Source organism: Amycolatopsis jejuensis (genome assembly GCF_000717335.1).
GTDB classification, from domain to species: domain Bacteria; phylum Actinomycetota; class Actinomycetes; order Mycobacteriales; family Pseudonocardiaceae; genus Amycolatopsis; species Amycolatopsis jejuensis.
The window spans coordinates 114,392-172,062 of sequence record NZ_JNYZ01000024.1 but is presented as its reverse complement, the minus strand read 5'-3'; the positions used below and the strand labels follow the sequence as shown (position 1 = coordinate 172,062).

46 protein-coding genes and 1 pseudogene are annotated in these 57,671 nt (G+C 70.7%); 26 read left to right on the top strand and 21 right to left on the bottom strand.

Annotated elements, in window-relative coordinates; translation table 11 throughout:
• Positions 1-295: 295 nt before the first annotated feature.
• From OO71_RS30790 to OO71_RS30775, 4 genes are all read right to left on the bottom strand, one after another.
• Entirely contained in the window at positions 296-679 is a 384-nt protein-coding gene (locus tag OO71_RS30790) for a PPOX class F420-dependent oxidoreductase (RefSeq protein WP_033293448.1), read from the bottom strand.
• A gap of 16 nt (positions 680-695) precedes the next feature.
• The gene (locus OO71_RS30785; protein ID WP_033293447.1) at positions 696-1,661 is read right to left on the bottom strand and encodes a hypothetical protein; all 966 of its coding nucleotides are present in this window, start codon (positions 1,659-1,661) and stop codon (positions 696-698) included.
• On the bottom strand, positions 1,658-2,173 hold the full coding sequence (locus OO71_RS30780; RefSeq protein ID WP_033293446.1) for a SigE family RNA polymerase sigma factor: 516 nt from the start codon (positions 2,171-2,173) through the stop codon (positions 1,658-1,660). The genes OO71_RS30785 and OO71_RS30780 overlap by 4 nt, the downstream gene beginning before the upstream one ends.
• A gap of 80 nt (positions 2,174-2,253) precedes the next feature.
• Positions 2,254-3,477 carry a phytase gene (locus OO71_RS30775; protein WP_211260644.1) on the bottom strand — a complete coding sequence of 408 codons (1,224 nt, stop codon included), beginning with the start codon at positions 3,475-3,477 and terminating at the stop codon, positions 2,254-2,256.
• Positions 3,478-3,560: 83 nt separating this feature from the next.
• Between OO71_RS30775 and hisF the strand changes: the two genes are divergently transcribed.
• Both hisF and hisI read left to right on the top strand, forming a co-directional pair.
• The gene (hisF, locus tag OO71_RS30770; protein WP_033293445.1) at positions 3,561-4,334 is read left to right on the top strand and encodes an imidazole glycerol phosphate synthase subunit HisF; all 774 of its coding nucleotides are present in this window, start codon (positions 3,561-3,563) and stop codon (positions 4,332-4,334) included.
• Complete coding sequence (gene hisI, locus OO71_RS30765) at positions 4,331-4,684, top strand: phosphoribosyl-AMP cyclohydrolase (RefSeq protein ID WP_033293444.1); 354 nt, start codon at positions 4,331-4,333, stop codon at positions 4,682-4,684. The genes hisF and hisI overlap by 4 nt, the downstream gene beginning before the upstream one ends.
• 7 nt (positions 4,685-4,691) lie before the next feature.
• Here the strand turns inward: hisI and OO71_RS30760 are convergent, their stop codons facing one another.
• Positions 4,692-5,297, bottom strand: a complete 606-nt coding sequence (locus tag OO71_RS30760) for a TetR/AcrR family transcriptional regulator (RefSeq protein WP_033293443.1) — start codon at positions 5,295-5,297, stop codon at positions 4,692-4,694.
• A 96-nt stretch (positions 5,298-5,393) separates the two neighbouring features.
• Here OO71_RS30760 and OO71_RS30755 point away from each other — a divergent pair, with 96 nt between their 5' ends.
• The 6 genes from OO71_RS30755 (at position 5,394) to OO71_RS30730 (ending at position 11,352) form a co-directional block, all read left to right on the top strand.
• Complete coding sequence (locus OO71_RS30755) at positions 5,394-6,956, top strand: anthranilate synthase component I (RefSeq protein WP_033293442.1); 1,563 nt, start codon at positions 5,394-5,396, stop codon at positions 6,954-6,956.
• A complete protein-coding gene (locus OO71_RS30750; RefSeq protein ID WP_051792471.1) occupies positions 6,940-7,518 on the top strand; it encodes a Trp biosynthesis-associated membrane protein in 579 nt (192 codons plus the stop codon). Before OO71_RS30755 ends, OO71_RS30750 begins: the two co-directional genes overlap by 17 nt.
• Before the next feature lie 120 nt (positions 7,519-7,638).
• Positions 7,639-8,448, top strand: a complete 810-nt coding sequence (gene trpC, locus OO71_RS30745) for an indole-3-glycerol phosphate synthase TrpC (protein ID WP_033293441.1) — start codon at positions 7,639-7,641, stop codon at positions 8,446-8,448.
• Entirely contained in the window at positions 8,427-9,662 is a 1,236-nt protein-coding gene (trpB, locus tag OO71_RS30740) for a tryptophan synthase subunit beta (protein ID WP_033293440.1), read from the top strand. Before trpC ends, trpB begins: the two co-directional genes overlap by 22 nt.
• Positions 9,659-10,450: a tryptophan synthase subunit alpha gene (trpA, locus tag OO71_RS30735; protein WP_033293439.1), complete on the top strand. Its 792-nt coding sequence runs from the start codon at positions 9,659-9,661 to the stop codon at positions 10,448-10,450. The genes trpB and trpA overlap by 4 nt, the downstream gene beginning before the upstream one ends.
• A 242-nt stretch (positions 10,451-10,692) precedes the next feature.
• A complete protein-coding gene (locus OO71_RS30730; protein WP_033293438.1) occupies positions 10,693-11,352 on the top strand; it encodes an N-acetylmuramoyl-L-alanine amidase in 660 nt (219 codons plus the stop codon).
• On the opposite strand, the gene OO71_RS30725 is transcribed toward OO71_RS30730, so the two are convergent.
• Entirely contained in the window at positions 11,349-12,725 is a 1,377-nt protein-coding gene (locus OO71_RS30725; RefSeq protein WP_033293437.1) for a type I glutamate--ammonia ligase, read from the bottom strand. The genes OO71_RS30730 and OO71_RS30725 overlap by 4 nt on opposite strands.
• 294 nt (positions 12,726-13,019) lie before the next feature.
• Here OO71_RS30725 and OO71_RS30720 point away from each other — a divergent pair, with 294 nt between their 5' ends.
• The 3 genes from OO71_RS30720 (at position 13,020) to lgt (ending at position 16,460) form a co-directional block, all read left to right on the top strand.
• Positions 13,020-14,156 carry an amidohydrolase family protein gene (locus OO71_RS30720; RefSeq protein ID WP_033293436.1) on the top strand — a complete coding sequence of 379 codons (1,137 nt, stop codon included), beginning with the start codon at positions 13,020-13,022 and terminating at the stop codon, positions 14,154-14,156.
• Positions 14,156-15,334, top strand: a complete 1,179-nt coding sequence (locus tag OO71_RS30715) for a M20 metallopeptidase family protein (RefSeq protein ID WP_033293435.1) — start codon at positions 14,156-14,158, stop codon at positions 15,332-15,334. The genes OO71_RS30720 and OO71_RS30715 overlap by 1 nt, the downstream gene beginning before the upstream one ends.
• A gap of 79 nt (positions 15,335-15,413) precedes the next feature.
• Positions 15,414-16,460 carry a prolipoprotein diacylglyceryl transferase gene (lgt, locus tag OO71_RS30710; protein WP_033293434.1) on the top strand — a complete coding sequence of 349 codons (1,047 nt, stop codon included), beginning with the start codon at positions 15,414-15,416 and terminating at the stop codon, positions 16,458-16,460.
• Positions 16,461-16,467: 7 nt separating this feature from the next.
• On the opposite strand, the gene OO71_RS30705 is transcribed toward lgt, so the two are convergent.
• The 5 genes from OO71_RS30705 to OO71_RS30685 all read right to left on the bottom strand — a co-directional run bounded on the left by OO71_RS30705 (position 16,468) and on the right by OO71_RS30685 (position 22,787).
• Complete coding sequence (locus OO71_RS30705; RefSeq protein ID WP_033293433.1) at positions 16,468-17,790, bottom strand: FAD-binding oxidoreductase; 1,323 nt, start codon at positions 17,788-17,790, stop codon at positions 16,468-16,470.
• Between the two features lie 44 nt (positions 17,791-17,834).
• Positions 17,835-20,531, bottom strand: a complete 2,697-nt coding sequence (locus tag OO71_RS30700; RefSeq protein WP_051792470.1) for an AfsR/SARP family transcriptional regulator — start codon at positions 20,529-20,531, stop codon at positions 17,835-17,837.
• A 69-nt stretch (positions 20,532-20,600) separates the two neighbouring features.
• The gene (locus OO71_RS30695; RefSeq protein ID WP_033293432.1) at positions 20,601-21,491 is read right to left on the bottom strand and encodes a hypothetical protein; all 891 of its coding nucleotides are present in this window, start codon (positions 21,489-21,491) and stop codon (positions 20,601-20,603) included.
• Positions 21,484-22,446, bottom strand: a complete 963-nt coding sequence (locus OO71_RS30690; RefSeq protein WP_033293431.1) for a hypothetical protein — start codon at positions 22,444-22,446, stop codon at positions 21,484-21,486. Before OO71_RS30690 ends, OO71_RS30695 begins: the two co-directional genes overlap by 8 nt.
• Complete coding sequence (locus OO71_RS30685) at positions 22,443-22,787, bottom strand: hypothetical protein (protein ID WP_033293430.1); 345 nt, start codon at positions 22,785-22,787, stop codon at positions 22,443-22,445. The genes OO71_RS30690 and OO71_RS30685 overlap by 4 nt, the downstream gene beginning before the upstream one ends.
• Before the next feature lie 347 nt (positions 22,788-23,134).
• On the opposite strand from OO71_RS30685, the gene gltB reads away from it, so the two are divergent.
• The 5 genes from gltB (at position 23,135) to OO71_RS30660 (ending at position 35,120) form a co-directional block, all read left to right on the top strand.
• Positions 23,135-27,670, top strand: a complete 4,536-nt coding sequence (gene gltB, locus OO71_RS30680) for a glutamate synthase large subunit (protein WP_033293429.1) — start codon at positions 23,135-23,137, stop codon at positions 27,668-27,670.
• Entirely contained in the window at positions 27,663-29,171 is a 1,509-nt protein-coding gene (locus OO71_RS30675) for a glutamate synthase subunit beta (protein ID WP_033293428.1), read from the top strand. Before gltB ends, OO71_RS30675 begins: the two co-directional genes overlap by 8 nt.
• 216 nt (positions 29,172-29,387) lie before the next feature.
• Positions 29,388-30,536: a ScyD/ScyE family protein gene (locus OO71_RS30670; RefSeq protein WP_051792469.1), complete on the top strand. Its 1,149-nt coding sequence runs from the start codon at positions 29,388-29,390 to the stop codon at positions 30,534-30,536.
• 60 nt (positions 30,537-30,596) lie between these two features.
• Positions 30,597-33,686 (top strand): hypothetical protein, encoded by a 3,090-nt coding sequence (locus OO71_RS30665; RefSeq protein ID WP_033293427.1) that lies wholly within the window; start codon positions 30,597-30,599, stop codon positions 33,684-33,686.
• Positions 33,687-33,728: 42 nt separating this feature from the next.
• Positions 33,729-35,120, top strand: coding sequence for a class II 3-deoxy-7-phosphoheptulonate synthase (locus OO71_RS30660; RefSeq protein WP_033293426.1), 1,392 nt, complete (start codon positions 33,729-33,731; stop codon positions 35,118-35,120).
• On the opposite strand, the gene OO71_RS30655 is transcribed toward OO71_RS30660, so the two are convergent.
• The 3 genes from OO71_RS30655 to pknB form a co-directional block, all read right to left on the bottom strand.
• Positions 35,109-36,386 (bottom strand): wax ester/triacylglycerol synthase domain-containing protein, encoded by a 1,278-nt coding sequence (locus tag OO71_RS30655; RefSeq protein WP_084145396.1) that lies wholly within the window; start codon positions 36,384-36,386, stop codon positions 35,109-35,111. The genes OO71_RS30660 and OO71_RS30655 overlap by 12 nt on opposite strands.
• Positions 36,387-36,489: 103 nt before the next feature.
• Positions 36,490-37,203: a hypothetical protein gene (locus tag OO71_RS30650; RefSeq protein WP_033293425.1), complete on the bottom strand. Its 714-nt coding sequence runs from the start codon at positions 37,201-37,203 to the stop codon at positions 36,490-36,492.
• Between the two features lie 203 nt (positions 37,204-37,406).
• Positions 37,407-39,380, bottom strand: coding sequence for a Stk1 family PASTA domain-containing Ser/Thr kinase (gene pknB / locus OO71_RS30645; RefSeq protein WP_033293424.1), 1,974 nt, complete (start codon positions 39,378-39,380; stop codon positions 37,407-37,409).
• A 92-nt stretch (positions 39,381-39,472) separates the two neighbouring features.
• On the opposite strand from pknB, the gene OO71_RS30640 reads away from it, so the two are divergent.
• From OO71_RS30640 to OO71_RS30630, 3 genes are all read left to right on the top strand, one after another.
• On the top strand, positions 39,473-39,841 hold the full coding sequence (locus tag OO71_RS30640; RefSeq protein ID WP_033293423.1) for an Rv2175c family DNA-binding protein: 369 nt from the start codon (positions 39,473-39,475) through the stop codon (positions 39,839-39,841).
• Between the two features lie 219 nt (positions 39,842-40,060).
• Positions 40,061-42,268 carry a hypothetical protein gene (locus tag OO71_RS30635; protein ID WP_156096619.1) on the top strand — a complete coding sequence of 736 codons (2,208 nt, stop codon included), beginning with the start codon at positions 40,061-40,063 and terminating at the stop codon, positions 42,266-42,268.
• A 160-nt stretch (positions 42,269-42,428) separates the two neighbouring features.
• A complete protein-coding gene (locus OO71_RS30630) occupies positions 42,429-43,424 on the top strand; it encodes a S53 family peptidase (protein WP_245633828.1) in 996 nt (331 codons plus the stop codon).
• 195 nt (positions 43,425-43,619) lie between these two features.
• On the opposite strand, the gene OO71_RS50415 is transcribed toward OO71_RS30630, so the two are convergent.
• Entirely contained in the window at positions 43,620-43,775 is a 156-nt protein-coding gene (locus OO71_RS50415; RefSeq protein ID WP_156096618.1) for a hypothetical protein, read from the bottom strand.
• A 99-nt stretch (positions 43,776-43,874) separates the two neighbouring features.
• On the opposite strand from OO71_RS50415, the pseudogene OO71_RS49335 reads away from it, so the two are divergent.
• Positions 43,875-44,210: pseudogene (locus OO71_RS49335) on the top strand (CGNR zinc finger domain-containing protein); the annotation flags it as partial.
• Here OO71_RS49335 and OO71_RS30625 read toward each other — a convergent pair.
• The 4 genes from OO71_RS30625 to merB form a co-directional block, all read right to left on the bottom strand.
• A complete protein-coding gene (locus tag OO71_RS30625) occupies positions 44,189-45,100 on the bottom strand; it encodes a phytoene/squalene synthase family protein (protein ID WP_033293420.1) in 912 nt (303 codons plus the stop codon). The pseudogene OO71_RS49335 and the gene OO71_RS30625 sit on opposite strands and share 22 nt — an antisense overlap.
• Positions 45,097-46,572: a phytoene desaturase family protein gene (gene crtI / locus OO71_RS30620; RefSeq protein ID WP_033293419.1), complete on the bottom strand. Its 1,476-nt coding sequence runs from the start codon at positions 46,570-46,572 to the stop codon at positions 45,097-45,099. Before crtI ends, OO71_RS30625 begins: the two co-directional genes overlap by 4 nt.
• A complete protein-coding gene (locus tag OO71_RS30615; RefSeq protein WP_033293418.1) occupies positions 46,572-47,663 on the bottom strand; it encodes a polyprenyl synthetase family protein in 1,092 nt (363 codons plus the stop codon). Before OO71_RS30615 ends, crtI begins: the two co-directional genes overlap by 1 nt.
• 73 nt (positions 47,664-47,736) lie before the next feature.
• Entirely contained in the window at positions 47,737-48,381 is a 645-nt protein-coding gene (gene merB / locus OO71_RS30610; protein WP_033293417.1) for an organomercurial lyase, read from the bottom strand.
• Positions 48,382-48,482: 101 nt separating this feature from the next.
• On the opposite strand from merB, the gene OO71_RS30605 reads away from it, so the two are divergent.
• The 3 genes from OO71_RS30605 to OO71_RS30595 all read left to right on the top strand — a co-directional run bounded on the left by OO71_RS30605 (position 48,483) and on the right by OO71_RS30595 (position 52,928).
• Positions 48,483-49,367 carry a methylenetetrahydrofolate reductase gene (locus tag OO71_RS30605; protein ID WP_033293416.1) on the top strand — a complete coding sequence of 295 codons (885 nt, stop codon included), beginning with the start codon at positions 48,483-48,485 and terminating at the stop codon, positions 49,365-49,367.
• Between the two features lie 30 nt (positions 49,368-49,397).
• Positions 49,398-51,059, top strand: coding sequence for a DUF885 domain-containing protein (locus tag OO71_RS30600; protein WP_033293415.1), 1,662 nt, complete (start codon positions 49,398-49,400; stop codon positions 51,057-51,059).
• Positions 51,060-51,998: 939 nt separating this feature from the next.
• Positions 51,999-52,928 carry a DMT family transporter gene (locus OO71_RS30595; protein WP_033293414.1) on the top strand — a complete coding sequence of 310 codons (930 nt, stop codon included), beginning with the start codon at positions 51,999-52,001 and terminating at the stop codon, positions 52,926-52,928.
• On the opposite strand, the gene OO71_RS30590 is transcribed toward OO71_RS30595, so the two are convergent.
• Both OO71_RS30590 and OO71_RS30585 read right to left on the bottom strand, forming a co-directional pair.
• Positions 52,867-53,439 carry a GNAT family N-acetyltransferase gene (locus tag OO71_RS30590; RefSeq protein ID WP_033293413.1) on the bottom strand — a complete coding sequence of 191 codons (573 nt, stop codon included), beginning with the start codon at positions 53,437-53,439 and terminating at the stop codon, positions 52,867-52,869. The genes OO71_RS30595 and OO71_RS30590 overlap by 62 nt on opposite strands.
• On the bottom strand, positions 53,436-53,960 hold the full coding sequence (locus OO71_RS30585) for a YbaK/EbsC family protein (protein ID WP_033293471.1): 525 nt from the start codon (positions 53,958-53,960) through the stop codon (positions 53,436-53,438). Before OO71_RS30585 ends, OO71_RS30590 begins: the two co-directional genes overlap by 4 nt.
• A 548-nt stretch (positions 53,961-54,508) precedes the next feature.
• On the opposite strand from OO71_RS30585, the gene OO71_RS30580 reads away from it, so the two are divergent.
• From OO71_RS30580 to OO71_RS30570, 3 genes are all read left to right on the top strand, one after another.
• Positions 54,509-55,060 (top strand): SAV_6107 family HEPN domain-containing protein, encoded by a 552-nt coding sequence (locus OO71_RS30580; protein WP_425388711.1) that lies wholly within the window; start codon positions 54,509-54,511, stop codon positions 55,058-55,060.
• A complete protein-coding gene (locus tag OO71_RS30575) occupies positions 55,050-55,817 on the top strand; it encodes a maleylpyruvate isomerase family mycothiol-dependent enzyme (protein WP_033293412.1) in 768 nt (255 codons plus the stop codon). The genes OO71_RS30580 and OO71_RS30575 overlap by 11 nt, the downstream gene beginning before the upstream one ends.
• Before the next feature lie 197 nt (positions 55,818-56,014).
• On the top strand, positions 56,015-56,770 hold the full coding sequence (locus tag OO71_RS30570; RefSeq protein WP_051792468.1) for a VOC family protein: 756 nt from the start codon (positions 56,015-56,017) through the stop codon (positions 56,768-56,770).
• Positions 56,771-57,671 lie beyond the last annotated feature (901 nt).

Below are 57,671 nucleotides of genomic sequence, written 5' to 3'. Positions count from 1 at the left end.
CGGCGAGGCACGCTTGCTCACGGGGTGCGGTCGGTGCGTCAGCTCAGGATGCGACAGCGATGCAAGCTCGCTCGCGACGTGACGTCGATGCGTCAGCTCACGACGCGACGGCGATGCACGTTCGCTCACGACGCGCTCGCTCACGACGCGACGGCGAGGCACGTCAGCTCACGACGCGCTCGCTCACGACGCAACGGCGAGGCACGTCAGCTCACGACGCGCTCGCTCACGACGCAACGGCGAGGCACGTCAGCTCACGACGCACTCGTTCACGGCGTGACGTCGATGCGTCAGCTCACGGCGTGACGGCGATCGCGATGCCGACGGTGCGCTCCGGTCCGCCGCGCAGGCGGCTGAAGAACATCGTCACCCGGCCGACCACGCCGTAGTCGCGCGCGATCACCTGGAGGGCTCGGGCGCTGGCGGGCGCGTCGAGCAAACGGGCGGTGCCCGTGACCTCGGTGCCGTGCCGCCGGCGGCCTCGGACGTCGCACGCCTGCAGCCGTACCTCGCCGTTGTTGCGGATGCGCTTCACCTTGCCCGCGTTGCGCTCGGAGAACAGCACCAGCTCATCACCGTCGCGGGACGCCCAGACCGGCGTGGCGACGGCACGTCCGTCCCGGCGGAAGGTGGTGAGCACGACGTACTTCTCGGCAGCGAGACGCTCCAGTTCGGACATCTGCCCACCGTAGCGGTCATCCGCCTCCCAGCCAGCTGTAGTCCGGCGCCGGGTCGAGCACCACGCCGTCGGCGACCGCGACGAGCTGCTCCCGCGGCACCCGCCCGGACACGGTGAGCCAGCGTCCCTCCGGCAATCGCACCGTGACGAGCGCGTCGGCCGGACCGGACGCCGGTACGTACGCCCCCGGCAGCCCGCGCAGCGGCACCGGCACCGATCCACCGAGCGGGGGAGAAGCACCGCTGACCATCGCGTGCACCGGCCCGCCCGGACCACTCGCGTCGAGCACCGTGGTTGCGCTCTCCGGGCTGCTCCCGCGAACAGTGGTGGCCTGTTCACGCAATCCGGCGGGCAACGGGCCGAACCGGGCTTCGCCGCGGATCCGCGCCGGTTCGGTGGTGACGGAATCGGCCACCCGCTGGGCAATTTCCCGCGCGCTGGGAACCCCGTCGACCTTCGCGGTGAGTACGTGCGCATCGTCCGGCATCCACGTCAACGTGGCCGCGGTGCCGGTTTCGCCGGTGACCATGCCGACCCGCCCGTGTACCACGACCTGGTCCGGCAACGCCGCAATGCGCAACGCCGTCTGCGCCCATTCCGGGTCGGCCGTCGAGTGCGCGGCCAGCTCCACGCGTCCCGGCCCGGATTGCCATTGCCGCACCTCTGGCGTGATCCCGGGCCCGGCAGAGCGGTACTGCTCGGTGAACCCGTCCGGCAGCCACTTCGCCGTGTATGCGAGCACTGGACGTCCGGCAGCGGGCGTGAGCTGTGCGGGCGCGCCGGACATCGCGCTGACCACCAGCGGTACCCCCGCGGCGACGGCAATCACCGCGGCGGCAACGGCCGCGAGCGCGAGCCGGGGACGACGGCGACGACGCCGCGCCAGCGCCCTTCGTACCTCGAGCCCGCTGGGGGCCCGCTCGGCGAGCCGTTCGAGGCTGTCGCGCAGCAGCGTCTCGGTGTCGTGCTGGGACGCGGTCATTCTTCGGCTCCGGTGGTGAGAACTGCGGGCAACGGACGCGCGCCGGCGCGCAACGTGGCCAGCGCGCGCGAAATTTGGCTGCGGACGGTCGAAACACCGCACCGGAGAAACTCGGCGATCTCGGCGTCGGTGTAGTTCTCGTAGTACCGCAACACGACCGCGGCGCGCTGTTTCCGCGGCAGCGTGGCGAGACGGGCGAGCATCTCGTCGCGCTCGTCGTAGGCGGTGCTGGGATCAGCGGTCGGTGGACCCAGCGAGTCGAGCACCGGATGGCTGGACGGCACCACCCGGCGCGCGGCGCGGCGGCGCCACGACAGGTACTCGTTCGTGATCATCCGGCGGACGTACGTGGGCGGGGAATCGATGCGCGCCCAGCGGGCTTGGGCACGCAGCAGCACCTCTTGCACGATGTCCTGCGCCAGATGCGGGTCGTCGGTGAGGACGGTCGCATAGCGCAGGAGTCCGTCGAGGCGTTCCGCCACGAACTCGTCGAATCCGATGGTCACGATCATTCAGACGCCCGAGAGCGCCGTTTCGATGCACCGGACGCCGGATTCAGCCCATCGAGTACATTCGGTAACTCAAAGATCACTCACAGTACGGAATCGAGGCGCAGGAAGGCGAACCCGGTGGTCGCCTTTCCGGTGACTGCGGGCCGCCGCTCACCGTCGTGCACCACGAGCAGGCCGCGCGGGTAACGCGGACCCAATGCGGCCGTGGTGATCGCCGCGCCGTCGGAGTGTTCGACCGAATCGGTCCCGCGTCCGGCGACGATCCGGAAGTCCCGCAACGGTTTCTGCCGTCCGTTCGCCGAGTACAGCACGAAGCGCGAGTCGCCCTGGCTGGACGCGAGCAGCGTGTGCCCGGCCACGGCCAGCCCCTCGGCGTCGGCGGCGAGCCAGCGCCCGCCGAATCCCGGGTCGGGACCGTCGGGCACGCACTCCTCGGTCGCCTCGTCGTAACGCTGCGGCACCCCGAACGACCGCACCCGATCCACCAGCTCCGGCTTCCCGAAACCTTGGTACGACACGGGAATCCGCCAGATTCCGACGTCCTCCTGTGCGGTGTAGAGAACCCGGCCGGACAGTACCGAGCCCTCCAGCTGCGGGCGTTCGCCGGGCTCCTCGCACGGTGCCCAGGTCGCACCGTTCGGCAGCCGGAACGACGCGGGCAGGTCGACGGTTCCGAGCGGCTCCGTCCCGACCTTCCCGCCGGGCCGCTCGACCAGCCGCAGCAGCGCCACCCGGGTCTCGTGCCGCCGCGTCACCGCGACCCACCGCGTGCCGGTGCGTGGATCGACGCCCGCAGCGAGCCCGTAAGCGGTCCGCTGATCGTCCACTTCGGACTCACTGGCGGAGAAAACCGGTGCCGCAGCAGGATCGGTGACGTCCGTGAGCACTCGCGACCCGGCTGCCGCGCCGCGCAGGTCGATGCGGAACACCCGTACCCGGTCGCGGCCGCGGTCGCTCACCACCGCAAGATCGCCGACCACATCGACGTTGTTGAACCGCCCCGGTGCGGCATCCGCGGCGGGAGCGGGCGGCGCCGGGGTGATCGCGAGTGTGCGGGCTTCCAGGTCGAAGGCGGCGAGCCCGCCCTCCTTCAGCGTGCCGAGGACGACGCTGCGGGCCGGGTCGTGCGGGTGGACCCAGATGGCGGGGTCGTCGGCGTCGGCGTTGGCGGGCGTGGCGGCAGCGTCATCGACAAAGGCCTGGGTCTGCCGCACCGGCGACGGATTGCCGTCCGCGGCGGCGGGTGACGGACCGCACAGTGCGGCTGCCAGCAAGGGAATCGGGAGGAACCGGGCGATACGCACCGGGGGAATCTAGGCCGCGCAGGTGGCCGCCGGGTGAACGACGTGCGGACGGTCCGCCGCAGGCAGGCGGCTAGGCTGGGGGCATGGCTGTTGCGGTACGGGTGATTCCCTGTCTCGACGTCGACGCGGGCCGGGTCGTGAAGGGGGTCAACTTCGCCGACCTGCGGGACGCGGGCGACCCGGTGGAGCTGGCGCGCCGGTACGACGCCGAGGGTGCCGACGAGCTCACTTTCCTCGACGTCACGGCGTCCTCGGGCGACCGCGAAACCACGTTCGACGTGGTCCGCCGCACGGCCGAGCAGGTCTTCATCCCGCTCACCGTCGGTGGCGGCGTGCGGTCCACCGACGACGTCAACCGGCTGCTGCGCACGGGCGCGGACAAGGTCAGCATCAACACCGCCGCGATCGCGCGTCCGGAGCTGTTGCACGAAGCGTCGCGCCGGTTCGGGGCGCAGTGCATCGTGCTGTCGGTCGACGCGCGGCGCGTGCCCGAAGGCGGCGAGCCCACGGCTTCGGGATTCGAGGTCACGACGCACGGCGGCCGCCGGGGTACCGGCATCGACGCGGTGGAATGGGCCGCACGCGGCGAAGAACTGGGCGTGGGCGAGATCCTGCTCAACTCGATGGACGCGGACGGCACCAAGAACGGGTTCGACCTGGAGCTGATCGGCCTGGTGCGCAAAGCCGTGCGGGTGCCGGTGATCGCGAGTGGCGGCGCAGGTGCCACCGAGCACTTCCTGCCCGCGGTGCAGGCAGGCGCGGACGCGGTGCTGGCGGCGAGCGTATTCCACTTCGGACAGTTGACGATCGGCGATGTGAAGGGCGCGCTGCGCACCGGCGGGGTGGTCGTGCGATGAGCCTCGACCCGGAACTGTCCGCGCGGCTCAAGCGCAACGACGACGGCCTGATCGCGGCGGTCGTCGTGGAGCATTCGACATCCGACGTGCTCATGATGGCCTGGATGAACGACGAAGCCCTCGAAGCCACCCTCACCACGCGCCGCGCCACTTATTGGTCGCGCAGCCGCAAGGAACTGTGGGTGAAAGGCGAGACGTCCGGCCATGTGCAGCACGTGCGCGAGGTCCGCATCGACTGCGACGGTGACACCGTGCTGCTGCGTGTCGACCAGACCGGACCGGCTTGCCACACCGGCACACACACGTGTTTCGACACCGCGGAACGGCTTCTGCTGGCCGACAACAGCTAGATAGCAGCTAGTCGATGGCGCCGGTCAGGTAACGCTGCAAGGTGGGCGCGACTGCGCCGACCAGAGTGTCGATCTCGGCTGCCACCATCGGGCGGAAACGCGCCACGTACCGGGTGATGCCGAGGCCGACGAGCTGCGAGGCGCACAGCGAGACCCGCAGGTCCTGCCGGTCGACGCCGGTGTCGCCCAGCAGGTCGGCGATGAACTGGGAGAAGAAATCGCGCAGCACGGTGGCGGCCTGTTCGTGGCTGGCGATGCTGCGGATCAGCGCCTGGAACGTGTCGCCGCCCGCGCCGTCCCAGCGGGTGAGGAACATGCGCACGATCCGGGAGCCGAGCTCGTCGGCGGGACCGGCGCGCAGCGTGTCCACCAGCGCGGCCGGATCGAACGGCAGCTTCAGCACTGCCTGCACGAACAGGCCTTCCTTGCCGCCGAACCAGTGGTTGACCATGGCGGCGTCGACGCCGGCGCGGGCGGCGATCGAGCGGACCGTGGCGCGCTCGTAGCCGTTCTCCGCGAACACCGCGCGGGCTGCGTCGACCAGTGCCGACCGGGTGTCCTGTCCGGCCGGGCGGCGGCCGCGGCGGCGCACGGTAGTGTCTTCGGAACTCACCGGACCATCTTGACCGGTTGCCGCACTAAATTCAACACCGCTTGAATTGAGAGCCCGCCCACGGGCTCGCGCGGCCGTAGCGGCACAATGAAGCGCATGGTCAGCTCAGCAGCCACGTCCCCGGCCGGGCCCGGCCCGGTCAGCCCGTCCCGCGCGGAGTTCCGCGCGCTGGCCGAAAGCCGCCGCGTGATCCCCGTGGTGCGCCGGGTCCTCGCCGACGGCGAAACCCCGCTGGGGGTCTACCGCAAGCTCGCGGCCGACCGGCCCGGCACGTTCCTCTTCGAGACGGCGGAGAACGGGAAATCGTGGTCTCGCTGGTCGTTCGTCGGGGTGCGGAGCCCGGCTGCGCTCACCGTCCGCGACGGGAAGGCCGTCTGGACCGGCACGCCGCCGGTGAACCTGCCCACCGGCGGTGACCCGCTGCAGGTGCTGCGCGCGACCGTGGAGGCCCTGCACAGCGAACCGCTGCCCGGCCTGCCGCCGCTCACCGGCGGCATGGTCGGCTACCTCGGCTACGACTCCGTGCGCTGGCTGGAAAAGCTGCCCGAGCTGGCCGAACGGGACCTCGACATCCCCGAGCTCACGATGCTGCTCGCCACCGATCTCGCCGCGTTCGACCACCACGAGGGCACGGTCACGCTGATCGCGAACGCGGTCAACTGGGACGACTCGGCCGAACGCGTCGATGCCGCGTACGACGACGCGCTGGCCCGGCTGTCGGACATGACCGAGCAGCTGCGCGTGTCCGCTCCGCCGACGGTGGCGACCTTCGACCGGCCAACCCCGGAATTCCGGCGGCACCGCAGCAAAGAAGATTTCCACGCGGCCGTCGACAAGGCGGTGGAAGCGATCAAGGCCGGTGAAGCGTTCCAGATCGTGCCGTCGCAACGCTTCGAGATCGCGACCGGTGCCGACGCGCTCGACGTGTACCGCGTGCTGCGCACCTCCAACCCGAGCCCGTACATGTACCTGCTGCGGCTGGAGGGGTTCGACATCGTCGGCTCGAGCCCAGAGTCGCTGGTGACAGTGCGCGACGGCCGCGCGACCACGCATCCGATCGCGGGCACCCGCTGGCGCGGCGCGGACCCGGAGGAGGACGCGCAGCTGGCCAAGGACCTGCTCGCGGACGACAAGGAGCGCGCCGAGCACCTGATGCTCGTCGACCTGGGCCGCAACGACCTCGGCAAGGTCTGCAAGCCCGGCACGGTGCACGTGGTCGACTTCTTCCAGATCGAGCGCTACAGCCACGTGATGCACATCGTGTCCACGGTCACCGGCGAGCTGAACGACGACGCCACGGCGTTCGACGCGGTCACGGCCTGCTTCCCGGCGGGCACGCTGTCCGGCGCGCCGAAAGTGCGGGCGATGCAGCTGATCGAGGAGCTGGAGCCGGTGCGCCGCGCGCTGTACGGCGGGGTGGTCGGTTACCTGGACTTCGCCGGTGATGCCGACACCGCAATCGCTATCCGGACTGCCCTGATGCGCGACGGGATCGCGTACGTCCAGGCCGGTGGCGGGGTGGTCGCGGACTCGGTGCCGGACTACGAGGACACGGAATCGCTGAACAAGGCCAGGACGGTGCTGTCCGCGATCGCCGCCGCGGGCACCATGGTTCCGGCCGGGGACCTCGATCCGGCCGAGGATGCCGCCGGTGTCTGAGCAACCGGCACCGGCCGCCGCGCGCCGTCCACTGTGGACCATTCTGCTGGCCCTCCTCCTCGGCGCGCTGGCGCTGTGGGGTGCGTCGCGGATGGTGTGGTTCGCCGAGTTCCGCGACGAGGGCCTGCGCGGCACCGTGTTGTACACCGAAAACGGCGAGCAGCGGGCGACCGCGCTGGTGCCGCTGGCGATCCTCGCGCTGGCCGGGGTCGCCGGAGCCGTCGCGACCGGGGGCTGGGCGCGGCGGGTGCTCGGGATCGTGCTCGTCGCGGCCGGGGCGGCCGGAGTGTGGAGCGGCCTCGACGGCATCCGTTTCGGCGGGTTCGCGGCCGGGCTGCCCGGTACCCAGATCGTGCTCGGGCACCTGCTCGCGGTGCTGGGCGGAATTCTCGTGGCGCTCGGCGGGTTGGCAGCGATCAGGTGGGCGGGAACCGCGCGGCGGCTCGGGTCCCGGTACGCCGCGCCGGGGGCGAGGCCCGCCCGGCGGGACCCGGACACCGAGCTGTGGGAGGCACTGTCGGAGGGAAGTGACCCGACCGACCCGCCGGATCCCCGCCGCTGAGCAACCCGGGACCGGACGGTCATCGAGCGGGGGTTAGCATCATTTCGGCGGGAAGGGGAAGGTTTTTGTGAGCGAGCTTGCGAGTGGACCCAGGAGCGGCGCAGCGGATGGGGGAGACCGGTGAGCGTGCTCGAAGACATCGTGGCCGGTGTGCGGGAGGACCTCGCGCAGCGGGAGTCCGCTCTGCCCTTCGACGAGCTGAAGGCCCGGGCGGCACAGGCCCCGCCCGCCCGTGACGTGATGGCGGCGCTGCGCGAGTCCGGTATCGGCGTCATCGCCGAGGTCAAGCGGCGCAGCCCGTCCAAGGGCGACCTGGCCCCGATCCCCGACCCCGCGGCGCTGGCCCGCGACTACGAGGATGCCGGCGCCCGCGTCATCAGCGTCCTCACCGAGCAGCGCCGCTTCGGCGGTTCGCTCGCCGACCTCGACGCGGTGCGTACCGCCGTCGACATTCCCGTGCTGCGCAAGGACTTCATCGTCAGCCCGTACCAGGTGCACGAGGCCCGTCTGCACGGCGCGGACATGGTGCTGCTGATCGTGGCCGCGCTGGAGCAGAACGCCCTCGCCGCGCTGCTCGACCGGGTCGAATCGCTCGGCATGACGGCGCTCGTGGAGATCCACAACGCCGAGGAGGCCGACCGCGCGCTCGAGGCCGGGGCCAAGGTCATCGGCGTCAACGCGCGCAACCTGCACACGCTGGAAGTGGACCGCGACGTGTTCTCCCGCCTCGCGCCCGGTCTGCCGATGGACGTGTTCAAGGTCGCCGAGTCCGGCGTCCGCGGCCCGGGCGACCTGATGTCGTACGCCGGTCATGGCGCGGACGCGGTGCTGGTCGGCGAGGGCCTGGTGGCTTCCGGAGACCCGAAGGGCGCGGTCGTCAAGCTCGTCACCGCCGGTTCGCACCCCGCCTGCCCGAGGCCCTCGCGGTGACCGAGCACGGCAAGCACGACCCGGACGAGCGCGGTTACTACGGGCCCTACGGTGGCCGGTTCATGCCGGAAGCGCTCATCGGCGTCGTCGACGAGGTCGCGGCGGAGTACGAAAAAGCCCGCCACGACCCCGGTTTCACCGGTGAGCTGCGCCGCCTGCTCACCGAGTACGCCGGACGTCCGTCGCTGCTCACCGAGGCCAAGCGGTTCGGCGAGCACGCCGGTGGCGCGCGGGTGTTCCTCAAGCGCGAAGATCTCAACCACACCGGGTCGCACAAGATCAACAACGTGCTGGGCCAGGCGCTGCTCACCGTGCGGATGGGCAAGAAGCGGGTCATCGCGGAGACCGGGGCAGGTCAGCACGGCGTCGCCACCGCCACCGCGTGCGCGCTGCTGGGTCTCGACTGTGTGGTGTACATGGGCGAGGTCGACACCGAGCGGCAGTCGCTGAACGTCGCGCGGATGAAACTGCTGGGCGCCGAGGTCGTGCCGGTGAAAACCGGGTCGCGCACGCTGAAGGACGCGATCAACGAGGCGCTGCGCGACTGGGTCACCAACGCGGACAGCACGCATTACCTCTTCGGCACCGCGGCCGGGCCGTACCCGTTCCCGATGATGGTGCGCAATTTCCACCACGTCATCGGCGAGGAAGCGCGGGCGCAGATCCTGGAGAAGGCCGGACGGCTGCCGGACGTCGTCGCGGCGTGCGTCGGCGGCGGGTCGAACGCGATCGGGATCTTCTCCGGGTTCTACGACGACGCGTCGGTGCGGCTGGTCGGCCTGGAGCCGGGCGGCGAGGGCATCGACGGCAACCGGCACGGCGCCACGCTCACCAAGGGCTCTCCGGGCAACCTGCACGGCGCGATGTCGTACCTGCTGCAGGACGAGGACGGCCAGACGGTCGAATCGCATTCGATCTCGGCCGGGCTCGACTACCCGGGCGTCGGCCCGGAACACGCGTGGCTCAAGGATTCCGGCCGCGCCGAGTACCGGCCGGTCACCGACGCCGAGGCGATGGACGCGTTCCGGCTGCTCTCCCGCACCGAGGGCATCATCCCGGCCATCGAATCGGCGCACGCGCTGGCCGGTGCCCTGGAACTGGGCCGTGAGCTGGGACCGGACGGGCTGATCGTGGTCAACCTCTCGGGGCGCGGCGACAAGGACATGGACACCGCGGCCAAGTGGTTCGGGCTCGTGGACGGGGAGGGCAAGTGAGCGGCCTCGACGACCTGTTCGCGGCGACGCGGGCGGAGCACCGGGCCGCGCTGGTCGGCTACCTGCCCGCCGGATTCCCCACCGTCGAGGGCTCGAAAGACCTGCTGGCGGCCACCATCGACGGCGGGGCGGACCTGGTCGAGGTCGGCGTTCCGTACTCGGATCCGGTGATGGACGGGCCCACGATCCAGGCGGCGGCCGAGACTGCGCTGTCGGGCGGGTTCCGGCTGAAGCAGCTGTTCGAGGTCGTGGAGTCGGTGTCGGCGCGGGGTGGCCGGGCCGTCGTGATGACGTACTGGAACCCGGTGCACCGCTACGGCGTCGACGCGTTCGCGCGCGACCTCGCTGCGGCCGGTGGCCTGGGTTTGATCACGCCGGACCTGATCCCGGACGAGGCCGACGAGTGGATGGCGGCTTCCGCGGCACACGGGCTGGACCGGATCTTCCTGGTGGCGCCGTCGTCGTCGGAGGAACGCCTGGCGAAGACCACGGCAGCGTCGTCTGGCTTCGTGTACGCGACGGCGGTCATGGGGGTCACGGGCGCGCGCGACGCGGTCGGGGTGCACGCGGAGGACCTGGTGCGGCGCACGCGGGCCCATACGGAGCTGCCGATCGGGGTCGGTCTTGGGGTTCGTTCCCGGGAACAGGCCGCGCAGGTGGCCGGGTTCGCGGATGCGGTGATCGTGGGATCGGCGCTGGTCACGGCTTCGGCGGACGGCCCGGATGGGGTGCGTGCGCTGGCCGGGGAGCTGGCTTCGGGCGTGCGTGAGGCGGTTGCTCCGGCCTGAGTCGCCGGAAACTGTCGGTGGTCGTTCGTACCCTCTCGGTATGCAGATGAACGACATCAACTCCGGCCCGTGGGTGCAGTGGTGGCAGCGGCGCCGGGCCGGAATCCGCCACCGTCTCCGCGCTTGGCGATCGCGGCTGTTTCCCGCACGACGAGGTCGCCCCGCTGTTCGGCACGGTCCTGATCGGGCGCGGCTGAGCGGGTTGTACAGATCGTGTACGTCGTCCGCGCACAGTGCCGGGCATGGCTTTCGACATCGGACAACTGCCGCGCCGCTCGTTTCTGCGCGGGGTCACCGGGATGAGCGCTGCCGTGGCAGCGGGGCTCGTGCTGCCCGGTCAGGCGTCGGCCGCGGGCGAGCCGCGGATCTACAGCTGTGCCGAGTGGGGTGCGCGCCCGCCTGCCGATCCGCTCACCACGCTCGGCCATCCGGCCGATCGCGTCCTCATCCACCACATCGACTGTCCCAACAGCACCGACTACTCGCTCGAGCATGCGTTCCAGGTAGCGCGCAACGACCAGGCCGACCACATCGACAACAACGGCTGGTCGGATACCGGGCAGCACTTCACGGTGTCCCGTGGCGGGTACCGGCTGGAGGGGCGCCACGGCAGTCTCGACGCGTTGCGCAGTGGCCGCAAGATCGTCCGCGCGGCGCATTGCCCCGGCCAGAACGACAACGCGATCGGGATCGAGAACGAGGGTACGTACATGCAGGTCGTGCCCCCGAAAGCGCAGTGGGAGTCGCTGGTGGTGTTCGTGGCGTACGTGTGCCGTCAGTACGGCATTCCGGTGGCGGAAATCAAGGGGCACCGCGACTTCTACAACACCGACTGCCCGGGCGACCAGCTGTACGCGAAGCTGCCCGAGCTGCGGTCCCGAGTGGCGGCGGTGCTTGGTTAATGCCGCCAGCGCATCACGCGGCACAGCTCGGCGGGCTCGAGCGAGCCGAGTTCGGCGACCTCGGCGCGACGGATGTCCATGAGTGTGGTGGCGAGCTGCGGTCCGAAAGCGGACGGCAGTACGTCGTCGGTTTCGAAGGCGGTGATTGCTTCGGTCAGTGAGATCGGGAGCCGGGTCACGCCTGCGGCGGTGGCTTCGGCGGGCGAGAGCGTGCCGGGGTCGACGTCGACCGGGTCGGGCAGCTGGGCGTCGGCGGCGATGCCTGCTTCGCCGGCGAAAAGCAGGGCTGCCGTGGCGAGGTACGGGTTGGCGGTGAGGTCGAAGGACTTCACTTCCAGGTTGGCTGCGGTGTCGCGTTGACCGGCCGCGCCGCGGATCAGGCGTAGTGGGGTTTCGCGGTTTTCCAAGCCCCACGCGGTGAACACGCCTGCCCAGTGGTGCGGTTCGAGCCGCAGGTAGCTGACCACCGACGGTGCGCCCACTGCGAGCAGCGCAGGCAACCGGCCGAGGATGCCCGCGCCGAAGGACGCTGCGGTGTCGGTGAGCTCGAACGGTCCGGTCCCGCCTGCACAGAGGTTGCGGTCGCCGTCCCACAGGCTGAGGTGCACGTGACCGCCGTTGCCGACGCCGCCGGGCTCGAACTTCGGTGTGAACGATGCGCGCATGCCGTACGCGTCGGTCACTGCGCGCACGGTTTCCCTCGTGAGCACAGCCAAATCCGCCGCGCGTACCGGATCCGCCGGTGCGATGGACAGCTCGAACTGCCCGGCCGCGTACTCCGGGTGGATCTGCTCCACGTCCATCTGCTGACTGTCCAAAGCGGACACGACGGCGCGGAGGTAGTCGTTGTGCGCGCTCAGTCGGGGGTACCCGTAGGCCGGGCCGGGAAGGGGTACCTCATCGGCGTCGGTGACCACCCATTCCAGCTCGAACGCCATCCGCACGCTCAGGCCGCGGTCGGCGAGCCGGGCGGCGGCGGTGGCGGCGAGGGCGCGTGAGTCCTGCGGATGCGGGTGGCCGTCCTGGTCGTACCGGAGCACCGGCGCCCACGCCCAGCCGGGCTGTGCGGCGAGCACGGTGAGCGCGTCGAGGTCGGGGTGCAGGCGCAGGTCGCCGACCGGGCCGAGGGAATGCGTGCCGCTTGCGATCGTGTCGGTGGAGAGGAAGAAGTCGAACGAGTTCGAGGCGCCGACGCCCCACGCCGCGGCCTGCGCCAGCCGTCCGACCGGGACCGCTTTGACCCGCGAAACGCCGGAATTGTCCACAAAACTCAGTGCGACAAGCTCAACCCCGGCCTGCCCCAGCCGCGCCGCTGCGACGGCTCCGAGCTCGGCGAGCCGGTCCCGATCCAGGCCATGCGATGCAGCTGCCATGACGTTCCCCTCTCCGAGTGCGCACCCCAGCCTGCCGCCTGTCGCGTGTGCTCGCTCGCCGATGTCGCCATGGCGGCCCGTTCGGACGCGAACGTCGCCCGTTGGTTGCGGCGGCATGGTGGTCTCTGCGCGGTTGGTTCTGGCGGCACGGTGGTCTCGGTGCAGATGGTTGCGGCGGCACGGTGCCTCCGCGCGGATCTGGTTGCGTCCAGGGGGTTCCGCTGCTCCGGCGGTCGTCGTCGCGGCGTCCGGGTTCGCCCGTAGGGTGGGGAAGAGGCTTGCCGAGGGAGTCGTATGACCGGACTGCTGGATTTCGTGGCCGACCTGCCGCTGGTCGACCACCATTGCCACGGCGTACGCACCCGCGGCGTCGATCGCGACGGCTTCGAGCGGATGCTCACCGAGGCAGACACCGTGTCGCCGCTGGGCGTGTCGTTGTTCGACTCGCTCATCGGCCTCGCCGTGCGCGAACGCTGCGCGCCCGTGCTGGACTTGCCGAAGCACGCCCCGGCCGACGACTACCTCGCGCGTCGCGCCGAACTGGGCGCGGAGGAGGTCAACCGACGTTTTCTGCGCGCCAGCGGCACCACCGACTACCTGCTCGACAGCGGATTCCTGCCCGAATCCCTCACTGCCACCACGGAATTCGCCGACCTCGCCGACGCTCGCGCCCATGAGGTGGTCCGGCTGGAACAGGTCGCGGAAGACGTGGTGCGGAAAGGGACCACCGCCGCCGGGTTCACTGCGGATTTCGCGGCCGAGCTCGATCGTCGCACCGCAAATGCAGTCGGGGTGAAGTCGATTGCGGCGTACCGCGTGGGGCTCGAGCTGTCCGGGGAACGTCCGGAACCGGACGAGGTCGCCGATGCCGCCGGGCGCTGGCTCGCGCGCGTCGACACCGGACAAGCACCCAGGCTGGCCGACGAGGTGCTGCACCGCCATCTGATCTGGGCCGGAATCGACCGTCGGCTGCCCGTGCAGTTCCACGTCGGCTACGGCGATGCCGACGTCGACCTCCATCGCTGCGATCCGCTCCGGCTCACCGCCCTGCTGCGCGCGACCCGCGACGCCGGGGTGCCGATCCTGCTGCTGCACAACTATCCGTTCCACCGCAACGCCGCGTACCTCGCGCAGGTCTTCGAGCACGTGTTCGTCGACGTCGGTCTGATCACGCACAACGCCGGTTTCCGCGCGCCCGCAATCCTCGCCGAGGTGCTGGAGGTAGCGCCGTTCGGCAAGCTGCTGTTCTCCACCGACGCGTTCGGGCTGGCCGAGCTGTACCACCTGGGTACCGCGCTGTTCCGGCAAGGACTGTCGGACTTCCTGCGCGCCGCCCTTGCCGCCGACGCACTGTCCGAAGTGGACGCGATCCGGCTGTCCCGCTTGGCCGGACACGAAAACGCGGCCCGGATCTACCGGCTGGAGCGGTGATGGATTTCGTCGAGCAGTGGCGGGCCGCGCTGGTCGAGGAGCTGCCCGCCGCGGTCGAGCTGCGGCATCGGCTGCATGCCGACCCGCGCGGGTCGGGCGACGAGGAGGACACTGCGCGCATCGTGGCGGCGGCGATCGGTGGCGACGCGGAGCGGGTCGCGAGCACCGGGCGGCTGATCGAGCTGCCGGGTGAGCATCCCGGTCCGGCTGTCGCGCTGAGGGCCGAGCTGGACGCGCTGCCGGTCGACGAGCGCACTGGCGTGCCGTGGGCGTCGAAGACCGGGCTGATGCACGCCTGCGGCCACGACGTGCACCTCGCCGCACTGGTCGCGGTCTGCCGGGCGGCCCGGGAGGTCAGCACCCCGCGTCCGCTGGTCGCGGTGCTGCAGCCGCGGGAGGAGACGTCGCCGTCCGGTGCGCTGGACCTGGTCGAATCCGGTGTACTCGAGGAGCACGCGGTCGATACGGTGATCGGCGCGCACGTCCAGCCGCGGCTGCCGTATGGCGTCGTTTCGGCGGCGCCCGGGCCGGTGAACGCGTCCACCGACGAGTTCGAGATCGTGCTGCACGGCCAGGGCGGGCACGCCGGGTACCCGCATCTGCTGCGTGACCCGGTGCTCGCGCTCAGCCAGCTGGTGGTGAGCCTGCAGCAGATCGCGAGCCGCCGGATCGACCCGGTGCACGGCACGGTGTGCACGGTGGGCCGGATCCGCGCGGGCACGGCGGCGAACGTGGTGCCGAACAGTGCGTCGGCGTTCGGTTCGCTGCGGCTCATGCGCGCCAGCGACCGGGACCAGGCGCTGGAGGCGCTCACCGACATCGTGCACGCCACCGCGCGCGCCTACGGCTGTACTGCCGACCTGCGGATCAGCCCGTGCGAGCCAGTACTGGTGAACGACCCGGCACTGGCCGCGGCCGCGCAGACGTGGCTGGTGCGCGGCGGCGCGGACGTAGACGTGGACTTCCGCTCCTTCGGCGCCGACGACTTCGCGCACTACTGCGGTGGCGGCACCCGCGGCCTGATGCTGTTCGTCGGCCTCGGCGAGACGGCGGGCGCGCCCAGCCTGCACGACGAAGTGTTCCTGCCCGAGGACGACGCGGTCGGGCAGGTCGCGAACGCGCTGCTGGCCGGGTACCTCGCCGCGGTGTCCGATCCGGAGTACCCGGAGCGGCCGTGACCGGGCTGTGACCAGGTCTTGACGAAGGGTTCGGCGGCACCGGGACCACGGCCCGCGGCCGACGCGCTACGGTGGCCGCGTGTACTCCGCAGCCTTCCTGGCCACGATCCCGAGTCCTGACCGCGGCGTCTGGCACCTGGGACCGATCCCCATCCGTGCCTACGCGCTCTGCATCATCGCCGGCATCATCGTCGCGATCTGGTGGGGCGAACGGCGCTGGGTGGCGCGCGGCGGCACGAAGGGGACCGTGCTCGACATCGCCGTGTTCGCGGTGCCGTTCGGACTCGTCGGCGGGCGGCTGTACCACGTCATCACCGACCCGGAGCTGTACTTCGTCGAGGGCAAGAACCCGTGGAACGCGTTCGCGATCTGGGACGGCGGTCTCGGCATCTGGGGCGCGATCGCGCTGGGTGCGGTCGGCGCGCTGATCGCCTGCCGCCGCAAGGAAATCCCGCTGGCCGCGCTGGCGGACGCGGTCGCGCCGGGCATCATCGTGGCGCAGGCCATCGGGCGGCTCGGCAACTACTTCAACCAGGAACTGTACGGCGCGCACACCGATCTGCCGTGGGGCCTGGAGATCTACCAGCGCTTCGACCCGGTGACCGGCGCCCCGGACGCCCTCGGCGGCGTCGCGACCGGGAACATCCCGCTGCCGGACAGCCCGGTGCACCCGACGTTCCTGTACGAGCTGATCTGGAACCTGCTGATCGCGCTGGTCGTGGTGTGGGCCGACCGCCGTTTCAAGCTCGGCCACGGCCGCGCGTTCGCCCTGTACGTCGCGGGGTACACGGTCGGTCGCTGCTGGATCGAGCTGATGCGTACCGACACGGCGAACCACATCCTGGGACTGCGGGTCAACGTGTGGACGTCGATCCTGCTCTTCGCGGGTGCGGTGGTGTACTTCGTGCTCGCCGGTCGCCGCGGGCCGCGGGAGGCGTCGGAAACGTTGCGGAGCAAGGGAGACGACTCGGACGGGGCGGAGCCGCCCGCCGGTGACGAGAAGCCCGACCCGAAGCCTGACGAGAAGCCGGACCAGGCCGAGGACCAGGCCGGGGACCAGGCTCAGGAAACCAAGGTCGACGCCGGGTCGTCTTCCGGCGAGAACGGCAAGTCCGAGAAGTCCTGAGCCGGGATCACCCCGGTGCCACGTTGTGGTTCAGCCGGAACACATTGGCCGGATCGTAAGTGCGTTTGAGTACGGCCAGGCGGCGGTGGTTGGGGCCGTAAGCGGATTTGACGCGGTCCGCGCCTTCGTTGCCGAGGTTGTTGACGTACACCGCGTCTTCCAGGTGCGGTGCCAGGGAATCGAACGCGCGACGGGCCCAGCTCACGAGCTCGTCGGTGCGGGCCGGGTCGGTCCATTGGGCCAGGATGAGCAGGTCGTACTGCGGGGTGCGGTGCGGGAACGCGGTGGCGTCCACCGGCACGCGGGCGGCGGCGCCGCGCAGGCCTTGCAGGCCGATGCCGGTTTCCGGGACCGGGATGGTCGGCGCGAGAGTGAGCAGGGCGTCGACGGCAGCGTCGGTGAGGTGGCGCAGGTAGCCGGACTTCCAGTAATGCTGACGTCCGCGTGGGAAACTGGCGTCGGGCAGGCGTTGCCAGTCCAGGTAGGAAATCGGCGCGACGGAATCCTCGCGGGGTGAGCCGAAAGCACGCAGTGGCCGGAGTACGCGCTCGCCCTCGTCGAGATCGCCGGACCAGCAGACGATCAGGGTGACGCCCGGGTTTCCGTCGGCGTCGATGCCAAGCGAGACCGAGCTGGTCAGCTCGTCGGGGGCGTCGGTCATGAAGCGATGGTGCTCGTGCAGGACATCGCGCGCGGCGGACCATGGGTAGGTCAGCGCTCCCGCGAGGACCTGCGTGACCGGGTGCAGGCGATAGTGGAACTGCGTCACGACGCCGAGGTTGCCGCTGCCGCCGCGCAGTCCCCAGAGCAGGTCGGAATCGTGTCCCACGGCCAGAATGTCGCCGTCGGCGGTCACCACCTCGGCGCCGATCAGGTTGTCGCACGCCAGGCCGCGCGAGCCGTTGAGCCAGCCGAGCCCGCGGCCGAGGGTGAGCCCGGCAATGCCGGTTCCCGACATGACGCCGAGCGGTGTGGCAAGGCCGTGGCGCTGGGTGGCGGCGTCGAGGTCGCCGAGCAGCAGCCCGGCCCCGGCGCGCGCGAGCCGCTGCCCGGGCTCGACCGTCACGGTCTTCATCCCGGACAGGTCGAGCACGATTCCGCCGTCGCACACGGCATTTCCGGCTACTCCGTGCCCGCCGCTGCGCACAGCCAGCGGCAGGTCGTGCGTGCGGGCGTACCGGATTCCCGCGGCGACGTCGGTGGCGTTGCGGCAGCGCAGAATCGCCAGCGGACGGCGGTCGATCATGGCGTTGAACACCGCGCGGGCGTCGTCGTACCCGGGATCGCCGGGGCGGACAGCGGGAACGGCGAGGTCGGCGATCGCGGTCATGGCAGCCTCCTGGTCGGGTTCGCGACCCAGTCTCGTGACCCGGGCTAATCGTCGGCTAATCGCGGGATACCTGTCTCGTCGCGCAGCCGGGCGGCTTCGGCGTTGAGCGCCGCGGCCTGGTCGGGACGGTCGGCGACCTCGGCGAGCCCTTCGAGAGCTTCTGCCGTTCCGGCGCGATGTCCGATGCGGCGGCAGACCTCGAGGGCGGCCTGCAGAGCGGCTCGCGCATCGGCGGTCCGGGATGCGGCGAGCGCGATCTTCGCGGCCAGCCGCAGCGCCGAAGCTTCGCCCTCCGCGTAGCTGACCTCGCGGTACCGCGCCAACGCTTCGTCGGCCAGCCGGGCGGCCTGCTCGGCGTCGCCCCACCGGTGCTCGATCGAAGCCAGGACGTCGCGCGCCAGGCCACGCGCGATGCTCTCGCCGACCTCCTCCGCATGGGCCAGCGCTTGCAGGGCCACGGCGCGCGCCGCGTCGGGTTCGCGACGGTCGCGGTGCAGCCGGGCGAGCTGGGCCTCGGCGAGCGAAGCGCCCCAGACATCGCCTCCGGCCAGCGACAGGCTGACGCCGTCTTCGTACCGCTGCTGGGCGCGGTCGTAGCGGCCACGGGCCCAGTCGACGGTGGCGAGCAATGCCAGCGCATCGCCCGTCCAGGATGGTTCGTCGTGCTTTCGCCCGAGCGCGAGTTGCTCGCCCGCCAGCCGTTCGGTGTCGGCGAGATCGGCGCGGCCCAGGTGTAGCAGGGAAGCCGCGGCCAGCAGCGGCAGGCGCTGGGTTCCCGAGTCGACGGACGCGAGGGCCTTGCGGAGCCAGTACAGGCCCTCGTCCCGCGCGCCTCGGAGATCCCAGTAGTGCCATAGGCAATTGACCAGGCGTACCCCGCGTTGTGAGTCGTGAGCGAACGACCAGGCCAAAGCAGCTCGTAAGTTGGCGCGTTCGGTGTGCAGCCGTTCGAGCCACTGTCCCGAATGCGGCGCGAACAGCCGTGCCTGCGCCTCTTCGGCCACGGCGAGGTAGTGGGCGGCGTGCTGTTCGGCGACCCGGCTGTCCGGACCGAGCTGACCGGACGCGTAGGCTCGCACGGTCTCCAGCAGCCGGTATCGCTGCTCGTCGAACTGCACCAGCGAGGACGCCACGAGCCGCGCCAGCGGAAGCTCGGCCGAGCCGTCGCTGACCGCGTTGGCCGCCGCGAGGTCGAACTGCCCGGGGAAGACGGAAAGCCGGGCGAACAGGGTCCGCTCGGCGGCTCCGAGCAACGCGTGTCCCCAGGCCAAGGTCGCCGCGAGACTGCGGTGGCGCGGGTCGGCGGCGCGCGTGACGGATTCCAAGAGCGCGAACGGTTCGCGGAGGCCGTCGACGAGTTTCGTGAGCGGGAGCGTCGCCGCGCGGGCGGCGGCCAGTTCGATGGCGAGCGGCAAACCGTCCAGCCGGCGGCACAATTCGGCAACGAGCGCCTCGTTGTCGGCGGTCACGGTGAATCCGGACCCGGCAGCCGCGGCGCGATCCTCGAAGAGCTGCACGGCGGCCCCTTCCGCGGCGAGCGGCCGTACTGCATAGACCCGTTCGCCCGGTACGCCAAGGGTTTCGCGGCTGGTCGCCACCACCCGCAGCGGTGCTGCTGTGGCGAGCAAAAGCTGTACGAGCGTTGCGGTTTCGGCCACGAGATGCTCGCAGTTGTCCAGCACGAGCAGGGCCGGTCGCCCGTCGAGCGAAGCCGCAATGGTCCGGACCAATGGCTGCCCAGGCTCGGCCCGCACGCCCAGCGCCTCGGCGACCAGCCCCGGCATCAGGGCCGCGTCGGCGAGCGGGGCGAGATCGACGACCACCGCACCGGCTTCCCGGCACGCGATTTCCGTTGCCAGCCTGGTTTTCCCGACCCCGCCCGGACCGGTCAGCGTGACCAGCCGATGTGTCTGCAGCAGAGCGTTGAGTTGTTCGAGGTCCGCGGCGCGCCCGACGAACGAGCCGAGCGGAGCGGGTACGACGGCGGTGCTTGCCGGGTGCAACTCCGGATCGTGCCGCAGCACCGCGAGATGGAGATCGTTCAGCCGCTTTTCCGGTTCGACGCCCAGCTCTGTGGCGAGCACCGTCCGCAGGTGCCGGTACGCCGCCAGCGCTTCAGCCTGCCGACCGCAGCGGTACAGCGCGAGCATCAGCAGCTCGCAGACGTCCTCGCGCAGCGGATGCTCGGCAGCCAGCGTCTCGAGCTCGGCCACGATCGCGCGGTGGTGACCCAGCCGGAGTTCGGCGTCGGCAAGGAGGGCGCGCGCCTCGACGCGCAGCTCGTCCAAATGCCGGGCCGCCACGCGGGCGAACGTCTCTTCGACGCCGGCGAGCGCCGGACCACGCCACTCGGCCAGTGCGTTGGCGAGTAGCTTTGCGGCTTTCCCCGGCGCTTCGAGGTCGCGCCGCGCCTCCGCCACCGCAGCCTCGAACCGCGCGACGTCCACCTGCTGGGCCGGTACCTCGGCCGCGTACCCGCCGTCGCGCGTGATCAGTGTCCGGGGACCGAGCGCGCGCCGTAACGCCGCGACCGCCCCGTGCACCATCGTCGCCGCGGAGGACGGCGCCGGAGCCGGCCACAGCAACTCGACCAGTTGCTCCACCGGCAGGCTCCGGCCCCGCTCCAGCAGCAACGCAGCCAGCACCGCCCGGCGGCGCGGACTCCCGAGCGCCAGCGGGGCACCGGTGCCGTCGAGCGCAGTCACCGGACCCAGCAGGCGGAAGGACACCTCAGTGCTCACACGTAACCCTGCGGCGCGGCATCGGGCCAGGTCAAGCGTTCCTGCTCAGCCGCTCAGCTGGTCAGTCGCTCAGCCGAGGGGGGAGTTACCGAAGTAGTCGTCATCGCCAGGGTCCTCCCGCCGAACCCGCCGCCCAGCCGACGGCGGCGACCCGGACGGCGAGGATGGCGGGCTTGGCCGGGATGACGGGGATGGCGGCGACCCGGGCGAGTGCGACGCCTCCGAGCCGCGCTCCGCGAGCGGGTCGGTGAAGTCGTCCTCCGCCGGTTCGGTGCCGTGCCGCCTGGGCGGAACTGATTGTCCGGGCGGGGTGAGTGGGTGGTTTGCTGCATGATCCGCCGCGTCTGGTGCTGAGCGGTGGGATGTGTGACGGTCGGCGTGTGGGCCGTTTGCTGCATAATCCCGCGCGCCCGGGGCCGGTCGGGCGGTGCCGTGGTCCGCGAGTGGATCGGTTGCTGCATAATCCGCCGCATCCGCTGCCGAACCGCCCGGGCGAGCCGAGCCATCATCAGCGAGCGGATCCTCTGCCGAATCCGGAGAAGCTGAAACCGGCCGGGAAGGGGCGTCCGCCAAAAGGTCGCGCGAACCGGTACGTGCTTCCAGAACCTCCTCCGCCGTAAGGCCTTCCTCCAGTTCCTCCAGGATGTCCTTCGCCTCGCCCAGGCGGTCCGATGCCAGCGCTCGTACCTCCGGGTCGGCGAAAGCTCGTCCCGTTGCGACGTCTGCCCACGTCAGCTCGCCCGCGTCCACTTTGCGCTTCACCACGCGCAGCTCGGCGGGCGCGTCCGGGCGGGAGGCGGCCTTCTTGATTGCCTCCACCCGTTCCGGAGTGTCCAGTCGCGGCAACGGTTTCAGCCGGATCTTGTCCAGTTCCTTCAACAGCTCCCGGGAACTGCGCACACTCCGGTCGAGCGCTGCTTCGGCCTCGCGGATCTCCGGCGTCTTCCAGGCGTCAGTCATCGATGCTCCCGCTGATCCGGCCGCTTGCCCGCCGCTCGGCATTCTTGTGTGCCTGCTTGGTCGATTCCTTCGCGCCGTCCCATGCCTTCTCGCCGATTTCCCGCGTCGACTTGCCGATGTCCTTCACATCCCCGGCGATGTCCCCGGCCGTGCCCTTGACCTCTTTGCCGACCGCCATCAGGTCACCCATGCTGCGGACGTCTTTGATCTTCGCGAGCTGCGACCCCAGATCCTTGATCGACGACCACATCTCGCCGACCTTCTCGATGATGTCCTTGATCATCTCGATGATCGACAGGAGTGCGTTGATCAGCGGCAGGATCTCGGTGAGCCCGGTGATCGCGTCGGCGATCCAGCCTGCGATCGGGACGCACGCCTCCGCGGCCATCACCAGCAGCCGGTCGATGAGGCTGCGCAGCAGGTCCAACGCCTTGGCCGCCAGCTTCTTCGACGTCTCCGCCAGGAGCTCGAACCCCTTGGCGATCAGCTCGGCGATCCCGGCCTCGGCGGTCAGCGCGGCCCGCCAGCCACCGTCCACATAGGCCCGGTGCGCCAGCGCGGCCGGGCCGGTCCAGTGTTCCGCGAGCACCTTCTCGTTGCCGGTCATCACCGTGGAGAACGCCTTGATCGACGTCGCGACGTTGCGCCACGCCTCGGCGTTGCCGCTGATCTTCGAGAAATCCCCGGTGATCGGCTTGATGAACTGCTCGGTGAGGGTGTGCCCGGTGAGCTTCTCGTAAATCCACTCGACCGCCATCACCTCGACCCCGGCGTCCTTCACCAGCGCCTGGATGTCCTCGCCCGGCGAGATCTCCGGGGGCTTCAGCGGTTCGGTGATCGCGCCGCCGTCGTCGTACCCGCCGGGCGCCTGGCCACCCGCACTGGGCGCCTCCGCGCCGCGTTCCGGCCCGGAATCGTGCTTGCGCTTCTTGGTCGCGCCGCCGTGCCTGCTCATCCCTGCCCGGTCCCGATTTGCTCGGCCGCCGTGCCGAACTCGGCGAGGAACTTCGCCCAGCTCGCGTCGTGGGCCGCGTAGTGGTCGGCGGCCGAGCGCATCCCGTCGCTCAGTGCGGTGAGCCGGGCGTCGCCGAACTTCAGCGTTTCGCCGTAGAGATCGCGCACCATCCCGACCACGGGCTGCAGCACCGTGAACAGGCCGGTGAAGCCTGCCGTGTCGCAGGCCGTCGCGCGGACGTACTGGTCGATCTTGCGGACCGGGGCGTGCAGCCCCTCCACCGCCTGCGCGTAGTCCCGCATCGCCTGCGGGTCGACTTCCAGTGCCATTTCCATTGCCATGCGAACCCCTCCCCATGATCATCCGGACGCCAACACTATGGCAGCAGACGGTCACCCTGGGTGGGCGATTCGGGAAACTCGCGGCAGGACTGCGTCACGTGGCGGCGCGGACGTCCGCGGGGGGACCTATACTTCGAGAACCGAAGCATCGGGAACCCATCAGGAACTACGTCGTTCCGCGCTGCCGGATCGTTACCCTTCTGCCCCATCCGGGGAGCTCCGAGGCGCTGCTGGGGTGTTTCCCAGGTGTTAAAGTCGCGCTAACAAGCGGGCCATCGTCGTCCCGTGCGCTCCCCGCGGCCGGCTCGCCGGCCACCGCACGAAACGACGAAGGAGGTCCCTTTTCCATGATCTTCTCCGCCATCCCCGGCAAACAGGGCCTTTACGACCCGGACACCGAGCAGGACTCCTGCGGCGTCGCCATGGTGGCCGACGTCCGCGGCCGCCGCACGCACGGCATCGTCACCGACGGCCTCACCGCGCTCACCAACCTCGACCACCGCGGTGCTGCGGGGGCCGAGCCGACCAGCGGTGACGGCGCCGGCATCCTCCTGCAGCTGCCCGACGAACTGCTGCGCGCCGAGGCCGGTTTCCCGTTGCCCGCGAGCGGCGGGTACGCCGCCGGGATCGCGTTCCTGCCCCTCGACACCGAGGAGCGCCACAAGGCCGTCGGGCTCACCGAGCGGATTGCCGCCGAGGAAGGGCTCGACGTCCTCGGCTGGCGCGAGGTTCCGGTGGACACCGACGGTGCCGAGATCGGCCCCACCGCCCGGTCGGTGATGCCGCACTTCGCGATGCTGTTCGTCACCTCGCGCAGCGGCGAGACCGGCCTGGAGCTGGACCGGATGGCCTTCTGCCTGCGCAAGCGCGTCGAGCACGAAAGCCTCGCCTCGGGCTGTGGCACGTACTTCCCGTCGCTGTCCGCGCGCACGATCGTCTACAAAGGCATGCTCACCCCCGGGCAGCTGCCGCGGTTCTTCCCCGACCTGCGCGACGAGCGGCTCACCAGTGCGATCGCGCTGGTGCATTCCCGCTTCTCCACCAACACTTTCCCGTCGTGGCCGCTCGCGCATCCGTTCCGGTTCGTGGCGCACAACGGCGAGATCAACACCATCCGCGGCAACCGCAACCGCATGCGGGCCCGCGAAGCGCTGCTCGAATCCGATCTCCTCCCCGGCGACCTCACGCGGCTGTTCCCGATCTGCTCGGCCGACGCGTCCGACTCGGCGTCCTTCGACGAGGTGCTGGAACTGCTGCACCTCGCCGGTCGCCCGCTGCCGCACGCGGTGCTGATGATGATCCCGGAGGCGTGGGAGAACCACACGTCGATGAACCCGGAACGGCGCGCGTTCTACCAGTTCCACGCGAGCCTGATGGAGCCGTGGGACGGCCCGGCGTGCGTCACGTTCACCGACGGCACGCTGGTCGGCGCGGTGCTCGACCGCAACGGCTTGCGTCCGGCGCGCTGGTGGCGCACGGCAGACGACCGGGTGGTACTGGCCAGCGAGGCCGGTGTGCTCGACGTGGCCCCGTCCGACGTCGTCGCGAAAGGACGGCTCAAGCCGGGCCGGATGTTCCTCGTGGACACCGCCGCGGGCCGGATCGTGGACGACGAGGAGGTCAAGTCCGCGCTGGCCCGCAAGCAGCAGTACGGCGACTGGCTGCACGCCGGGCTGCTCAAGCTCGCCGACCTGCCCGACCGCGACCACGTGGTGCAGAGCCACGATTCCGTGCTCCGCCGCCAGCTCGCCTTCGGGTACACCGAGGAGGAGCTCAAGATCCTGCTCGCGCCGATGGCCGCGAACGGCGCCGAGCCGATCGGGTCGATGGGCACCGACACCCCGCCTGCCGTGCTGTCCAAGCGATCCCGGCTGCTGTACGACTACTTCAAGCAGAATTTCGCCCAGGTCACCAACCCGCCGCTGGACGCGATCCGCGAGGAGCTCGTCACGTCCATGGCACGGATCATGGGCCCGGAGCGCAACCTGCTCGCGCCCGGACCGGCGTCGTGCCGGCACCTGAACCTGCCGTACCCGGTGATCGACAACGACGAGCTGGCCAAGCTCATCCACGTCAACGACGACGGCGATCTACCCGGGTTCGCCTGCACTGTCCTTTCCGGACTGTACGAAGCAGACGGTGGCGCGGAAGCATTGGCCGCGGCCATCGAGCGGGTGCGCCGGGAGGCGTCCGAGGCGATCGCGTCCGGCGCCCGCACGCTCGTGCTGTCCGACCGCGACTCCGACCATCGGATGGCCCCGATCCCGTCGCTGCTGCTGGTTTCCGCGGTGCACCACCATCTGGTGCGCACCAAGGAACGGCTGCGCGTGGCGCTGGTGGTGGAAACCGGCGACGCCCGCGAGGTCCACCACATCGCGCTGCTGCTGGGATACGGCGCGGCAGCGGTGAACCCGTACCTCGCGTTCGAGACCATCGAGGACATGATCGGGCAGGGCGCGATCACCGGCATCGAGCCGGGGAAAGCGATCCGCAGTTACGTGCAGGCGCTCGTCAAGGGTGTCTTGAAGATCATGTCGAAGATGGGGATTTCCACGGTCGGCGCGTACACCGCGGCGCAGGTGTTCGAATCCCTCGGCCTGAGCCAGGAACTGCTCGACGAGTACTTCACCGGCACGTCGTCGAAGCTCGGCGGCGTCGGCCTCGAGGTGGTCGCCGAGGAGGTCGCCGTGCGGCACCGCCGGGCGTACCCGGACAATCCCACCGACCGAGTCCACCGTGGACTCGAAACCGGCGGCGAGTATGCGTACCGCCGCGAGGGCGAGCTGCACCTCTTCACGCCGGAGACGGTGTTCCTGCTGCAGCACGCGTCCAAGACCGGGCGCGACGAGGTGTACCGCAAGTACTCCGACGAGGTCCATCGGCTTTACCGCGAAGGCGGCACGCTGCGTGGGCTGTTCAAGTTCCGTGAGCGCGAGCCGATCCCGCTGGAGGAAGTGGAATCCGCCGCGTCGATCCTGCGCCGGTTCAACACCGGGGCGATGTCGTACGGCTCGATTTCGGCTGAGGCACACGAAACCCTGGCCATTGCGATGAACCGGATCGGCGGCCGGTCCAACACCGGCGAGGGCGGCGAGGACCCGGAGCGGCTGTACGACCCGCAGCGGCGCAGTGCGATCAAGCAGGTCGCCAGTGGCCGGTTCGGCGTCACCAGCGAGTACCTGGTCAACGCCGACGACATCCAGATCAAGATGGCGCAGGGCGCGAAGCCCGGCGAGGGCGGGCAGCTGCCGCCGAACAAGGTGTACCCGTGGATTGCGCGCACGCGGCATTCGACGCCGGGCGTCGGGCTGATTTCGCCGCCGCCGCACCACGACATCTACTCCATCGAAGACCTGGCCCAGCTCATCCACGACCTCAAGAACGCCAACGAGCAGGCCCGGATCCACGTGAAGCTGGTGTCGTCGCTGGGCGTCGGCACGGTGGCCGCGGGCGTTTCCAAGGCACACGCGGATGTCGTGCTCATTTCCGGGCACGACGGCGGCACCGGCGCGTCGCCGATGAACTCGCTCAAGCACGCCGGGACGCCGTGGGAGATCGGCCTTGCCGAAACGCAGCAGACCTTGCTGCTCAACGGTTTGCGCGACCGGATCACCGTGCAGGTGGACGGCGCGATGAAGACCGGCCGCGACGTCGTGATCGCCGCGCTGCTCGGCGCGGAGGAGTACGGGTTCGCCACCGCGCCGCTCGTGGTCGCGGGCTGCATCATGATGCGCGTCTGCCACCTCGACACGTGCCCGGTCGGCGTCGCCACGCAGAGCCCGGAGCTGCGCAAGCGGTACACGGGACAGGCCGACCACGTGGTGCGGTACTTCGAGTTCGTCGCCGGGGAAGTGCGGGAAACCTTGGCGCAGCTCGGGTTCCGCACGCTCGACGAGGCCATCGGGCACGCCGAGGTGCTCGACACCGATGACGCCGTGCAGCACTGGAAGGCGTCCGGGCTCGACCTCGGGCCGATCTTCGACCAGCCCGCGGAAACCCCGTACGGCGGAGCGAAGCGGCGGATCCGCGCGCAGGAGCACGGCCTCGAGCACGCGCTCGACCGCACGCTGATCCAGCTCGCCGAGGCGGCGCTGGAAGACGCGCATCCGGTGCGGCTGGAGCTGCCGGTGCGCAATGTGAACCGCACCGTCGGCACGTTGCTGGGCTCGGAGGTCACCCGCCGTTACGGGGGCGAGGGCCTGCCGGACGACACGGTCCACGTGCTGCTCACCGGGTCGGCCGGGCAGTCGCTCGGCGCGTTCCTGCCGAGCGGGATCACGCTCGACATGGTCGGCGACGCCAACGACTACGTCGGCAAGGGCCTGTCCGGCGGCCGGATCGTCGTCCGCCCGCATCCGGAGGCGAAGTTCGCCGCCGAGCGGCAGACGATCGCGGGCAACACGCTGGCCTACGGCGCGACGTCCGGTGAGATGTTCCTGCGCGGCCAGGTCGGCGAGCGGTTCTGCGTCCGCAACTCGGGCGCGACGGTGGTGGCAGAAGGCGTCGGTGACCACGCGTTCGAGTACATGACCGGCGGTCGCGCGGTGGTGCTCGGCCCGACCGGGCGCAACCTGGCGGCCGGGATGTCCGGCGGCAGCGCGTACGTGCTCGATCTGGACCGCACCAAGGTCAACCCGGAGATGGTGGACCTGCTTCCGCCGGACGCCGAGGATCTGGCCTGGCTCAAGCAGATCGTGCGGCAGCACCACGACCTCACCCGCTCGGCAGTGGCCGCGTCGCTCCTGGGCGACTGGACACGGCGCGCGGCGGCTTTCACCAAGGTGATGCCGCGCGACTACCAGCGGGTCCTCGATGCGGCCAAGGCAGCGCGGGCTGCCGGTCGCGATGTCGACGAAGCGATCATGGAGGCAGCTCGTGGCTGACCCCACCGGTTTTCTCAAGCACCAGCGGCAAGATCCCAAGAAGAAGTCGTACGAGGAGCGCTTGGCCTCGTGGGGCGAGGTCTACGCCGAGGTGGACCAGGGCGAGCGCAACGAAGCCGTCCGCACGCAGGCGTCGCGGTGCATGGACTGCGGCATCCCGTTCTGCCATTCCGGCGGCTCCGGTTGTCCGCTGGGCAACCTGATCCCGGAGTGGAACGACCTCGTCCGCCGCGGCGATTGGGCGGCCGCGAGCGATCGGCTGCACGCCACCAACAACTTCCCCGAGTTCACCGGGAAGCTGTGCCCGGCGCCGTGCGAGGCGGGCTGCGTGCTGGCGATCTCGCCGATGTCCGGCGGTCCGGTGGCGATCAAGCGTGTCGAGGAGACGATTGCCGCGCAGTCGTGGGAAGCCGGGTACGTGCAGCCGCAGCCGGCCGAGGTGTCGTCGGGACGGCGGGTGGCGGTGGTCGGCTCCGGTCCGGCCGGGCTCGCCGCGGCGCAGCAGCTCACCCGCGCGGGGCACGAGGTCACCGTGTTCGAGCGTGACGATCGGCTCGGCGGGCTGCTGCGGTACGGCATCCCCGAGTTCAAGATGGAGAAGAAGGTCCTCGACCGGCGCCTTGCGCAGCTGCGCAAGGAAGGCACGAAGTTCGTCACCGGCTGCGAGGTCGGCGTCGACCTCACGGTGGAAGACCTGCGGGAGCAGTACGACGCCGTCGTGCTCGCCGTGGGTGCGCTGCGCGGCCGGGACGACCGCACCACCCCCGGGCGGGAGCTCAACGGCATCCACCTGGCGATGGAGCACCTGGTACCGGCCAACAAGTACGTGGAAGGCGACGGTCCGTCGCCGATCGACGCCAAGGGCAAGCACGTGCTGATCATCGGCGGCGGCGACACGGGTGCCGACTCGTACGGCACGGCCACCCGCCAGGGTGCACTGTCGGTGACCCAGCTCGACCAGTACCCGATGCCGCCGCAGCAGCGCGACGACGAGCGGTCGCCGTGGCCCACCTGGCCGTACCTCCTGCGCACGTACCCGGCGCACGAGGAGGCCGGGGAACGGAAGTTCGCGGTGGCGGTGCGCCGGTTCGTGGACGACGGCGACGGCCAGGTCAAGGCCGTCGAGCTGCAGCAGGTCCGCGTGCAGAAGGACCCGGAAACCGGCCGCCGTGAGGTCATCGCGGTGAACGACGACGTCGAGACGGTGCCCGCGGACCTCGTGCTGCTCGCGATCGGTTTCGAGGGCGTCGAGGAAATGCCGCTGCTCGACGGTCTCGGCCTGTCGCTCACCCGTCGCGGCACGCTGTCCTGCGGCGCGGACTGGCAGACCGAAACCCCCGGCGTTTTCGTGTGCGGCGACGCGCATCGCGGTGCTTCGCTGGTGGTGTGGGCGATTGCCGAGGGCCGTTCGGTGGCGAATGCGGTCGACACGTTCCTCACCGGCGATTCCGACCTGCCCGCGCCCGTGCACCCGACGGCATTGCCCCTCGCGGTCGTCTGAGCGCATCCTGTACCCGGGCCCCGGCGCAATGGCGCGCCGGGGCCCGTTTCCGTGCCAGGACAAGAAGATCCGTCTTTGCCGAGTACATTGTGGAGGATTGGCATCCCCTTCCGGGCGAAAAGCGCAAGCAGCGACTTTTCACCGCCGAACGCGCACACTCGGTCCCCGTCCGGCCGGGTCCACAGTGGAGTCCGCCGGGCGCGAGAGGGAGGCGAAATGTCCGGATCCATGCGTACCACGCTGAGAACGGCGGCGATCTGCGCTTCGGTGGCGGTGGTGGCCATCGCCGGGGCGCCGTGGGCGAGCGCGTCGGCGGCGCACCTGACGACAGTCGCGAGCGGCCTCGACAGCCCGAGGCATCTGACGCTGCACAACGGCAAGCTCTACATCGCCGAAGCGGGCCGGGGCGGCAGCGGCCCGTGTGTCGACGGCCCGGAGGGACCCGCCTGTTTCGGGACCACCGGCTCCGTTTCGGTGCTCGACCACGGCAAGCTCCGCGAAGTGGTGGGTGGCTTCGCGTCGGCGGCCGCGCCTGACGGCAGCTTCGGCGGCGGTCCGGCCGACGTCGAGTTCGTGCACGGCGTCCCCGCGGTACTGAACCAGGATTTGTCGATCAATCCGCAAACCGGCGCGAACCCGTTCGGCCCGCAGGCCGCGACGCTGGGGAAGCTCACGTTCGCGCCCGGCAAGCACATCGTGCTGGGTCCGGACTTCGCGGTCTTCGAGGCCAAGCACAACCCCGACGGCGGCGCCGGGGCCGGACCGGGTGAACCGGTGATCGACTCCGACCCGTACGGAATGACGCCGTACCGCGACGGGTTCGCCGTGGCCGACGCGGCGGGCAACGACCTGCTTTACGTGGACCGCTCCGGCCGGATCAGCGTGCTCGCCGTGTTCCCGGTGAAGCTCGCGCCCGCGCCGCCCGGGCTGGGACTGCCGCCGGGTACGCAGATCCCGATGCAGCCGGTGCCGACTTCGGTGGTCGTGGGTCCGGATGGTGCGTTGTACGTGTCCGAGCTGAGCAGCATCGGCGTCGGCGTGGCCCGCGTGTGGCGCGTCGTGCCAGGGCACGCGCCCACGATTTACGCCGATGGGCTGACCGCGCTCACCGACCTCGCGTTCGACCGCAAGGGCAGGCTGCTCGTGCTGACGTTCGCCAAGGACGGCATCGCCGCCCCGCCGTCGGACGGTGTGCTGACCCGGATCGAGCGCAACGGAACGCGAACCGTGCTCGCGTCCACCGGTCTGGCCCAGGCCACCGGCCTGGCCGTCGACGGTGACGACATTTACATCGCCAACCACGGCACTTCGCCGGGCACCGGGTCGCCGTCGGGGACGATCGAGAAACTGACCGTGCGCTGGTAGGTGCGCTCTTCTCCGGTCCCGGGGTTCGTGAGAGGCTCGGGACCGGAGAAGGGGGACGGGGTGGTCACGAACCAGGTCCTTGGTCCGGTCACGGGTACCGTCGTGCAGGCCGGGACGATCACGTACACCGGTGCGCCGCCGGCCCGGTCGCGGTACCTGGAGTGGGTGCGGCAGATCGCGCCGCGGGAGCTCGTCGGGCGCGAAGCGGAACTGGCCGGGCTGACGGAGTTCTGCACTGCCCCCGCGGGCGCGGACTACGTGTGGTTCCGGGCCGAACCGTGGGCCGGTAAATCGGCTCTCCTCGCGTCTTTCGTGCTGAATCCACCCGACGGCGTGCGGCTCGTCTCGTTCTTCATCACCGCGCGTTCGGTGGGGGACGACACGCAAGAGGCTTTCGTCGACGCCGTCCAGCAGCAACTCGCGGAAATCCTTGGTACGGCGAAAGATCCGGAGGCGCGAAACCTGCATGCGGTGTTCGCCGACGCGGCCCGGCATTGCCGCGATCGCGGCGAACGGCTCGTGCTGGTGGTCGACGGGCTCGACGAGGACCGCGGTGCACGCGGGCACAGCATCGCGGCGCTGCTCCCGTTCCCGTCCGACGGGCTGCGGGTGATCGTGGCGAGCCGGTTGAACCCGGACGTACCCGCCGACGTCCGCGCCGGTCATCCGCTGCGCACCCCGGGCATCGAGCGGGTCCTCGCCCCGTCGACCGCCGCGCACGCTGCCCGCAGCGACATGGAACGTGAGCTGGACGCCCTGCTCACCGGGGAAACCGACCTGCTCGGCCTGCTGGTGGCCGCTCGCGGCGGGCTCACCCGCGCGGACCTGGCCGAGCTGACCCGGCGTCCGGTGCGGATGGTGGAACGGGCCTTGGCGAGCCGGTCGTTCTCGCGCCGCCCGGCGCACTGGCGGTCGGCCGAAGCCCCGGAGATCTACCTGCTGGGCCACGAAAACCTGCAGCGTGTGGCCGAGGACGCACTGGGTACGGAGGTACTCGCCCGGCATCGGTCCACAATGGACACCTGGGCGCAGGGCTACCGCGAGGCAGGCTGGCCCGCGGACACCCCGCAGTTCCTGCTGCGCGGGTACTTCCGGCTGGTACAGGAGGGCGGCGACGGCACCGCGCTGGCCGACCTGGCCGCCGACCCCCGGCGCCACGCCCGGTTGCTGGACGTGTCCGGCAACGACCTGGCCGCGCTGGCGGAACTCGACGCCGCCCGGGCCGTGGCGCTGGAGGCGGCCGAGCCGGACCTCGTCCGGATCATCACCCTGGAGACCTACCGGGACAACTTCCGCGACCGCAACACCCGCACCCCGCAACGGCTTCCGGCGCTCTGGGCGCAGCTGGGCGAGGTTGACCATGCGGTGGCTCTGGCCCAGTCCATGACCGAACGGCACTGGCAGCGGATCGCCCTGGTCGCGCTGGTCGGCGCACTCGCCCAATGCGGCCGCGCGGAGGTGGCCAGGCAGCTCGCCGACGACGAGCCTGAGCCCGAACTGCGAGACACCCTTCTCGCGGAAATCCCGCTCACCCTGATCGAGAACGGGCATCGCGGGGTCATCGACACTCGATTGAGTGCGGACCGGCGCTATGAGGTCGAAGCGCACCTGGCGGTCGCGCGGCCCGATCCGGATTTCGCCCGGGCGATCCGCCGTGCCGCGGCAGTGTCCGAGCAGGCGGTGTTTCCCCGGCTGGGACGGCTGGTGGTGGCGGCGCATCCGGACCTGGCCGAGCGGTTCGTCGAGGTGGCGGAGGCCGCGCAGATCCACGGTGCCACCCTTGCGGTCGCCGCGGCCCTGTCCCGGCGCGGCGAAATCGCTCGGGCTCGCGCCCTGGCCGAACGCTACGACCAGGGTGATTCCGGGCGGCTGGTGCGCTTCGCCGACCTGGTGACCGGCGACGGCCCGCCCGCCGGACCCGGCGAGGAAGACGTGCTGGTCGACGTCCTGATCGCAACCGGGCGGGTGGACGGCATCCCGGCGGTGCTGGCGGCGATGCCCGACGGGACCGGGCACGACATTGCCACCTCCCGGTATCTCACCGCGCTCGCGGCACGTGGCGACGTGACCGGCGCGACCGAGCTCGCGACCCGGTTCCGGCCGAAGTCCTCGTACCGGGACCCGCTCCGCGACATCCTGGGTTTCCTGACCGAGATCGCCGAGGTCGTGCTGCAGGCGGGCGACGCGGACCGGGCGCGCGAGATCGCCGCCGAAACGGAGGCGCTGGCCCGCCGTCCGGTGCTCGACTGGCGGGTCGCGGACGCGGTCGTGGCGCTGGCGGGTGCGGCCGTGGCGTCCGGGGACGTGCGGCGGGTGGAGACGCTGGCGCCATTGGTACCGATCGACCAGTACACCCGCACCGGCATGGCCGAGGTCCTGAGGCTGCTGGCCGCCGAAGGCGACCCGGCGATTGCCGAGAAGGTGCTCACCGGGCTCGAACGGCCGGGCCAGGCGTACCAGCCGGTCCTGCTGCTGGCCCGCCGTCTTCGCGAGGCAGGCGATTCCGCCGCCCTTGCCCGGCTCGCGGTGCGCGTACGCGGCCTGATGGACGCCCTCGACAGCGCTCGGAGCTTCGGCTGGGACGCCTGCGTGACGATGATCTGTGCGGTCGGAGAGCCCGCTGACGTTGCCGAGGTGGTCGCCCGGTGCCGGGAAGTCCGTCCGGATGCGCTCGACGACGCGCTCGAAGGCGTTGCCGAGCTGGCTTCGCGGGGCGAGGAGACCGCCGCGCTGACGTTGTGTGCCGCGATGAGCGGATTCCGCCGCCGACGGGCCATGACCACCCTGGTCAAGGGGCTGGCCGAGGAGGGATGGGCGGACCGGGCCGAGGTGCTCGCCGACCGCGAGGCGGACCAGGATCTGCGCGCGGAGCTGCGGAGGGCGTTCGCGCTGGGAGTCGGTGCCCGCGACCTGGAACGGGCGCTGGCGAAAGCCGCCGGGGTCGAGCGTCCGCAGGAACGGGCGGAGCTGCTCGCCAAGCTGGCCGTGCATGCCGGTCCGGACCGGCGCAAACGGATACTGGCCGAGGCGGTCGCGCTGGACCGCTGGTCGGTCGTCGTCCCCGCGCTCGGGGTGGACGAGCTGGCCGGTCTGCTCGACGTCGCCGACCGGTTCGGTGCGCTCTACCGGCCGGAGGAACCGCAACGGTGACCACCGGGGGCGGCCGGTGCGGGAGACCTTATTCTGAGACTCGTGAACTGGACAGTGGACGTTCCCGTCGACACGCTTCCCGAACTGCCGCCGCTGCCGCCGGAGCTGCGGGCGCGCCTCGACACCGCACTCGCGCTGCCTGCCGCGCAGCAGCCGGAGTGGCCGGACGCCGACCTTACCAAGCGGGTGCGGAGCGTACTGGAGAGCGTGCCGCCGATCACGGTGCCCGCCGAGATCGACCGGTTGCAGAACCAGCTCGCCATGGTCGCCCGCGGCGAAGCCTTCATGCTGCAGGGCGGTGACTGCGCGGAGACGTTCGAGTCCAACACCGAACCGCACATCCGGGCGAACCTGCGCACGTTGCTGCAGATGGCCGTGGTGCTCACGTACGGGGCGAGCCTGCCGGTGGTGAAGGTCGGGCGGATCGCGGGCCAGTACGCGAAGCCGCGTTCGGCGGGCACCGACGCGCTCGGCCTGCCGGTGTACCGCGGCGACATCATCAACTCGCTGGTGCCCAAGCCGGAGCTGCGGATCCCGGACCCGGGCCGGATGATCCGCGCGTACGCCAACGCGGGTGCGGCGATGAACCTGGTCCGCGCGCTCACCGCGGCCGGGATGGCCGACCTGCACCAGGTGCACGACTGGAACAAGGACTTCGTGTCGTCCTCTCCGGCGGGGGAGCGGTACGAGGCGCTCGCCGGCGAGATCGACCGCGGCCTGCGGTTCATGAACGCGTGCGGGGTCACGGATTCCTCGTTGCAGCACACCGAGATCTTCGCCAGCCACGAAGCTTTGCTGCTCGACTACGAACGGGCGTTGCTGCGCCTGGACAACGCCGACGCGGCGAACCCGAAGCTGTACAACCTGTCGTCGCACTTCCTGTGGGTCGGCGAGCGCACCCGGCAGCTGGACGGCGCGCACATCGCGTTCGCCGAGCTGCTGGCGAACCCGATCGGGCTCAAGATCGGGCCGACCACCACGCCGGAGCAGGCGCTGGAGTACGTCGAGCGGCTCGACCCGCGCAGCGAACCCGGCCGGCTCACGCTCATCTCGCGGATGGGCAACGGCAAGGTCCGCGAGGTGCTGCCGTCGATCGTGGAGAAGGTCGAATCGTCCGGGCACAAGGTCATCTGGCAGTGCGACCCGATGCACGGCAACACCCACGAGTCGTCCACCGGCTACAAGACCCGCCACTTCGACCGGATCGTCGACGAGGTACAGGGCTTCTTCGAGGTGCACCACAAGCTCGGCACGTACCCTGGCGGCATTCACGTGGAGCTCACCGGTGAGGACGTCACCGAATGCCTCGGCGGCGCGCAGGAAATCTCGGACGTCGACCTGGCGGGCCGCTACGAAACGGCGTGCGACCCCCGGCTCAACACCCAGCAGTCCCTCGAACTCGCGTTCCTGGTCGCGGAGATGCTACGGGGCTGAAACGTCCAGCAGTCCCGCTGCCGCTTTGCCCACCGCGTCGCGCAGGGAACCCAGGTCGCCCACCGCGTTCGCGTTGGCTTGCAGTCCGATGTGGACGGTGTCGCGATAAGGGGCGACCGCGATGCCCACCGCCTGGCGCGGAGCCAGCGGCACGAACGGGTACACCTGCTTGAGCGGGGCGCCGTCCAGGGCGAGCCGCGCGGGCGGCACCGGCACGGTGGTCACCACGAGGTCGAACAGCAACGGCGCAGCGAGCCCGGCGGTGCGGGTGCCCAGCCGGTGCAGCATCGTCGGGACGCGGTTGGCCAGCAGCGGGAACGCACCGGCGCCACGGGCCGGTCCGGCGGCTTTGTTGCGCGCCATCGCCGTGCGCACCACCTCCAGCCGCTGCACCGGGTCGGGCACGCCCACCGGCAGGTCGCACAGGTAGCCGGACAGCTTGTTGCCGCCCAGCTGCTCGGCCGCCCGGCCGCGCACACTCACCGGCACGAGCGCGCGGATCGACCGTCCGTCGGCGCGGATTCCGCGGTTCACCAGCCATTCGCGCAGCGCACCCGAAAGCACGGCGAGGACCACGTCGTTGGTCGTGCCGCCGTGGGCGCGGCGGATCCGGCGTAGATCGGCCATCGGCAACTGCGCGAAGCCGAGGTGCCGCTCAGCGGTGGCGGGCGCGGACAGCGGCGACCACGGCGGCCGGGCCGCGCGTACGACGGACGACGCGATCCCGGCGGTCTCGCGCACGGCGCTCAGCGGGGTACGCGGACGGGGTACGGACGGGGTCGGCTGTCGCGTGGACAGTCCGTCGAGCAGCCCGACAGCCACCCCGTACGCACCGGCGCCGTCGGTGAGCGCGTGATGAAGCTTCAGCAGGACGGCGAAACCGTCGTCCGGCAATCCGGTCACCACGGTCAGGTCCCACAGCGGACGGTTCGGGTCGAGCGGTTCGGCGATCCAGCGCGCGGCGAACTCGGGTAGCGGGTCGGGGTCGTACAGCGTGCTCAGCCGGTGCACGTGAATATGTTTCAGGGCACGGAAATCCGGGTCGCGGACCCAGGCCGCCGCGCCCGGCGGGAACAGCTCGGCACGGATTTTCCGGCGCAGCGGCGCGATTTTCCCGGCCCGGCGCGCGAGCAACGCGGTGAGCTTCGCCGGATCGACCGGGCCGTCCGGGGCGAAGGTGAGCACCGCGCCCATGTGCATCGGGGCGGTTTCGGTGGAGAGACAGAGAAATGCGACGTCGAGCGGGCTCAGCGGGGTCCGTGCCATGGTGGTCCTTCCGCGTCCGGCAGCGGGGGAGGACGCCACGACACCACCCGGATGTGACCGGCGGGTGGTCGCTGTGTTTCGCGGGCGCTAACTACCCGCGGTTTCACTCACCCGGGGCACCCGGGATCCGGCGCGGCAACCGCTGCGGCAACCCGCCGGTCCCGTTCACCCCGTTCGTCCCGTTCACCCCGTTCATTTCCGCCGTGACCTGCCGCATCGCGACGCCGTTGCCCGGCCGCCGGGCCAGCCCCGGCCACAGCTCACCGGCCTCCCGCGCGGCCTCGCGCAGCTGCGTGCCGTCGAGCCCGGTGCGCGTTTCCGGGATGTCGCGGTCGAGCCACTGCACGACCAAGTCCAGCGTCCCGTCCTCGGGCAGCGGCCACACGAAGACCCGGTGCTCGTGGTGGAACTGCGAGCCGCTGCCGCCTTCGACGCGCAGCACCGGCTCGTGCGGCTCACCCGCGGTCGGTACCGAAATGGCCTCCGAGCTGGCCCGGCTCCCGTCCGGGAACAGCACGCCGACCAGCAGGGAGTTGTAGTCCGGGATGCGCCGGTGGCCGATCAGCGGCCCGCCGTCCATGGCGTCGCGCGAGTACACCGCGATCCGCAGCGTCATCGCCTCCGGCCACACCTCGACCGACCGCAGCGCGACGATCGTGCGGTCGGACCGGCCCAGCGGCATCGCCCACGGCAGCAGCGCGGGCACGATGTGGTCGGCGGGCGGGCCGGTCCACGGGCGTCCTTCGTAGCCGAACAGCTCCTGCTCCCGGACCGGGAACAGAGGCCGCTCGCGAGGGCCGTCGGAGAAGAAGCTCATCGGCCCGTCACAGCCCGTGCGGGACCGAGGCCCGAGCCACCGGGGACAGCGCCGTGGTGCCCATGTCCGACATCCCGTCCGCACCGTTCAGGACCACCAGGTGGTCACGTTACCGAAATGCCTGCACCCCGGGTCGGTGTGCGGCCAGCTGTTGTGCTACCACAGCCTGCGGGTACTCCGCCAGTGCCGCTGTGGCCCGCGTCTCAGTCGCCGAACCCGCGGATCTTGACCTTGGTGCCCTTCGGCACCAGCGAACCCGGCTGCGGATCCTGCTGCATCACGAAGTTGAACCCGCCGTGGCCGCCGCCGCCCTTGCGGTCGACGTCGAGCCCCGCGGTGCGGAGGATCTGCGCGGCCTCGTCGAACTGCTTGAACCGGACGTCCGGCACCTGGACCGCGTTCGAGACGTAGACCTTGATCTTCTTGCTTCCGGTGGAGTTCGCCGGCGGATCGGTGCGGGTGACCGCGCCCGCGGGCACCGTCTGCGAGAACTCCTCGCCGCCGTCCTCCGGCTGGAACCCGGCCTGCTGCAGCAGCTGGAAGGCCTCGGCCTTCGGCCGCCCGGTGACGTCCGGTACCGGCGGCAGCGGCTCGGGGCCCTTGGACAGCACCACGGTGACCTGGCCGCCGACGTTCACCGGTGTCCCCGCCGCCGGGCTCACCCGCACGACGGTGCCCTCCGGCGCGGTGTCGCTGTACTCCGGCGTGCCCTGGGCGACCTTGAGCTGCTGCTCCTGGATCGCCTTGGTGGCGTCCGCGAGCGAGGCGCCCACCCGGATGTCCGGCACCTTCGGCCTGCCCTTGGACACCACCACGGACACGGTGGCGTCCTGGTCGAGCTTCGTGCCCGCCGCCGGGTCCACCTTGATCACCTTGTTGGCGGCGACGGAGTTGCTGAACTCCTCGCTGTAGCGCGGGTTCAGCTTCGCCGCGCGCAGCTGGTCGCCCGCCTCGGCCTGGGTGAGCCCGGCGAGCTTCGGCACGGTCGTGGTGGTGGGCCCGGAGTCGGTGAGGATGTAGGCGAACGCGCCGATCAGGCCGCCCAGCACGAGCACCCCGGCGACGATCAGCGCGATGACCTTGCGCCGGTCGCGCGGCTTCGGCGCTTCCGGGGCGGCCGCTGGTGGCTGAGCGGGCGGTGGGGTCGGCGGCATGGGCGCCCTGGTCATCGCCCGGGTGCCGCGCGGGCCGGACACCGGCATCGTCTGCTGCACCGCCGGGATGTTCGGCATCGTGCGCTCGACGTCGGCCACCCGGTCCTCGTCCGGCGGCGGGGGCACCGGCACGGCGACCGGCTGCAGGCCCAGCTCGGCGCGGACGGCCTGCAGCTCGGCGAGGAACTCCCCGGCGTCGGCCGGACGCTGCTCCGGGTCGCGGCGGGTGGCGCGCAGGATCAGCTCGTCGAGCGCGGGCGGCAGGTCCGGCCGCAGCTCGCTGGGACGGGGTACGTCGTCGTTCACGTGCCGGTAAGCGACCGACAGCGCGGTGTCACCGGTGTAGGGCAGGGCGCCGGTGAGCATCTCGTACAGCAGGATCCCGGCCGAATACACGTCGCTGCGGGCCGTGGTGTCGCCGGTGGCGACCTGTTCGGGCGCGAGGTAGGCGACGGTGCCGAGGATGACGCTGGAGCTCGTGGTGCCCGCGCTGGCGACCGCGCGGACCAGCCCGAAGTCGCCGACCTTCACCACGCCGCCGGTGAGCGGCCCGCTGCGGCCGATGAGCACGTTCTCGGGTTTGACGTCGCGGTGCACCAGCCCGGCGGCGTGCGCGGCGGCCAGCGCGGCCAGCACCGGCTCGGCGACGCTGAGCGCGAGCGGGACGTCCAGCTGGCGCTGCTCGGCCAGCAGGTCACGCAGCGTGCCGCCGTCGACGAGCTCCATCACCAGGAACGCGAGCCCGGTGTCCTGGCCCATCGGGGTGTCGAAGCCCTGATCGTGCACGGCGACCACGTTCGGGTGGTGCAGCTGGGCGGCCGATCGCGCTTCGCGCACGAACCGGTCGACGAACGAGCGGTCGTCGGCGAACCGCGGATCCATGATCTTGATCGCGACGGCCCGGTCCAGCCGGGTGTCCAGCCCCCGGTAGACGGCCGACATCCCACCTCTGGCCAGCAGCCGGTCCACGCGGTACCGGCGTTCGAGCAGAGTGCCGACGAGGCTGGGCTGGGTCCGGGTCACGGTGGACGATCGTACGGAAGACCGGCCGCGCCCGGGTGGGTCACCCGTCCATACCAGTGGGGATGGCGGGCGAATGTGGCACAGTGTCACCTGTGAGTGGGATACCTGTCGCCGACGACGTCCTCGACACCGCGGTCGCGGTCCTGCCGCTGCCGGAGGTGGCCACCGCGCTCGGGGTCTCGGCCAGCAAGGTCCGCCAGATGCTGCGCGACGGGCAGCTGATCGCGGTGCGGCGCAGCGGTGAGCTGTACGTGCCCAGCGCCTTCTTCGTCAAGGACGGCGTGGTCAAGGGCCTGGCGGGCACCATCACGGTGCTCGCGGACTCCGGCTTCAGCCGCACCGAGATGCTGCGCTGGCTCTTCACCGCCGACGACACGCTCCCGGGCAGCACACCCATCAACGCCCTGCGCACCAGCCACGGCACCGAGGTCAAACGGCGCGCGCAGGCGATGGCGTTCTAGCCCGTCCCTGATCACCCACTGTAGGTTTTCGCGCTCGCCCTGGTCGCGGGCGCTTTTGTGCTGCGCTCGTCCGGTCGGCTGACAAGATCCGCCGTCCCGGACAGAAACCCGGGTAGTCGTTGACGCGCACAATTGGTCCAGTCCATCCTCCGGAACGGGTTCCCACCGCACATCCTGCTCGGCTCACCGAACTTCCCCGGACGGAGAGGAGCATCGGGCATGCGAGGACGGGTTTCCGGCAGACGCCGCGCCGCCGTGGTGATCGCATTGGCGCTGGGCGGTTCGGGTGCACTGGCCCCACCGGCGCTGGGCAGTTCCGGTGCACCGGCGGGAGCGGCGACCGTGGCGGCCTTCACCGAACCGGCACAGCTTGCCCACGAGGTCACGTTGCCCACCGGCGACCGGGTCACGGTGCGGCCGGACGGCGGGACGAGTTTCGCCCAGCCGGCAGAACGCAAAGCGTTCCAGACGTACCAGCTCGACGGCGGCCATCGCTACGTCATCCCGAGCGACGCGGCCCCCTTCCTCGGCCGCCTGGACAGGTCGCTCTTCGACGTGACCGCGCTGGCCACCGCGGAAGGCGGGAAAATCCCGCTGGAGCTGACTTTCCCGGCCGGAGTGACCCCGTCCGCGCTCCCCGGGATCACCCTCACCTCGGCGAGCGGCCCCACCGCGACCGGGTATCTGACCCCGGAATCCGCGCCCGCGTTCGGCGCCGAGCTGCACCGGCGGATCGCGGCCGACGTCGCCGCCGGCCGCTCGGCAGGCAGCAGCGCCCTTCCCGCCACGATCCGGCGGGCCGGGGCGCCCGGGGAGGAGCAGACCGTCCAGCCGCACTTCCCGATGCGGATCCTGGAGGTCCGTCTCACCGATCTGCAGGGCAACCAGGTGAACGGCCGGGTGTCGCTGGTCAACATCGATTCCGCGGCCAAACTGCTTCGGCACGTCGACGTCGACGGTGTCACCCGCATTGCCGTGCCGGAAGGGCGCTACGCGGCGTCCGCGATCTTCAGCGACCGGAACGCCGCCGGGGACCTGACCGCGGTGCGGACCTCGTGGGTGGAAGGGTTCGTCGTCGACGCTTCCCCAGGGGTGAAAACCCTTACCGTGGAAGAAAAGAAGGCGACTGCGGAGGTGAAGGTGGCCGCGCCGAAGGGCGCGAAGGAAGACATGGTCAGCAGCTCCTTCTACCGGGAAGACCCGACGGGGCGCGGATTCGCCAGCGGGGTCATCTTCCGCGGCGTGCCCCAGTACGTCGCGCCGGTGCCGCGGCCGGACCGGGGGCTGTTGCACTACGTCCTGCAGTGGGGCGGGAAAGCGCCCGGGTCCGAGGTCCGGCACGACCGCGTCGACCTTTCGTTCTCCACCGAGGGTCTGCCCGCCGACCCGTCGTTCACCACCCCGGAAAGCGAGCTCGCCACTGTCCTCGACCGGATGTACAGCGATCCCGCGGACACCGTGCCGGTCGCGCTCGAGAACGGCCCGGTCGACCCGGTGATCCTGCGGCACGGGCTCGGCGCGGACGGGTTCTACCTCCCGGCGCCCGGGGTGCGCACCGTCTATCTCGGCACTTCGCACACCACGGAATGGCTGCAGTACGAGATGAAGGGCTCGACGCGCCAGCTGATGACGGCCGACCCGCACACCTTCCGGCCGGGCACCACCACGACCGTCGACTGGTCGCGCGGCCCGCTTTCGGCCGGTCTCGGACACTGGACGCGCGAAGCTTCGTGTTACGCCTGCGCCTCCGGCAACACGGTTTCGCTGGCTGTCCCCGTGTTGCGGGACAGCGTGCCGGATCACACTGCGGTACATCTGTTCTACTCGCCGCGTACGCATTATTCCCTTTACTGGAACGACAAACAGGTCTTCGACGAGGACGGCGCGTACGGCGCGGTCATCTCGGTGCCCAAGGCCCCGGCCACCTTGCGGGGTGTGGTGGACGTCGACCGGAGCGCGATGCCCGGCGTCAGCCAGGCGACCCGCTTGCGGACCGAGCTCACCGTGCAGTACGACCCGAACGCCAGCGGCCCTCCGCTCCCCGCGCCGCACACCTGCCGGGCCACTGATCCTTCGCAGCCGTGCCGGATTCTCGGTGCGCTGACCGTGGACTACCGGCTGGAGTCCGACCTGGCCACGACGTCGCATTCGCCGCTGCAGGTGCTCGGCCTGCACGTCGGGCACGTCGGCTACAGCGGTGCCGGTGCGCATTCGCCGATCACCTCCGCGACGGTTTCGGTGTCGTTCGACAAGGGCGTCACCTGGAAACCGGCGCCGGTGGCCGGGCTGTTCGGCGAATACGTGGCGATGTGGCGGAACCCCCCGGAGGCCGCGGGAACGTCGCCGGCGCTGAAGGTGACGGCACGCGACCAGGCGGGTAACGCGATCACGCAGACGATCGAAAACGCTTACACCATCGGGAGATGAGACGAGAATGTCCAGAACTCGCCGCTGGTTCGTGCCACTGGCCGCCGCGCTCATCGTGCTTGCCCTTCCTGCTCCAGCGTCTGCTGCCCCACGGGATGTCTGCGGCCCGGCCGCCCCCGGATTCGCCCGATGTTTCGCGAAACTACCTGGTGGGCAAAGGATGCATGCCGCTGCGAGGCCCGCCGGATACGGTCCGGCCGACCTCCGTTCCGCCTATCGCCTGCCGGACACCGGTGGCGCCGGAGAGACGATCGCCATCGTGGACGCCGGTGATGCGCCGACCGCCGAAGCGGATCTGGCCGTGTACCGACAAACCTACGGCCTTCCACCGTGCACGACCGCGAACGGCTGCTTCCGCAAGGTGAACCAGCGCGGTGACACCGATCCACTGCCTCCTCCACAGGGCGGCTGGCAGCTGGAGATCGCGCTCGACCTGGACATGGCGTCAGCGGCGTGCGCGCAGTGCAAGATCCTGCTCGTGGAAGGTGATGACGCGTCGCTGGAGGCGTTGGGGATTTCGGTGAACACAGCAGTGAAACTGGGCGCGACGATCGTGTCGAACAGCTATGGTGCGGCAGAAAGTCATTGGTCAGGCGATTTCGCTTCATACTATCAGCATCCCGGTGTGGCCATGGTCGTGTCGAGCGGTGACAGCGGATTCACCGTACCGAGTGCTCCTGCGGTCTACTCGAGCGTCATCGCAGTCGGCGGTACTTCACTGTCCAAAGCGGACAATGCACGAGGCTGGACCGAGTCGGCGTGGAAGGCTGCCGGCAGCGGATGTTCCGCCTGGGTACCGAAACCTTTGTGGCAAAAGGATCCGAACTGCCCAGGCCGGACCACTGCGGACGTCTCGGCGGTCGCGGACCCGGACACGGGCCCAGCGGTTTACGAGACGTCGTACACCTCCGGCTGGTCAATAGTCGGCGGCACAAGCGCGTCGGCCCCGTTCATCGCGGGAGTGATCGCGCTGGCCGGCCACCACGGCGAGTACCCGGACGCGTCGCGGATCTACGCGCACGCCACGCAACTCCACGACGTCGTCACCGGAAACAACGTCCAGGGCGAACAATGTGGAGATTATCTCTGCACCGGAGTACCCGGCTACGACGGCCCGACCGGGAACGGGACGCCGAATGGGGTTGACGCGTTCTGATTGTCCACAGTGGATCTCAGCCGCACAGCAGTGTCCGGCGAAAGCGGTAACGGCCGCTTCGCGAGTACAGCGTTCGCGAGGAGCGAAGCGACCGACAGTGCGACAAGCAACAACGTGCCGTAACCCGCGCCGCCTAAGCGTTGCGCGCCGTCGACGTCGCCGTGGAGCGCCTGAGCGCAGCGTTGCGGGCGAGAATCAGCGCGGCGTCGTGCGTACGGCGAGGCACCACGCGAAGGGCACCTCGGCAAGGACAAGCGCTCCTGCGACTGCCATGGCGACCGGTGCGCCCGCGAGAGTCGCGAGGACGCCTGCGAGACCCGGACGGCAAGGGCCTGCCGCAGTGAACGTCATGGCGTCGAGAGTGCTGGCCTTCTCCAACCGCGCCGGTGGTACCAACGCTGGCAGCTGCGCGGTCCAGCCACTTGCGATCGCGGGCGCGAGCAGCCCGGCGAGTTGCGAGAGGTCTTCGCGGCTCCGGACGAAAGCACGGCAGCTGAGGTGCTCAACCGGCTCTTCGCGAAGTACGCAAGCCCACCGCGATTGACCGCCCACCAGGGCTTCGGCTGGCACCTGCACGTGGACGCGGCGGATGACGGTCCATGGGACGCCTGGCTGATCACGTCGTCGGCGCTGGCGCTGGCGTCGTTGCTGGCTGACCGCCTGTGCGCATCGGCGTCGTGCGGGAAGCCGTTCGCGCACCTCGGCGGGGGGAGTCCGCGCCGCTATTGCTCATCCCGTTGCGCGACAAGGGAACGGGTGGCAGCTCACCGCGCGCGAAAGAGCTGATGCCGTGCCCAGGTGGTGAGCGCAATGCCGATCCGGCGCCCCTTGCTGACCGTCGCGCGCCGGTTCAGCACCTCGTAATCCATCGCTTCGATCTCGTCAAGAATACCTTCGTACAGCGTGAGCGACGTCTGCACGCAAGCGCGGGATTCCGGACGCAGCAACGAAATCCCGGCTTCTGCCCGACGATACACCGCCCGGGTCCGCGAAACCGCAACGGCCAGCGCGGCCCGGACCCGCGGGTCCGGGCCGTTTTGCCGCGCTCGGCAAAGGACCGCGCGGTCTACCCCGAACGCGGCCAGTTCTTCCGTCGGCAGGTACAACCGGCCGCGGTCGAGGTCTTCGCCGATGTCGCGCAGGAAATTGGTGAGCTGGAACGCTTCCCCCAAGGCCGCCGCGCTCGATTCGGCTGCCGCGAGGGGGACCACCGTGCCCAGAACCGGCAGCATCTGCAACCCGATCACGCCCGCCGAGCCATGGATGTACTCGGCGAGATCGGCGTACGTCGCGTACTCCGTCACTGTGAGGTCCATCCGCATCGAATACAGGAAGGCATCGATGAGCTCGCGGCGGATTCCGTAGCGCCGCACCGTGTCCGCAAGCGCGGACAGCACCGGGTCGGCCGGTTCGCGGCCGTCGTAGACCTCGTCGACGAGCCCGGCGACCTTGTCCAGCGCGACCGCCGGATCGGTGCCGGGCTCGGGGTTGTCGACCAGCTCGTCGGCCATCCGCGCGAAACCGTACAGCGCGTGCGCCGCCGGTCTCGCCCGCGCCGGAAGCAGCCGCGTGGCAAGGAAGAAGGTGCGGCCGTGGTGGGCGTTGATGCGCCGGCATTCGGTGTACGCGGCGCGCAGCAATGGTTCCGCGATCCCGGCCGCGTCGAGCTCGGTCACCGGCCAGTGATCCGTTCCGCGGCGAGCCGTCCGGAAATCAGCACCGGCGGGATGCCGACACCCGGCGTGGTCCCGCAACCCGCGAGCACCACGTTACCCGCGGCCCGCACCAGATTTGCCGGACGGAACGGCCCGGTTTGCGGGAAAGTGTGCGCGAGCGAGAACGGCGTGCCTGCCGAAAGGCCGCGCGCTGCCCAATCCGCTGGCGTGAGCTGTTCGTCGGCCCGGAATTCGCCGGAAAACCCGGTGAGCCCGCGGGATTCCAGCGTACGCACCAGTTCCTCGCGATAAGCCGGCCCGACGCGCGCCCAGTCGACCGGGCCGGTCCGCAGATTCGGCGTCGGCGCGAGCACGGACACGATCTCGCCGCCGTCACCCGCGAGTGTCGGCTCGGTCGCCGTGGGACGTGTGACCAGCAGCGAAGGGTCGCTCATCAACCGTCCTTCGCGCACGATCTCGGCAAAGGTACGTTCCCACGCATGGCCGAAGAAGATCGTGTGGTGGTCCAGCTCCGGCCATGAGCGCTTCGCGTGCCCGTGCAAGACGAAGGCCGACGGTGAGTACTTCAACGGCAGTACGCGTTTAGGACGTGCCCCAAGTAGCCGGTACGCAGCCGACAGCTCTGTCGCGAGCACCACGGCGTCACACTCGATACGTTCGCCCGAACGCGTGCGTACAGCGCGTACGCGGGACGACACTCGCTCAAGCCACGCTGCTTCGGTCCCGAACCGCAGCTCGGCACCAGCGCGCGTCGCAGCGTCGGACATCGCGCGGGCGATCGCGCCCATACCGCCGCGTGGGTAGTACACGCCGCCCACTGTGTCCATGTACGCGATCACGCCGTACGCACCCAAGGCGCGCGTGGGGTCTAGGCCCGCGTACAGAGCCTGAAAGGAGAAGAGCCGCCGTACGCGCTCGTCACGCAAGAAGCGCGCAACGCGCGGCCCGAGCCGACCGAAGCCGCCGAGCGCGGTGAGCTTGAGCAGTTCGGGGTGTACGAGGTCCAGTGGCGAGTCGAAGTTCGCGCCGATGAAGCGGTCCTTCTGCACCGCGTACAGGTCCGTGAGCCACCTTCGCAGCCGTCGGTAGCCCTGTGCCTCGGACGGACCGGCGAAGGCGCGGATCTCGGCCTCCATCGCTTCGCCGTCAGTGTGCAGCGCGAGTGTGCTGCCGTCCGCGAAGCGGGCGCGGTACGCCGGGTCGAGCTTCGTGAGCGGCACCGTTGCGGCGAGCGATTCACCGACCGCGTACAGCGCTTCGTCGACCAGTTCCGGCATCGTGAGCACAGTGGCGCCGGTGTCGACTGCATTCGTGCCGAAATCCTGCTGTCCCGCCCGTCCGCCCGGCGTCTTCTGTTGCTCGAGCAAGGTGACGCGGCGGCCCGCGCCGAGCAGATGCAGGGTCGCGGACAGCCCCGCGAGGCCTGCCCCCACCACCACGACGTGGTCGGTGGGCCCGGGCACCGTCCGCATCAGGAGGTCCGCTGGGTCGCCAGCCGGATCAGCCCGGCAAGCGCCGACGGCGCCGGTTCGGCCAGGTGCGCCCGCTCCAGCGCGGCCGTCGCGGACGCGGTCAGCTCGTCGATCCGGCGCTCCACCGCGGTGACCGCGCCCACCGAGGTCAGCGCGTCCCGCACCCGGTCCACCGCAGCCCCGGCCAGGTCGGCGTCGCCGATCGCGTCGGCGATCACCCGGGCCGCGGCGTCGTCGCCCTGCTCGGCAGCCAGCTGCAGACCCAGCGCGACGAGCAGGGTGCGCTTGCCTTCACGCAGGTCGTCACCTGCGGGTTTGCCGGTGACCGACGGGTCGCCGAAGACGCCGAGCAGGTCGTCGCGCAGCTGGAACGCCACGCCGACGTCGCCGCCGAACTCCAGGAGCGTGGCGATCAGCTGCTCGTCGGCCCCGGCGAGCGCGGCGCCGAGGTGAAGCGGCCGCTGCACCGTGTACGCGGCCGTCTTGAGCCGGTCGATCCGCAGCGCGGCCTCGGGCGAAGCGTCGCCGACCGCCTGTGTACGCACGTCGAGGTACTGCCCGGCGAGCACCTCGGTGCGCATCGCACGCCAGGCCGGCCGCGCGGCGGCGATCGTGGCGGCGGGCAGCGGGGCCTCGGCGAACATGTCGTCGGCCCAGGCCAGCGCGAGGTCGCCCACCAGCACCGCGCTGGCCAGCCCGAACGCGCCGGGCGAGCCGAGCCAGCCGTGCCCGGCGTGCTGCTTCGCCGCGGCGACGTGCACGGTCGGATTCCCGCGGCGCGAGTCCGAGGAGTCGATGAGGTCGTCGTGGATCAGCGCGCACGCCTGGATCAGCTCCAGGCTGGACACCACCTGCAGCGCCCCCTCGGCGAGCGGTCCGGACGCCGCCCCGCCTGCGCCGCGCCAGCCCCACCACGCGAACGTCGGCCGGATCCGCTTGCCCCCGCCCAGCACGAAGCCGGACAACGCCTCGATCCCGGCCGCCACGCTCGGTTCGGTCGCCACGATCGCGTCCCCGGCGCGGCCGAGGAAATCGGCCAGCGCACGCTCCACGTGCACAGGGAGATCGGCGTCGAATCCGGACGTGTCCATGGCGCCATCCTCCGGGACACCTACCCCCGAGGTCACGCCGGGTGCCCCCGGATGTGGCGCACGAGACGCCGGGTCAGACCTGCTCGAACACCCCGGGATACCCGCTCGCCGCGAAATACTGCGCCGCCTCCGCCGGTCCACGCGGACGGTAGCCGGGTTCGAGACACCCGGTGTACCAGTCCTTCGCGAGGTACCACAGCGTTTCAAGGCCGAGCACCGTACCCGGACCGTCCACACAGGACTCGCCGCAGAACAGCCGCTGTCCCCGGCGGTCCTTCTCGAGCCGGTCGGGCGAGGCCGGGAAGTACGCCAGCTGCCCGCCCCGAGGCGGCTCGTCGCGCCGCACGACCAGCGCGGACGGCTCGCCGCAGCCGGGACAGCGCGTTGCGACCAGCACCTCCGGCTCGGTGGCCACGACGTGCGGGATCGCGAACGAGTCCCACGCGCAGCCGCCCCACCACATCGTGTGCTCGCCCATCACCGCGAACCCGAGCGGGACCGCCGCGAACGGCGCGGCCAGCGCGACGTGCTCGCATTCGTCGAGCCACAGCCACCGCGGGTCGGCCATCCGGTGCAGCGCCTGCTTGGCCACCGCGAGCGACCCGTGCGCGGCATTCGCCAGCTCGGGAGCGGTGGGCGGCCGCCCACGGGTGGCGAAGGCGTGGTAGACGGCGAGGCGCACGTCCTCGTCCCAGGCAAGATCGTCGTCACTGCTCATCCGCAGCTCCTCCCCGGAGGGTCCGGATCCGACGGTACGCGTGGCCAAGGCCACGCGGCAGCCCTGCCACCCGTACTGACCGCCCACTACCATTTCATTCCATGACGTCGGTGATCGAGAGGCTGCAGGGGGACGCGCCCGCGTTCTCCGTCGAGTTCTTCCCCCCGCGGGACGAGGCCGACGAGGCCATCCTGTGGAAGGCCATCCGCGAACTCGAGCCGCTGGACCCGGCGTACATGTCGATCACCTACGGCGCGGGCGGATCGAGCCGCGACGGCACCATCCGCAGCATCGCCCGCGTCGCCACCGAAACCACGCTGTGCCCGATGGCCCACCTGACGGCGGTCGACCATTCGGTGTCCGAATTGCGGAACGTGATCGGCTGGTACGCGGCAGTCGGCGTGCGCAACATCCTCGCGCTGCGGGGCGACCCGGTGGGCGATGTGTACGGCGACTGGGTCCCGCATCCCGAAGGCCTCACGTACGCCGAGGAGCTGGTGGAGCTGGTCCGGTCGCTGGGCGATTTCTGCGTGGGCGTCTCGGCGTTCCCGTACGGCCACCCGCGCTCGCCGGACCTGGAGTCGGACACGAAATACCTGGTCCGCAAGTTCCGGGCAGGCGCGGACTTCGCGATCGCGCAGCTGTTCTTCGAGGCCGAGGACTTCCTGCGGCTGCGCGACCGGGTCGCTGCCGCTGGCCGCGACGAGCTCGTGCTGCCCGGCATCATGCCGCTCACCACGCCGCGCACGCTGCGTACCACGATCAAACTGTCCGGCGCCCCGGCATCGCAGCGGCTGCTGGACCGGCTCGAACCACTCGAGGACGACCCGAAGGCGTTCCGCGCGGCCGGGATCGACTGGGTCACCGAACTGTGTGAAAAGTTGCTCGCCGAGGGCGTGCCGGACCTGCACTTCTACACGTTCAACCGATCCAAGGCCACGCGTGAGGTGGTGACCCGGCTCGGGCTCGTCCCCGCCCGCGCGTAATTGTCGTACCGGGCCGGTAGCGTGCCCGGCATGGCTTCCACCGAAGAGATCTGCAACCGGTACGTCGACGATTACGTGGCGCTCGACCCGGTCGCAGCCACCATGCTCGGCGTCGCGGGCTACGACGACCGGCTCACCGACTATTCGCCCGCCGGCCACGACGCCCGCGCGGAGCTGGCGAGGCGTGCGCTGGCCGCGGTCACCGCCGCCGAACCGGCGGACGCGGGGGAGCGGGTCGCGAAGGCGGTGTTCACCGAGCGGGTGGGCCTGGAACTGGAGATCCACGACGCGGGTCTCGACGCGGCGGCGCTCAACGTGATCGAAAGCCCGGTGCAGGGCCTGCGCATGGTGTTCGACCTGATGCCCACGGACACGCCGGAGGACTGGGCGAATATCGCGGCGCGGCTGCGGAAGGTGCCCGAGGCGCTGGCCGGAGTCCGGGCTTCCCTGCTCACGTCGGCCGACGCCGGGCGGGTTTCGGCGCTGCGGCAGGTCGCGAAGGTCGCCGAACAGTGCGAGACGTGGGCCGGGCTCAAGGACGGTCCGGGGTTTTTCGAGAGCCTGGTCGCCGACGCCGGGACGCTGCAGTCCGAGCTGGCTGCGGGTGCCCGGGTCGCACAGGAGGCGTTCGCGGAGTTCGCCGGGTTCCTGCGAGCCGAGCTGGCCCCTCTGGCGCCGGAGAAGGACGCCGTGGGCGAGGACGTCTACCGGCTGTGGTCGCGGTATTTCATCGGCGCTTCGCTCGACCTGCACGAGGCGTACGAATGGGGCTGGCACGAGTTTTCCCGCCTGGAAACGGAGATGCGCGCGGTCGCCGGCCGGATCCGGTCCGGTGCCACCCCAGCGGAGGCCGCCGAACTGCTCGACGCCGACCCTCGTTACCGGATACAGGGTCGTCCCCAGTTCGAAGCCTGGATGCAGCAACTGTCGGATGACGCCCTGAAGTCGTTGCGCGGCAAGCACTTCGACATCCCCGACCGCTTGATGGCGCTGGAATGCCGCATCGCCCCGCCAGGCGGCGGCGTGGGCGCGTACTACACCGGCCCGAGCGAGGACTTCAGCCGCCCCGGCCGGATGTGGTGGTCACTTCCGGCAGACCGCAACGAGTTCACGACGTGGCGCGAGGTGTCCACGGTGTACCACGAGGGTGTCCCAGGCCACCACCTGCAAATCGCGACGGCCGTCAACCAAGCCGAGACCCTCACGAAGTACCAGCGCTTGATGACGTTCATTTCGGCCCACGGCGAGGGCTGGGCGCTGTACGCGGAACGCCTGATGCAGGAACTGGGCTACCTCTCCGACGACGGCAACCTGCTGGGCATGCTGTCCGAGCAACTGTTCCGCGCCGCCCGCGTGGTCGTGGACATCGGCATGCACCTGGAACTGGAAATCCCGTCCGGCACCGGCTTCCACGAGGGCGCACGATGGACCCCGGAACTGGGCCTGGAATTCATGCTCACCCGCACGATCACCGACCAGGCCCACATCCACGACGAGATAGACCGCTACCTGGGCTGGCCAGGCCAGGCCCCGTCGTACAAACTGGGCGAACGCCTGTGGCTCACGGCCCGCGATGAAGCCCGCCACCGCCTGGGAAGCGCCTTCGACATCAAGGATTTCCACACAAAGGCTCTTCTGATGGGCGGCATGGGCCTGGACACGCTACGGGAACAACTGTCCCGATTGGACTGACGCGGATGCCCCCGGCCGGGTGTCCTTCCAGGCCACTGGGCCGGGGTTGTTTCTCATTGGACACCGGCCGAGGCGTTTCCTAGGGTCACCGGGCCGGTTTCCTCGGGAACGCGCGTTCGCCGGAGTGTTGGCGAGGTTTGCTCCCGACAAGCACACCCCTGCACCGCAGGGGTCGGTTTGGTATGCCCTGCGTCGCAAGGTCGGTAGGTATGTCCCGCGTCGGCGGAGTCGGTAGGCATGTCCTGTTTCGCGGGCCAGACATGCGTGCCCTGCACCGCAGTCCTTGCGGACTTGTGGCGCGGTTTCCGCTGCCGCACCTCGCCCGGCCGCTTGCGCGCCGCCAGCTTGCCCGCCGCCGCTTGCCCGGCCGTTCAGCCGGTCCGGTCCCCGCAGCCACCCGCCCGTCGTCCGCTTACCCGTCCCCTGGCCGCCCCTTGTCACCGCTCCCACCACCGTCTTTCCCCTCGCCCCTCCACCTCGACCTCAGCTCGCCGGGGGTCGTCCCCACCCATTCCTGCCTCTCCATGAACCCACCCCGTCTCCATTGATCCGAGTCGTCTCCACCCCTCCGCCAGGCAGCCACCGCCCGCCAGGTCACCGCTTCCCCTGCCGCAGCCTGTCCATCACCGCCCCGCCCACCGGCACCGCCCTGCCCACCGGCACTTCGGCACTGTCCGCCGTCACCAACGCCCGCAACCCACTCCAGCCCTTCCACCACCCCCCGTCACAAATTCCATCGACCCCCACCCCGCTCCCGGCTAAACTCCCGCCCGTGCATCGGATCTTTCTCGTCACCCCACCCCCGCACGCCTGAGCGGGGTGGTTTCCCGTCGCAGGTCCCAGGGACCCGCGGCTGCTCGCTGATGCCCTGAACCGGCCGCAGCGCACTGCCCCGCGTCGTCGACGTCCGATTCCTTCGACGCAGGAGCCTTCTCACCGATGCCCGCACCTTCGCGCGCCCGTTCCACGGCCGCCCTCGTCATTGCCGGAATGCTGTGGGGGACCGGCGGTCTCTCCGGTTCCCTCCTCGCCCAGCGAGCCGGTCTGCATCCCCTCACCGTCGCCACCTACCGCCTCCTCATCGGCGGCGCAGCATGCGCGACGTACGTCGCCCTAACCGGCGGACTGCGCCTCCCCGACCGTCGGCAGTGGCGTCGCCTTCTCCTCATCGGCGCACTCTTCGCCGTATTCCAAGTCAGCTACTTCGCCGCCGTAGCACTGAGTTCCGTCAGCGTCGCGACCATGACCACCATCGGCAGTTCCCCCGTCGCGCTAGCCGTCGCGTCTGCCATCCGTACCCGCCGAGCCCCGCGTACGGCGACACTGCTGTCAGTCTGCGGCGCCGTCGCCGGATTGGTGCTACTGCGCTGGTCCCCGGACGTCGCCGCGCAGCCGGCCGGAATCCTCTTCGCGCTCCTCGCCGGAGCAGGCTTCGCCGTACTGACCACAGTCACCGCGAAGCCCGGCCTAGACCCCATAACGACCACTGCGTACGGCTGTCTCATCGGCGGTGTCCTGCTGACCCCCGCCGCAGCGTGGCTGGGTATGGCGCTACCCCTGAACGTTGACGTACTGCTCGTAGCCGCGTACTTCGGCATCGTGCCGACAGCAGCCGCGTACGTCGCGTACTTCAGCGGCCTGGCTGGCGCGCATCCGGTACTCGGTGCACTGTCGGCGTTGCTGGAACCGCTTACCGCGACAGTGCTGTCCGTCGCCTTCCTGCACGAAAGCCTGGGCGCTGTGGCGTGGACCGGCGCCGCGCTGCTCGTCGCTGCGCTGGGCGTCGGCTACTGGCGGCCCGAACCGCTCAGCTCTGCTCCAGCGGCAGCGACCGGCCGAGAATCGCGAACGGACGCGGGTCGCCGGTGAAGTGGTAGTCGCGCAGCACGTCGACGAACCCGGTGCGCCGGTACAGCTTCCACGCCCGGCTCGTCCCCTCCGGCGTGGACAGCAGGACGTTGGCACTCGGGACGCCGTCGAGCAGGCGGCGCAGCAAGTCCTCGCCGATCTGCTTGCCCTGGCTCTCCGGGCGCACGTGGATCTCGGTCAGCTCGAAGTAGTCCGACAGCCACCGGTCGGCCGCCTCGGGCCCGGATCGGCGGGTGAGGCCGTGCCGCACCTGCTCGTGCCACCACTGCCCGGCGCGCCCCTTGTACCCGTAGGCGAGGCCGAGGAGGACCCCGTCGTCGTCGAGGGCGGCCATGCAGCGCCAGCCCTCGCGCAGCGCGTGCGTGAGCCACATCGGCGCACGCTGCTCGGCCGTGCCTTCGGGGTAACGCATGGCGCTCACGTAGATCGCCAGCGCCTCCTGCAGGCGGGACCGGAACTCGTCGGCGGAGAGCTGCACGTAGCGGGAGCACCCGGAGGACATCGCGGTCACGATCGACCATCCTCCCCTTCCCCCGCGAGATCGCCCGGAGTACCCCCGGTGAGCTCGACGAGGTCGTCGAAAGTGGTCGGGAAGACCGACTTCGGGTGCCCGGCCGCAGCCCACACCTCGGGGTACTCGCGCAGCGCGGTGTCCACGAGCGTGACCAGCTTCGCGGGATGCCCGACGGGCGCGACCCCGCCGATCGGCTGCCCGGTGTGCTCCCGGACGAACGCCGCATCCGCCTTGCCCGCCTCGGCGAACCCGGCGAGCTCGGCCAGCCGGGACTCCTTCGCCCGGTGCGCACCGGAGGTGAGCGCGAGCAGCGCGGCCTCGGTGCCGTCGGCAGTGCGGGCACGGAACACCAGGCTGTTGGCGATCGCCCCGACCGGCACGCCGAGGGCCTCCGCGGCCTGCGCAGCAGTGCGGACCTCGGCAGGCAGCACCCGCACGCCGTCCGCGGCGGACTGCTGCCCTGCCTCGGCCAGCACGGCGGTGACCTTGGCGACAGCGGGATGTTCGAGGGAACTCACCCGGTTATGAGACCACGACAGGGTGGCCGTGTCCCGCACCACGTACCCGGATTCCACCGGCGGGGTTGAGCAGACCCGCCGGCACGGCTACTCTGGAAACTGTTCGAACAGACGTTCGACATCCGGTGGGAGCGAGCCGGGCGGTCCCGGGGTGGGGGAAGCACCTCGGGACCACCCGGACCCACCCGAGCAGGAGGAGGGTCGCCATGTCCGTCTCGATCGTGTCCCCCGGGGAGCCCGGTTCCGGACGCGGTGCTGCCATGGGTGGTTCTGCTGCCGGGTCGTCCTCCGCTCCCACCGACCAGCCGGAACCGGGAGCAACCGGTGCCTCCGTCGAGCAGCCTCCGGCTCGACCCACTGTCGACCAGCTCGAGCTGGCAGCAACCCGCGCCTCCGCCGAGTGGCCTCCGGCTCGACCCACTGTTGGCCAGCTCGAGCTGGCAGCAACTCGCGCCTCCGTCGAGCAGCACCCGGCTCGTCCCGCCGTGACCAGGTCTTCGATGCGCCGCGAGTCCGGCCAGCCGGAGCCGGGAGCAACCCGTGCCTCCGTGACCAGGTCTTCTACCCGCCGCGAGTCCGGCCAGTCCGAGCCGTCAGCACCCCGTGCCTCCGTCGAGCGGCACCCGGCCCGACCCACTTCGACCAGGTCCTCCGCACGCCGCGACCCCGGCCAGTCGCAGCTGCCCCTGTCCCTGCGCCCCCCCGCGCCCCCGGCAGCGGCGGCCCTGCTCGCCCAGGCCAAGCGCGGCCTCGACCACGCCGCCAACGAACGGGACCCTGCCGAACGCTTCATCGGCGCCTACCTCGCCGCCCTCCGCGGCGCGGCGGCGGTGCTCGCCGTGCACGGTCGTCCGCGCCGGGGCCGAGGGCGGCCCGCCAGCGGCTGGGTGCTGCTCGACGCCGTAGCCCCCGAGCTGCGGGAATGGTCGGCCTTCTTCGCGGCCAACTCCGAAACCCGTGCAGCGGCCGAGGCAGGCATCACCGGCCGCGTCACCGCCGATTCGGCGGCCGGCCTGCTGCAGGCCACCGCCCAGTTCCTGGAGCTCGTCCGCCGGGTCGTGCACGGCCTGCCGATTTCCGGCGAAGCCCATGTCGCGTGAGCTCGGCACAGTCGACCACGGCCGGCTGCTCGAGGCGTTCTCCGTCGAAGCGCAGCTGCTGGCGGACGTCGCGCACTCGGCGTCCCCGGATTCGCCCGTGCCCACCGCCCCGGGCTGGACGCTGAACGAACTCGTCCAGCACGTCGGCAGCATGTACCAGCTGGCGCTCGGCTGGCTGCGCGAAGGCAGGCAGCCTGCGCAGTGGCAACGCGACCCGCTGCCGGGCCAGCCCGTCGCCGAGTTCTACGACGCCGCCCGCGAAGAGCTCGCCGCCGAGCTGTCCGTGCACGACCCGGTCACCCGCGCCGCGACCTGGTGGCCCGCCGACCCCACCCACGGCTTCTGGCGCCGCCGCATGCTCCACGAAACCCTCGTGCACCGCGTCGACGCCGAAAACGCCGCGGGAACCGGCGAACCGGCAGTCCCGGACGACCTGGCCGCCGACGGCGTCGACGAAGCCCTCACCCTCTACTTCGGACACCGCCTCACCACCATGGGCGTCTCCGGAACCCGAAGCGGCACAGTGGGTTTCCACACCGGCGGCCACAGCTGGATAGCCAGAGCCGGCCCCGGCGAAACGGAAGCCTGGCGCTGCTCACCCCCCGAAGCCGACACCGCCGACGCCATCGTCACCGGCCCACCGGCGAACGTGTACCTCTGGCTCTGGGGCCGAGTCCCGGTCACCATGGTCCACACCGACGGCGACCACGAGCTGTCCGCCCAAACCTGGGCCCTGCTCCGCCTGGCCACCCGCTGACCCCCGACCGCCACCGGACGAACCGCAAGCGGGGAAGCTTCCCGGTTCACCCCGGTCCGCGGCAGGATACGGACCGCCGGACGACGAGGATTTCGCTCCCTCCACGTCCGGCAACCCCTTGGCACAGCAGAAAACCCACCAGCGAGATCTTTCCCGGCCCGCAGTTTTTGTCGGTGCTCCCGGCTAACGTGACGGGCATGGCAACACATCTGGACACCCTGGTCGTCAACGCCCGGCGGCCGGGTGAGCTCGCCCGGTTCTGGGCCACCCTGCTCGGCTGGCAGATCACCGTCGACCTGCCCGCCGAGGTCGCCGTCCCCGCACCCGGCGACGGCTGGAGTCTCGTCTTCGTCCCGGCGCCCGAACCGAAGACCGGCAAGAACCCGCTCCACCTGGACCTCGCCAGCACTTCCGACCAACACCAACGCAAAACGGTCGCACACGCGCTCTCCCTCGGTGCCCACCCCATCGACATCGGCCAGCGCGACGTGCCCTGGACCGTCCTCGCCGACCCCGAAGGCAACGAGTTCTGCGTGCTCGAACCACGCACCACCTACGCCGGATCCGGCGCAGTCGCGGCAATCGTCGTCGACGCACAGGACCCCGGACGCCTGGCGCGGTTCTGGTCACCCCTGGCAGCCTGGCCGATCACCGCCGAAGAACCGGGCATCACCACACTTCACAACCCCTCCGGTCGCGGCCCGACGCTCGAATTCCTCCGCACCGAAACCCCGAAACACGGCAAAAACCGCCTGCACCTGGAAGTCGCATCCACCCCCGACAGCAACCATGCCACCGAAGTCCGCCGAGCCCTCGACACCGGCGCAACCCTCGCCGACATCGGGCAAGGCAACACCCCACGGGCGATCCTCACCGACCCGGAAGGCAACGAATTCTGCCTACGCACCCCGCAACAGCCTTCGCACAGCACACCACATTCCGGCGAACCTTGACCGCCTCAGGGAACCTTCTTGACGGGCTGGAGCCAGCAGCAGGGGGTGAACGCGACGTCGACGCGGTCCTCGACCGGCACTGCTCGATCAGACACCGCTCAGCCGTAACCACGCACCGTGCGATGGCCACACCGTGAACCTCGCTGCCCAGGCCGCGCCGCGGACCTCGTTGCGCTGGCTGCGTCGTGAACCTCGCTGCGCCATTTGCACACCGTGCCGCGTTGGCCGACGGCTCGCGCCGCCGCGGGTCCCGCGCCGGGAAGCTTGTTGCGCTGGCCGGGCCGGGAAGCTTGTTGCGCTGGCCGCGTCGTGAACCTCGCTGCGCCATTTGCTCACCGTGCCGCGTTGGCCGACGGCTCGCGCCGCCGCGGGTCCCGCGCCGGGAAGCTTGTTGCGCTGGCCGCGTCGTGAACCTCGCTGCGCCATTTGCTCACCGTGCCGAGCTGACCGGCCGCTCACGCCACCGCGGGTCCCGCACCGGGGAGCTTGCGCTCAGGGCCGTGCCGCGGACCTGGCTGTGCCATTTGCTTACCGTGCCGCGCTGACCGAGCTCTCACGCCGCCGCGGGTCTCGCCTCGGGAAACTTGCTGCGCAGGGTGCGCAGCGACGCTCGCTGTGCTGGCCGCACCGCGAACCTCGCTGCGCCATCTGCGCACCCTGCCGCGTAGACGGAGCGCTCGCGCCGCCGCGGGTCCCGCACGGGAAACCTTGCGGCCCAGACAGCGCGCCACAAACGTAACTGCCCAGACCCCACCGCGAAGCTCGCTGCGCGATCTGCTCACCGTGCCGCGCTGACGGAACTCCCGCGCCGCAACGGATTCCGGCCCACGATCACAGCGAAGCCCAAGCACGACCTCCGCAAAAGGACCCCGTCCCAAACGAGCCGAACCCCGCAACCCGG

Coding starts and splice junctions, on each gene's coding strand:
- OO71_RS30690 (WP_033293431.1), bottom strand. CDS start 22,446: ATGAGCAGGCACGGCGGCGCGACCAAGAAGCGCAAGCACGATTCCGGG.
- OO71_RS30575 (WP_033293412.1), top strand. CDS start 55,050: ATGTCGCGTGAGCTCGGCACAGTCGACCACGGCCGGCTGCTCGAGGCG.
- OO71_RS30685 (WP_033293430.1), bottom strand. CDS start 22,787: ATGGCAATGGAAATGGCACTGGAAGTCGACCCGCAGGCGATGCGGGAC.
- OO71_RS30670 (WP_051792469.1), top strand. CDS start 29,388: ATGTCCGGATCCATGCGTACCACGCTGAGAACGGCGGCGATCTGCGCT.
- hisF (WP_033293445.1), top strand. CDS start 3,561: ATGGCTGTTGCGGTACGGGTGATTCCCTGTCTCGACGTCGACGCGGGC.
- OO71_RS30780 (WP_033293446.1), bottom strand. CDS start 2,173: ATGATCGTGACCATCGGATTCGACGAGTTCGTGGCGGAACGCCTCGAC.
- merB (WP_033293417.1), bottom strand. CDS start 48,381: ATGAGCAGTGACGACGATCTTGCCTGGGACGAGGACGTGCGCCTCGCC.
- OO71_RS30755 (WP_033293442.1), top strand. CDS start 5,394: ATGGTCAGCTCAGCAGCCACGTCCCCGGCCGGGCCCGGCCCGGTCAGC.
- gltB (WP_033293429.1), top strand. CDS start 23,135: ATGATCTTCTCCGCCATCCCCGGCAAACAGGGCCTTTACGACCCGGAC.
- OO71_RS30720 (WP_033293436.1), top strand. CDS start 13,020: ATGACCGGACTGCTGGATTTCGTGGCCGACCTGCCGCTGGTCGACCAC.
- OO71_RS30790 (WP_033293448.1), bottom strand. CDS start 679: ATGTCCGAACTGGAGCGTCTCGCTGCCGAGAAGTACGTCGTGCTCACC.
- hisI (WP_033293444.1), top strand. CDS start 4,331: ATGAGCCTCGACCCGGAACTGTCCGCGCGGCTCAAGCGCAACGACGAC.
- OO71_RS50415 (WP_156096618.1), bottom strand. CDS start 43,775: ATGACGTTCACTGCGGCAGGCCCTTGCCGTCCGGGTCTCGCAGGCGTC.
- OO71_RS30785 (WP_033293447.1), bottom strand. CDS start 1,661: ATGACCGCGTCCCAGCACGACACCGAGACGCTGCTGCGCGACAGCCTC.
- OO71_RS30725 (WP_033293437.1), bottom strand. CDS start 12,725: ATGGCAGCTGCATCGCATGGCCTGGATCGGGACCGGCTCGCCGAGCTC.
- OO71_RS30570 (WP_051792468.1), top strand. CDS start 56,015: ATGGCAACACATCTGGACACCCTGGTCGTCAACGCCCGGCGGCCGGGT.
- OO71_RS30715 (WP_033293435.1), top strand. CDS start 14,156: ATGGATTTCGTCGAGCAGTGGCGGGCCGCGCTGGTCGAGGAGCTGCCC.
- crtI (WP_033293419.1), bottom strand. CDS start 46,572: ATGCGGACGGTGCCCGGGCCCACCGACCACGTCGTGGTGGTGGGGGCA.
- OO71_RS30630 (WP_245633828.1), top strand. CDS start 42,429: ATGCATGCCGCTGCGAGGCCCGCCGGATACGGTCCGGCCGACCTCCGT.
- OO71_RS30705 (WP_033293433.1), bottom strand. CDS start 17,790: ATGACCGCGATCGCCGACCTCGCCGTTCCCGCTGTCCGCCCCGGCGAT.
- OO71_RS30655 (WP_084145396.1), bottom strand. CDS start 36,386: ATGGCACGGACCCCGCTGAGCCCGCTCGACGTCGCATTTCTCTGTCTC.
- OO71_RS30750 (WP_051792471.1), top strand. CDS start 6,940: ATGCCGCCGGTGTCTGAGCAACCGGCACCGGCCGCCGCGCGCCGTCCA.
- OO71_RS30730 (WP_033293438.1), top strand. CDS start 10,693: ATGGCTTTCGACATCGGACAACTGCCGCGCCGCTCGTTTCTGCGCGGG.
- OO71_RS30650 (WP_033293425.1), bottom strand. CDS start 37,203: ATGAGCTTCTTCTCCGACGGCCCTCGCGAGCGGCCTCTGTTCCCGGTC.
- OO71_RS30605 (WP_033293416.1), top strand. CDS start 48,483: ATGACGTCGGTGATCGAGAGGCTGCAGGGGGACGCGCCCGCGTTCTCC.
- OO71_RS30600 (WP_033293415.1), top strand. CDS start 49,398: ATGGCTTCCACCGAAGAGATCTGCAACCGGTACGTCGACGATTACGTG.
- OO71_RS30595 (WP_033293414.1), top strand. CDS start 51,999: ATGCCCGCACCTTCGCGCGCCCGTTCCACGGCCGCCCTCGTCATTGCC.
- OO71_RS30615 (WP_033293418.1), bottom strand. CDS start 47,663: ATGGACACGTCCGGATTCGACGCCGATCTCCCTGTGCACGTGGAGCGT.
- OO71_RS30635 (WP_156096619.1), top strand. CDS start 40,061: ATGCGAGGACGGGTTTCCGGCAGACGCCGCGCCGCCGTGGTGATCGCA.
- OO71_RS30695 (WP_033293432.1), bottom strand. CDS start 21,491: ATGACTGACGCCTGGAAGACGCCGGAGATCCGCGAGGCCGAAGCAGCG.